The sequence below is a fragment of the Adonisia turfae CCMR0081 genome, from assembly GCF_011009555.1.
GTDB classification, from domain to species: Bacteria; Cyanobacteriota; Cyanobacteriia; order Phormidesmidales; family Phormidesmidaceae; genus Leptothoe; species Leptothoe turfae.
The window spans coordinates 3903859-3961529 of record NZ_QXHD01000004.1; the positions used below are offsets into that span (position 1 = coordinate 3903859).

Annotated in this window: 49 protein-coding genes and 2 pseudogenes; 32 read left to right on the plus strand and 19 right to left on the minus strand. The window is 47.3% G+C overall.

Annotated features, from left to right (window positions below):
• Positions 1–270 precede the first annotated feature (270 nt).
• Complete coding sequence (locus tag DXZ20_RS20895; protein ID WP_163670818.1) at positions 271–642, minus strand: recombinase family protein; 372 nt, start codon at positions 640–642, stop codon at positions 271–273.
• Between the two features lie 171 nt (positions 643–813).
• Between DXZ20_RS20895 and DXZ20_RS20900 the strand changes: the two genes are divergently transcribed.
• From DXZ20_RS20900 to DXZ20_RS20950, 11 genes are all read left to right on the plus strand, one after another.
• Positions 814–1110: a 2Fe-2S iron-sulfur cluster-binding protein gene (locus DXZ20_RS20900; RefSeq protein ID WP_006519722.1), complete on the plus strand. Its 297-nt coding sequence runs from the start codon at positions 814–816 to the stop codon at positions 1108–1110.
• 60 nt (positions 1111–1170) lie between these two features.
• Positions 1171–1395: a pyruvate formate lyase-activating protein gene (locus DXZ20_RS20905; protein ID WP_163700366.1), complete on the plus strand. Its 225-nt coding sequence runs from the start codon at positions 1171–1173 to the stop codon at positions 1393–1395.
• Between the two features lie 78 nt (positions 1396–1473).
• Positions 1474–1935 carry a CBS domain-containing protein gene (locus tag DXZ20_RS20910; RefSeq protein ID WP_163670822.1) on the plus strand — a complete coding sequence of 154 codons (462 nt, stop codon included), beginning with the start codon at positions 1474–1476 and terminating at the stop codon, positions 1933–1935.
• Positions 1936–2124: 189 nt separating this feature from the next.
• Positions 2125–2673 (plus strand): CBS domain-containing protein, encoded by a 549-nt coding sequence (locus DXZ20_RS20915; protein WP_163670824.1) that lies wholly within the window; start codon positions 2125–2127, stop codon positions 2671–2673.
• A 1575-nt stretch (positions 2674–4248) separates the two neighbouring features.
• Positions 4249–5532 (plus strand): response regulator, encoded by a 1284-nt coding sequence (locus DXZ20_RS20920; protein WP_163670827.1) that lies wholly within the window; start codon positions 4249–4251, stop codon positions 5530–5532.
• A gap of 116 nt (positions 5533–5648) precedes the next feature.
• Positions 5649–6014 carry a response regulator gene (locus DXZ20_RS20925; RefSeq protein WP_006519718.1) on the plus strand — a complete coding sequence of 122 codons (366 nt, stop codon included), beginning with the start codon at positions 5649–5651 and terminating at the stop codon, positions 6012–6014.
• Positions 6011–6559: a chemotaxis protein CheW gene (locus DXZ20_RS20930; RefSeq protein ID WP_163670829.1), complete on the plus strand. Its 549-nt coding sequence runs from the start codon at positions 6011–6013 to the stop codon at positions 6557–6559. Before DXZ20_RS20925 ends, DXZ20_RS20930 begins: the two co-directional genes overlap by 4 nt.
• A 61-nt stretch (positions 6560–6620) precedes the next feature.
• Positions 6621–8951 carry a methyl-accepting chemotaxis protein gene (locus tag DXZ20_RS20935; protein WP_163700369.1) on the plus strand — a complete coding sequence of 777 codons (2331 nt, stop codon included), beginning with the start codon at positions 6621–6623 and terminating at the stop codon, positions 8949–8951.
• Positions 8952–9071: 120 nt separating this feature from the next.
• Positions 9072–12578, plus strand: a complete 3507-nt coding sequence (locus DXZ20_RS20940; RefSeq protein ID WP_163700371.1) for a hybrid sensor histidine kinase/response regulator — start codon at positions 9072–9074, stop codon at positions 12576–12578.
• 8 nt (positions 12579–12586) lie between these two features.
• Positions 12587–13156 carry a chemotaxis protein CheW gene (locus DXZ20_RS20945; protein WP_163700374.1) on the plus strand — a complete coding sequence of 190 codons (570 nt, stop codon included), beginning with the start codon at positions 12587–12589 and terminating at the stop codon, positions 13154–13156.
• A 545-nt stretch (positions 13157–13701) separates the two neighbouring features.
• Complete coding sequence (locus tag DXZ20_RS20950) at positions 13702–14139, plus strand: peptidoglycan-binding domain-containing protein (RefSeq protein ID WP_163700377.1); 438 nt, start codon at positions 13702–13704, stop codon at positions 14137–14139.
• 19 nt (positions 14140–14158) lie between these two features.
• On the opposite strand, the gene chrA is transcribed toward DXZ20_RS20950, so the two are convergent.
• Both chrA and DXZ20_RS20960 read right to left on the minus strand, forming a co-directional pair.
• Positions 14159–15445: a chromate efflux transporter gene (chrA, locus tag DXZ20_RS20955; protein ID WP_163670839.1), complete on the minus strand. Its 1287-nt coding sequence runs from the start codon at positions 15443–15445 to the stop codon at positions 14159–14161.
• Between the two features lie 91 nt (positions 15446–15536).
• Positions 15537–16553 carry a sulfotransferase family protein gene (locus tag DXZ20_RS20960; protein WP_163700381.1) on the minus strand — a complete coding sequence of 339 codons (1017 nt, stop codon included), beginning with the start codon at positions 16551–16553 and terminating at the stop codon, positions 15537–15539.
• 2059 nt (positions 16554–18612) lie between these two features.
• Here DXZ20_RS20960 and sat point away from each other — a divergent pair.
• From sat to DXZ20_RS20980, 4 genes are all read left to right on the plus strand, one after another.
• Positions 18613–19791 (plus strand): sulfate adenylyltransferase, encoded by a 1179-nt coding sequence (sat, locus tag DXZ20_RS20965; protein WP_163670843.1) that lies wholly within the window; start codon positions 18613–18615, stop codon positions 19789–19791.
• 567 nt (positions 19792–20358) lie between these two features.
• Entirely contained in the window at positions 20359–21960 is a 1602-nt protein-coding gene (locus DXZ20_RS20970) for an LA_3751/LA_3752 family putative glycosyltransferase (protein ID WP_163700384.1), read from the plus strand.
• Between the two features lie 220 nt (positions 21961–22180).
• Complete coding sequence (locus DXZ20_RS20975; RefSeq protein WP_163700387.1) at positions 22181–23416, plus strand: glycosyltransferase; 1236 nt, start codon at positions 22181–22183, stop codon at positions 23414–23416.
• A 242-nt stretch (positions 23417–23658) separates the two neighbouring features.
• A complete protein-coding gene (locus DXZ20_RS20980) occupies positions 23659–24753 on the plus strand; it encodes a tetratricopeptide repeat protein (RefSeq protein WP_163700389.1) in 1095 nt (364 codons plus the stop codon).
• 11 nt (positions 24754–24764) lie between these two features.
• Here the strand turns inward: DXZ20_RS20980 and DXZ20_RS20985 are convergent, their stop codons facing one another.
• Together DXZ20_RS20985 and DXZ20_RS20990 are read right to left on the minus strand one after the other, a co-directional pair.
• Positions 24765–27878, minus strand: a complete 3114-nt coding sequence (locus DXZ20_RS20985; protein ID WP_163700392.1) for an efflux RND transporter permease subunit — start codon at positions 27876–27878, stop codon at positions 24765–24767.
• A gap of 24 nt (positions 27879–27902) precedes the next feature.
• Positions 27903–28523, minus strand: coding sequence for a permuted SH3 domain-containing protein (locus tag DXZ20_RS20990; protein WP_163670853.1), 621 nt, complete (start codon positions 28521–28523; stop codon positions 27903–27905).
• A 117-nt stretch (positions 28524–28640) separates the two neighbouring features.
• On the opposite strand from DXZ20_RS20990, the gene rppA reads away from it, so the two are divergent.
• The 3 genes from rppA (at position 28641) to DXZ20_RS21005 (ending at position 31442) form a co-directional block, all read left to right on the plus strand.
• Positions 28641–29330, plus strand: a complete 690-nt coding sequence (gene rppA, locus DXZ20_RS20995; RefSeq protein WP_163670855.1) for a two-component system response regulator RppA — start codon at positions 28641–28643, stop codon at positions 29328–29330.
• A 46-nt stretch (positions 29331–29376) separates the two neighbouring features.
• Positions 29377–30768 carry a two-component system sensor histidine kinase RppB gene (rppB, locus tag DXZ20_RS21000; RefSeq protein ID WP_163700395.1) on the plus strand — a complete coding sequence of 464 codons (1392 nt, stop codon included), beginning with the start codon at positions 29377–29379 and terminating at the stop codon, positions 30766–30768.
• 143 nt (positions 30769–30911) lie between these two features.
• Positions 30912–31442, plus strand: a complete 531-nt coding sequence (locus tag DXZ20_RS21005) for a hypothetical protein (RefSeq protein ID WP_163700398.1) — start codon at positions 30912–30914, stop codon at positions 31440–31442.
• A 140-nt stretch (positions 31443–31582) separates the two neighbouring features.
• Here the strand turns inward: DXZ20_RS21005 and DXZ20_RS21010 are convergent, their stop codons facing one another.
• The 3 genes from DXZ20_RS21010 to DXZ20_RS21020 form a co-directional block, all read right to left on the minus strand.
• The gene (locus DXZ20_RS21010; RefSeq protein ID WP_163700400.1) at positions 31583–32788 is read right to left on the minus strand and encodes a hypothetical protein; all 1206 of its coding nucleotides are present in this window, start codon (positions 32786–32788) and stop codon (positions 31583–31585) included.
• A 182-nt stretch (positions 32789–32970) separates the two neighbouring features.
• A complete protein-coding gene (locus DXZ20_RS21015) occupies positions 32971–33519 on the minus strand; it encodes a DUF4334 domain-containing protein (RefSeq protein WP_163700401.1) in 549 nt (182 codons plus the stop codon).
• 211 nt (positions 33520–33730) lie between these two features.
• Complete coding sequence (locus DXZ20_RS21020) at positions 33731–34912, minus strand: tetratricopeptide repeat protein (protein WP_163670864.1); 1182 nt, start codon at positions 34910–34912, stop codon at positions 33731–33733.
• 102 nt (positions 34913–35014) lie between these two features.
• Between DXZ20_RS21020 and DXZ20_RS21025 the strand changes: the two are divergent.
• Positions 35015–35110 (plus strand): annotated as a pseudogene (locus DXZ20_RS21025) (heavy metal-binding domain-containing protein); the annotation flags it as partial.
• Between the two features lie 111 nt (positions 35111–35221).
• On the opposite strand, the gene DXZ20_RS21030 reads toward DXZ20_RS21025, so the two are convergent.
• Positions 35222–35458 carry a hypothetical protein gene (locus DXZ20_RS21030; protein ID WP_006519698.1) on the minus strand — a complete coding sequence of 79 codons (237 nt, stop codon included), beginning with the start codon at positions 35456–35458 and terminating at the stop codon, positions 35222–35224.
• Between the two features lie 1585 nt (positions 35459–37043).
• Here DXZ20_RS21030 and DXZ20_RS37665 point away from each other — a divergent pair.
• Positions 37044–37184 (plus strand): annotated as a pseudogene (locus DXZ20_RS37665) (IS1595 family transposase); the annotation flags it as partial.
• A gap of 71 nt (positions 37185–37255) precedes the next feature.
• Here the strand turns inward: DXZ20_RS37665 and DXZ20_RS21040 are convergent.
• From DXZ20_RS21040 to DXZ20_RS21055, 4 genes are all read right to left on the minus strand, one after another.
• The gene (locus tag DXZ20_RS21040; RefSeq protein ID WP_163700403.1) at positions 37256–38140 is read right to left on the minus strand and encodes a mechanosensitive ion channel family protein; all 885 of its coding nucleotides are present in this window, start codon (positions 38138–38140) and stop codon (positions 37256–37258) included.
• Positions 38141–38148: 8 nt separating this feature from the next.
• The gene (locus DXZ20_RS21045) at positions 38149–39327 is read right to left on the minus strand and encodes a MarR family transcriptional regulator (protein ID WP_163700405.1); all 1179 of its coding nucleotides are present in this window, start codon (positions 39325–39327) and stop codon (positions 38149–38151) included.
• A 273-nt stretch (positions 39328–39600) separates the two neighbouring features.
• A complete protein-coding gene (locus DXZ20_RS21050) occupies positions 39601–39798 on the minus strand; it encodes a hypothetical protein (protein WP_163671498.1) in 198 nt (65 codons plus the stop codon).
• 28 nt (positions 39799–39826) lie between these two features.
• Positions 39827–40891: a class I SAM-dependent methyltransferase gene (locus tag DXZ20_RS21055; protein ID WP_163671497.1), complete on the minus strand. Its 1065-nt coding sequence runs from the start codon at positions 40889–40891 to the stop codon at positions 39827–39829.
• 181 nt (positions 40892–41072) lie between these two features.
• Between DXZ20_RS21055 and DXZ20_RS21060 the strand changes: the two genes are divergently transcribed.
• From DXZ20_RS21060 to DXZ20_RS21085, 6 genes are all read left to right on the plus strand, one after another.
• Positions 41073–44171 (plus strand): ATP-binding protein, encoded by a 3099-nt coding sequence (locus tag DXZ20_RS21060; protein WP_348918715.1) that lies wholly within the window; start codon positions 41073–41075, stop codon positions 44169–44171.
• A 47-nt stretch (positions 44172–44218) separates the two neighbouring features.
• Positions 44219–44494 carry a nickel-binding protein gene (locus DXZ20_RS21065; protein ID WP_163671495.1) on the plus strand — a complete coding sequence of 92 codons (276 nt, stop codon included), beginning with the start codon at positions 44219–44221 and terminating at the stop codon, positions 44492–44494.
• Between the two features lie 94 nt (positions 44495–44588).
• Positions 44589–45707: a class I SAM-dependent methyltransferase gene (locus DXZ20_RS21070; RefSeq protein WP_250566166.1), complete on the plus strand. Its 1119-nt coding sequence runs from the start codon at positions 44589–44591 to the stop codon at positions 45705–45707.
• A gap of 101 nt (positions 45708–45808) precedes the next feature.
• Complete coding sequence (locus DXZ20_RS21075; protein ID WP_163700408.1) at positions 45809–46018, plus strand: hypothetical protein; 210 nt, start codon at positions 45809–45811, stop codon at positions 46016–46018.
• Between the two features lie 59 nt (positions 46019–46077).
• Positions 46078–46764: a CpcT/CpeT family chromophore lyase gene (locus DXZ20_RS21080; RefSeq protein ID WP_163700410.1), complete on the plus strand. Its 687-nt coding sequence runs from the start codon at positions 46078–46080 to the stop codon at positions 46762–46764.
• Between the two features lie 134 nt (positions 46765–46898).
• On the plus strand, positions 46899–47816 hold the full coding sequence (locus DXZ20_RS21085; protein ID WP_163700413.1) for a bile acid:sodium symporter family protein: 918 nt from the start codon (positions 46899–46901) through the stop codon (positions 47814–47816).
• A gap of 131 nt (positions 47817–47947) precedes the next feature.
• Here the strand turns inward: DXZ20_RS21085 and DXZ20_RS21090 are convergent, their stop codons facing one another.
• Positions 47948–48538 (minus strand): hypothetical protein, encoded by a 591-nt coding sequence (locus tag DXZ20_RS21090; RefSeq protein WP_163671491.1) that lies wholly within the window; start codon positions 48536–48538, stop codon positions 47948–47950.
• Positions 48539–48869: 331 nt separating this feature from the next.
• On the opposite strand from DXZ20_RS21090, the gene DXZ20_RS21095 reads away from it, so the two are divergent.
• Positions 48870–49046, plus strand: coding sequence for a hypothetical protein (locus DXZ20_RS21095; RefSeq protein WP_163700415.1), 177 nt, complete (start codon positions 48870–48872; stop codon positions 49044–49046).
• A gap of 136 nt (positions 49047–49182) precedes the next feature.
• On the opposite strand, the gene msrA is transcribed toward DXZ20_RS21095, so the two are convergent.
• Positions 49183–49653 (minus strand): peptide-methionine (S)-S-oxide reductase MsrA, encoded by a 471-nt coding sequence (msrA, locus tag DXZ20_RS21100; RefSeq protein WP_163671904.1) that lies wholly within the window; start codon positions 49651–49653, stop codon positions 49183–49185.
• Positions 49654–49862: 209 nt separating this feature from the next.
• Between msrA and DXZ20_RS21105 the strand changes: the two genes are divergently transcribed.
• Complete coding sequence (locus tag DXZ20_RS21105; protein ID WP_163700420.1) at positions 49863–50633, plus strand: CAP domain-containing protein; 771 nt, start codon at positions 49863–49865, stop codon at positions 50631–50633.
• A gap of 79 nt (positions 50634–50712) precedes the next feature.
• Here DXZ20_RS21105 and DXZ20_RS38285 read toward each other — a convergent pair whose 3' ends face one another.
• Together DXZ20_RS38285 and DXZ20_RS21110 are read right to left on the minus strand one after the other, a co-directional pair.
• Positions 50713–50841 (minus strand): hypothetical protein, encoded by a 129-nt coding sequence (locus tag DXZ20_RS38285; RefSeq protein ID WP_284681687.1) that lies wholly within the window; start codon positions 50839–50841, stop codon positions 50713–50715.
• Positions 50842–51126: 285 nt separating this feature from the next.
• Positions 51127–51723, minus strand: coding sequence for a DUF6151 family protein (locus DXZ20_RS21110; protein WP_163700423.1), 597 nt, complete (start codon positions 51721–51723; stop codon positions 51127–51129).
• A gap of 347 nt (positions 51724–52070) precedes the next feature.
• Between DXZ20_RS21110 and DXZ20_RS21115 the strand changes: the two genes are divergently transcribed.
• Complete coding sequence (locus DXZ20_RS21115; RefSeq protein WP_163700426.1) at positions 52071–52967, plus strand: ABC transporter substrate-binding protein; 897 nt, start codon at positions 52071–52073, stop codon at positions 52965–52967.
• Positions 52968–53002: 35 nt separating this feature from the next.
• Entirely contained in the window at positions 53003–53350 is a 348-nt protein-coding gene (locus DXZ20_RS21120) for a DOPA 4,5-dioxygenase family protein (protein WP_163700428.1), read from the plus strand.
• An 89-nt stretch (positions 53351–53439) separates the two neighbouring features.
• Here DXZ20_RS21120 and DXZ20_RS21125 read toward each other — a convergent pair whose 3' ends face one another.
• The gene (locus DXZ20_RS21125) at positions 53440–54327 is read right to left on the minus strand and encodes an alpha/beta fold hydrolase (RefSeq protein WP_163700430.1); all 888 of its coding nucleotides are present in this window, start codon (positions 54325–54327) and stop codon (positions 53440–53442) included.
• A gap of 22 nt (positions 54328–54349) precedes the next feature.
• On the opposite strand from DXZ20_RS21125, the gene DXZ20_RS21130 reads away from it, so the two are divergent.
• Both DXZ20_RS21130 and DXZ20_RS21135 read left to right on the plus strand, forming a co-directional pair.
• Entirely contained in the window at positions 54350–54526 is a 177-nt protein-coding gene (locus DXZ20_RS21130) for a hypothetical protein (RefSeq protein ID WP_163700433.1), read from the plus strand.
• A gap of 422 nt (positions 54527–54948) precedes the next feature.
• Positions 54949–55932, plus strand: coding sequence for a hypothetical protein (locus tag DXZ20_RS21135; RefSeq protein WP_163700436.1), 984 nt, complete (start codon positions 54949–54951; stop codon positions 55930–55932).
• 306 nt (positions 55933–56238) lie between these two features.
• Here DXZ20_RS21135 and DXZ20_RS21140 read toward each other — a convergent pair whose 3' ends face one another.
• The gene (locus tag DXZ20_RS21140; protein ID WP_163700439.1) at positions 56239–57222 is read right to left on the minus strand and encodes a leucine-rich repeat domain-containing protein; all 984 of its coding nucleotides are present in this window, start codon (positions 57220–57222) and stop codon (positions 56239–56241) included.
• Between the last annotated feature and the right edge of the window lie 449 nt (positions 57223–57671).

A 57671-nucleotide genomic window follows, 5' to 3' on the forward strand; every position in this document is an offset into this window, starting at 1 on the left:
GGCGTCTGTCATCATCGGAGTGACCGTTTGCCATGGATCAGACGGCGTGGCGCTCCCATCAGGAATCTGATAGTCACCCAGCTCAGCACAATTGATGTCGGGCATAGGCATTGAATTCAAGGCCTTATCAAGGGTCATTAGGGATGTAACACATAAACAAGATTAAAACTTTACCAAGCATGGACTTTAGCTACCCTGAGGTATATAGTTAAGGATGTAACATTACATCAACCCAAAAGCCCATATGAATAGCATTTGGAGGGGTTTAGGTTATGCCTCAGCCTCATTATCAGATGCATTGGCAGGCTTGCCAGGCTCACCCGTTACTCTGGGCGTTTTTCCGTAGAGCCTGTCTAGGACACGCTTAACCGATATGCGCTGCCATTCTTTACCCCGCTTAGTCTTATAGCCCTGGGTATTCATCCAGTTAGCAATTTGCTGTAGCGATTTTCCAGACTTATGGTGACGACGTATCAGCTCAATGATTTGCTGTTCTTTTTCATCGGCCACTAAATTGCCATCGACCGTTTTTTCTCCAAATGGAGGCGAACCGTAGCCAGCATATCCTCCCTGGGCTGCTTTACTACGTCTTCCTAATTCTAGTCTTTCCCAAATGGGGTTCTTTTGAGCGTCGGTAGACATAGGAACTATGAACGGATGGTAATAAGTATGGAACCCAAATGGCACCCAGTACTCCTAGCATATCGGTGTTTGGGATGCGGTTCTGCTAGTAGCCTAACAAACTTAATCGTGGCTAGGCCTACTTCCGCAGGGGAAAAGCAGCTGTATTTTTTGTAGAGAGGAGAATAATTGATGGCGACGTATAAGGTGACACTAATTGGCGAAGATGGTGCACAGCAAGTTATTGACGTGCCTGACGATCAATACATTGTTGATGCAGCTGAAGAGCAAGGCATTGATTTACCGGTTTCTTGCCGTTCTGGTGCTTGTTCTACCTGCGCTGGCAAACTAGTTGCTGGCAGCATAGATCAATCAGATCAGTCATTTCTGGAAGATGAACAAATTGAAGCCGGATTTGTTCTAACTTGCGTAGCCTATCCCCAGTCTGATTGCACCATTCAAACCCACCAAGAAGACAACCTTGAATAAAACTGTTGATGATTCATATAAGAACTAGCAACGCCTAATTTATATGATGGGCCAATCGCCATGCCGGAATTTACACCCTTTTCCTCTCAACAAGTTCATTGTCCATATTGCGGAGCCATTGCTGATCGCTACTTTTTAGACCTTAGTCAGTTATCTGAACAGGTAGCACAGCGATGTGCAGCTGATGACTTTGTGACGCGAACTGTTTGTGACCATTGCGATTATTTAATGGTGCTCTGCACCAAGAGTGATGCAGTCCTCGAGGCCTACATAGCAGGCTTTTAAAACATCAGACGTTTTGCCCAACGCCTATCCATAGAAGCTTTTTAAGCTTTTTATTTGTAGATCAGGAGATTTGCGACAATGATGGCAGCAAGAGAAATCATGACCCAGGATGTGGTCTCCATTAGCGGCTCAGCGACAGTGGCTGAAGCTGTTGCCTTGATGAAAGAAAAGGGACTACGAGCACTGATTGTAGATCGTCGCAACGAAGACGATCCCTATGGCATGGTGACAGAAACTGACATCGTGTACAAAGTAGCCGCCCATGGCCATGACCCTAAAGAAATGCGGGTTTATCAGATTATGACCAAGCCCTGCATTGTAGTGACACCAGAGCTGGGGGTAGAATATGTAGCGCGTTTGTTTGCCAATACTAAAATTCGTCGTGCTCCCGTAGTTCAGGGCCGTCTACTCGGCGTCATTTCAATTTCAGACATTTTACGCAAGAGCGACTTTGTCGAAAAACCAAAGAAGGATTTCTATGGAAATGATGCCTACATGGATAATCCAGAAGTTCTGCAACAGCGGGAATATGATGTTTAGGCATCAGGCTAAAGATATCAGGTACGGAATAAACGTTAGGGCCTGCCCCTAAAATTCAGCCTATGCTTATAAACTTGAAGCTAGGGCCTAGGGCTTGAATTACCAATTAATTAAAGTCAGACGCAAGAGATTCTCCCAAACTGAGAATCTCTTTTACTTATCTTCTTTTTGACGAGGAACAGAGCAATCATGATGCAGGCAAAAGATATTATGACCGCTGATGTAATTACCATTAGTGGTTCGGCCACCGTTGCTGAAGCAGTTGAACTGATGAAAAACAAAGGATTGCGCGCATTGATCGTAGACCGGAGAAATGAAGACGATCCCTACGGCATGGTGACGGAAACCGATATCGTCTATAAGGTAGCGGCCTACGGTCACAATCCTAAAGAAATGAGGGTGTTTGAGATTATGACTAAGCCTTGCATTGTCGTACCACCAGATCTGGGTGTGGAGTACGTAGCCCGCTTGTTTACCAATACTAAGATCCGTCGGGCTCCAGTTGTTCAGGGACGTCTGATGGGCATTATCTCAGTGTCAGACATCCTCTGTAAAAGTGACTTTGTAGAGAAACCTAAGCGACTATTCATTGAAGATGAAATTGATGTCGCCCGTCAAGAAGCGCGCAAAGTGTGTGAGGACCAGGGTGCCACATCCCCTGCCTGTGCTGCTGCTTGGGATGTAGTCGAAGAACTACAGGCAACGGCAGCCCATCAAAGAGCGACTAAAAAAAGCTAACGTTCGTTCGGACTAATCGATAGCAACCGTAAAGATTAAAACCCTCTGTTCTGTCTTGGTCAAGACAGAACAGAGGGTAACTCCCTGCACTTTAAAGTTCAGGAACGTGTCAGCTAATAAAGTGACGGATTTGACCCAACTTAAAGCGAATCGTCCAAGGGTGATAGTTCTGGACTGAAGGAACCTCAGTTTTTAAATGGCTAAATGTAGGCTAATGGGACACTTTAGACGGACTCCAGACATAGGTGATTGGGATGCGATCGCGCATTACATCAATTCATTAAGCCACTCAGCTCCCTATCATACTTTAGTCTAGGGCTCTACACAGGTCACTAGCCACACCATGACCAAAGACTTCATTTATTAATTCATCACCCACACAATAGATACCCGATGGATAATGTCCACGTTTCCTAACTATATAAACTATATAATGTCTACGTTTCCTAACGATGTAGATATTCCAGATTAAGATATTGTCAGAGCTGTAGGGTCTCTCAAGCAGCTTAAACTCTTCAAATCCCAGAATTTAGATCAGGACATTTTTTTCATACCCAGACGACAATCTTGCAATACAAAAAGTATTGATAAATCTACTTTGGTCTACAGGCAAACGACTGGTCTGGTAGAATACTGTATTAAGAACGGAACATCTGCATCTATTTAGAACGGATCATCTACATCGTCTAGAAGTGCACATCGGCTAACCTGTTAGCATCTGTCAAGTAGCAAAGCAGGTTTATCTACCACATCAAACACTTCTAGAGAAAACTAGCTACAACATCAGACCATCTAGGCATGGAATAATAAAACCAGTGTCTTTTGATACCCAAACATACTCGGCATCTGAACAAGTAATGATACGTCTCGAGGCATGAAAGATCTCTTATATTTCTCATATAAAAATATAACCGAGATTTCCCTAAAACAACAACCTTTGAATAAGCTTTGGCTGAGACAGCCTAAATGCACAATGCATTGCTAGATTGTTATTGGTCAAATTTTAAGGTATGGGACCTTAGCAGGTACATGAATGGGACAGTTCTTGCCTGAAGTTCAATATATATGTTGTTCACGACAATACATTGCTATGGTTAATGCCTGATCTTGGCCATTAATACAAAGCAATCGCACTTTATAACATCACTAGAAGTCCATCCAAAACCAGTACTAAAGTTTCGACCTAGATTGCCGGAGAAACGACTTCAAACAGTGAATAATTCTTTGTATCGATTGTGTTTCCCTTTGCTTCAAGCCAAAAAATCACATAGGAGTAGATGTATAAAATCTATTTCTAGACTAAATATTAACCTCAAAAAGAATGGGTTTCAAGGTATGTCTTAAGATTTCAGCAAAATCAATGATTTTTGGGATTCTTAGGAACTTTTTAAACCTATTTTCAATCGATAATCGATTTACCAATAGATTCTTCGAACTTTATTCGAATGCTTAAAAATCCTCTGACGTTTGAGAGTTTTTAGCTTTAACGAATTCACATTGTCTCGATTTTTTGATTTGACATTAGGTAATAGCTAATGAATTGAGGCCTACGGGAATTGTAAGGACATGAACTTTATGAAAAGCTTGCAAAAGTCAAGACTCACAAATACCACCAAAACCATCCGTAGCTTTCAACCTCTGGTTTTGCTAGCAAGCTTCGTTCATACCTATGGAAGCGGATGCTTAGAAGTTGATGCAAAATCAATGTCGTGGTGGATTTATTTCAAAGACGGCAAACTTAACTATGCATCCTATGCATCAGATAAAAGCCTTGCATATACATTAAAGTGGCTCAAGCTTAAATTAGCTGCTATGAGTCAAAAAGCATTTGCCTGGCTTGAGGAAAATTCTGAAGAGTTACTAAATATAGAACCTGAGAATACTCAATCAATCCAATATTTTGACTACCAAATCATTTGCTATCTAATCGACCAAAAATATCTCGAATTATGGCAGGCCCAAGAACTGATAGAACAGCTGACAAGAGAAGCCATTGAGTCGTTCCTATCTCTGTCAGGGGGAGCCGTCAGAATTGAAAGAGAACTTTTTGAAATCCCAATATTTACCAGGCTTGATCCTAAGGCAACCATTGAAGATTGCCAGGCACGTATCAAAACTTGGAAACTACTACGTCCCTTAATTACATCTCCACATCAGAGACCTTATATTGTCAGTCAGGATACTTTCTTTAACACTAACAATTCAGATTCTATTTCCCCCAGATTAAAAAGTAAGTTAGGCAACATTTTACGGGGATATAGCATTCGTCATATCGCAGCTATCTTGCAGCAAGATGAACTGGATGTTGCTAAGTTTTTGCATCCCTACATTGAGAATCAATCAATCCTACTACGGGCACCGGAATCTCCATTTGATCGACTAACAGGGCTAGAAAAACCACTAGCAAAAAAGGCCCAAGGCATAGATCCAATCAAAGGGATAAATTCAAATAGAAGCCCTTATTTATCATCAAACTCCCATAAAAAACAAAAATCTCGCCCTGTAATTGCCTGTGTTGATGACAGCCCAAATACATTAGACCAGATCGAACGTTTTTTAGGTGAAGAAAACTTCTCTGTCTTTAAATTTATTGAGCCCATTAAAGCCACATTTCAACTAAAACGGCTGAAGCCAGATATTATTTTGTTAGACCTAACAATGCCAACAATTAGTGGATATGAATTATGTAGAATGCTGAGACGTCTTCCCGGATTTGAAGATATACCTGTTGTAATGGTAACAGGCAAGAAAGGGATTATCAATAAGACAAGAGCTAAATTAGTAGGTGCTACCGATTATTTGGAGAAACCTTTTAATAGAGCTAGTTTGCTAGATGTGATATCTAGAAACCTGTCTTAAAAGATATCTAAAATAGTCAGTTTTATTTACATATAATTTCTGACTATTTGAATATGTCTTTGATGGATTGATTTTCCCAAACAACATTCAAACAACAGCTTTTGAGGTGAACTAACGTGACTAAGATCTTAGTTGTCGATGACTCTATCAACGAATTGGAACTTATCAGCAATTATCTGAGGAAAGGTGGATACACAGTCATCGTAGCCACTGATGCAAAAGAAGCGTTGAGTAAGGCCATTGAGCATCAGCCAAATGTGATCGTGACTGACTTGGTGATGCCAGGTATGAACGGCCTAGAAATGTGTCGTAATCTCAAGAAAAATCCGGTAACTCAGAAGGTGCCAATCGTAGCGTGCACCTCAAAATCAGGTGAGATTGATCGTCTCTGGGCCATGAAACAGGGAGTCAATGTCTATGTGACAAAACCCTTTACTGAAGATCAGCTTGTTAACGCCGTTCGATACAGTCTAAGTCAATGAAGTCATCTGTTCTTGCCCATCGACAAATTCAATCTGAGGCAACGTCTGGTGCGGCCTGCTTGAGTTTTCAGCTGAATGAACAAACTCCTGCTCTGTTCTCAATGAAGCAGGTGCAGGAGGTGATTGTTCTTCCAGCAAAGCAGATTACGCCTATGCCAAATATGCCCCCCTGTGTGCTGGGGTTATCCACTAGGCGGAGTCGAGTGATGTGGCTAGTGGATTTGGCCCATATGCTGCTATCTACTCCATTACCGTCCAATACTCGTAGTTATAACGTTGTGATTATCCGGGTAGCTCAAAGAGCACAGCAACAAAATATGCTTGTCTCGACAGCTCATAACCAGGCGCTCTTGGGTTTGATTGTCCCTACTATGAAGGGAGTTATCCGCTTTTCACTAGATTTAATTCAAACACCCAAAGGGCATTTTGCGCCAAGCATCGCCCCTTGTCTGCGTGGTTGTTTATTACAGCAAGATGAGATGTTACTGGTTCTGGATGCTGAAGCCATTGCCCGTTCTCCCATCTTGCAAAGTGCTTGGGGTTAATTCTTTAGCGCTTAATTTTCACTGTACCTTCTATCCACTTTACATCTAAGCAATTACCACAATGGCCCCTAACACCGAATTTCCGTCCCAATTGGACAACCTCACCGCCGGCAACGGTACTCTGCCTGACAGCATGGACTCCACTGGCTATTCTCCCGCCGTGACCGCCAATCGTCAGAACGATGAACAGTCTAGGGCTCAGACATCCTCCGCAGGCTTTTGGCAAAAACTGACGCTTAAAACAAAGGTGCTGGGCTTGGCCCTCTCGCTGGGAGTGGCTCCGGTACTGGGGGTAGGTGGCCTGGGATATTTGCTAGTGGAGCAACGGGTAACAACCCAGGTAAATGATACTCGACAAGCAGCAACAGATGACATTGCTAAGTTTACGACAGAGTTTATGGATGGTCGTTTCCAGGACTTGAGAACGTTTTCACAGCTGAGCACATTTGCTGATCCTAAAGTGCGTGGGGCCATGACTACGGCTGAGAGAAATGCGTATCTCAGACGGATGGTTGAGTCGTCACCAATTTATGACGATATTGCTGTTGTGGACCTCAACGGCAGTCCGATTGCGGTCAGAGATCCCTCAGTAATTCAAGGCAATGTAAGTCAACTTGACTGGTTCCAGAATGTGATTAGTACCCAGGATATTACCTGGGTACAACCAAGAGCGCCTTTGGCGGGTGATCTGGCATTCGTGCTGGTGGGGGCTGCGCCAATTTTTGACACCCAAACAGGGGAAATGATCTCTATTGTTCGTGTGCGTCTTGACCTCGAGGAACTAAAGCAACGTATCAGTGATTTTACGGCTCAACAGTCTGAGGTGGGGCTAATCGACGCTAATGAAGAAATCTTTCTGACTAACACGGAAGGCACAGAACTCAACCCAATTCTGGCTAACCTCTCTGATCGGGTGTCCTGGTTGCAGGATAGAGAACCTCAGATTACGGTTCTAAACGCAGGGAATAATCCTCAGCTAACAGCCTACGCTCCTATTATTAACGGTGATGAAGATCCGCAGCTGAACTGGAGTGTCGTTAGTTTGGTGGACACGTCCACGGCCTATGTGGCATCACGGCAGCTGTTGAACACGGTGCTTGTGGGTACGGGGATTACGGTGTTGCTGGTGGCTGCGATCGCAACCCTGGTGGCCACCCGAGCTACCCTACCGATTTTGCAAATTACCGATTCGGTAAAACGCTTGGGTCAAGGTGACTTTGGCACCCGAATCAACACCCAGGGCGCAGACGAAATCGCCCAGTTGGGAAGCAATATCAACCTGATGGCATCACAAATTCAAACCCTGCTGGTGAAGCAAGAAGAATCGGTGCAGCAACAAATTTCTGCCCAAGCCCAGGTAGAACGCGCTGAAGAAGAACGTAAACGTAACGAGGTTCTACAGCGCGAACTGGTGCAGCTTTTGAACGAGATGGAAGAAGCATCTAACGGTAACCTCACGGTACGTACAGAGCTAACAGCGGGTGAAATTGGTATTATCGGTGACGTTTTCAACGCCATTATTGAGAACCTACGTTCAATCGTTGTCCAGGTGAAACAGGCAACTGGACAGGTAAATTCGTCTATTGATCAGAGTGAAGGTGCGATTCGCGAACTGGCCGATGAAGCCCTGGCTCAGATGGACGAAATTACCAACACTCTGAATTCAGTTGAGCAGATGTCTAACTCAATTCAAGAGGTGGCCGACAACGCCCGTCAGGCGGCACAGGTAGCACAGGTGGCATCCAACGCAGCCCAAGACAGTGGAACTGCCATGGACCGTACGGTAGAAAGTATTCTAGACCTGCGGTCTACGGTGGCAGAAACCGGTAAGAAGGTAAAACAGCTGGGTGAATCGTCGCAGCAGATTTCTCAGGTGGTTTCGCTGATTAACGAAATTGCCATGAAGACTAACCTGCTAGCCGTAAACGCCAGTATTGAGGCGGCCCACGCAGGGGAAGAAGGTCAAGGTTTCGCAGTGGTTGCAAGTGAGGTTGGCCAGCTGGCGGAACAGTCGGCAGCAGCCACCAAAGAGATTGAGCAGATTGTGAAAAACATTCAGATGGGTACCCGAGACGTGGTAGAAGCCATGGAACGGGGTACAACCCAGGTGGTAGAAGGTACTCAGCTAGTACAAGAAACTAAAGAAGGCCTGGGACAGATTGTGGAAGTATCACAGAAAATTGACGAGCTACTACAGTCTATTTCTAAAGCAACCGTTTCACAGGCTGAAACATCCCAGACGGTTACTCAGCTTATGCAACAGATTACGCAAGCTTCTAAACGCACATCAGATTCTTCCCGCGCCGTAGCCGGAAGACTACAAAATACGGTAGAAGTTGCCCGCGAACTGGAATCCGCTGTGGACCAGTTCAAAGTCAAGACAGATATGTAATCAACCGTCGCTGGTTTCAGAGTATGGCTTAGGCTGCTTTCCTTCCTCTCTGGGACCAGCAACACGACAGTAGACATCTCTTCTATATCAAAAATTATTCTGCTCTATTAAATTAAAGCCATGTCACATGAAGCAGATCGTGAGGTCTGGCTCAACTTCTTAGATGAAGTTGATGAATATCTCAACACCATTGAATCAGGATTAATCGGGCTTGCAGAAACCGGGGTGGATCCACAGCAAATGGACGCAGCGCTACGGGCAGCCCACACCATTAAAGGCATCGGCTCGATGATCGAATGCCCAGCAATGACCCATTTGGCCCATCGATTCGAAGATTCTTTGAAGATTATCAAAGTTCGTCGAAGCGCCATCCAAGTTGATGCTGCCTTGGAGATGCTGCTATTAAGGGGTCTGGACGGTATGCGCCAGATCAGTTCCCTGCATCGACAGGCCCTGCCCATTACCGATTCATGGCTCAAGGAGAATGTCTATCCCAGCTTTGAGAAGCTACACGATCGCTTAGGCGAAGTACAACCTAGTGATGAGCTGGCATTGCTCGCTGATGAGTCCGACGACAATACAGCCGTTGTCATGTTCGGAACTGAAGTAGAGGAGCTGTTGGAACGGCTAACATCGGTCTTGGACACACCAGGTTCTCCCTGTCTGCGGGAAGAACTAGAAATGATGGTGGAGGAATTGCACGACCTAGGAAAAATGCTAGAGCTAGATAGGTTTTGTCAGCTCTGTGAGTCGATCCATCAACACCTAGTGACGGCTGTTCCAGAACAAATAGAGCCCATTGCCCATAAATCTCTAGAACTTTGGCAGCGTTCTCAGGCACTGATCATGGTTGGCCAATTTGCGAAGCTACCCACTCAGTTAGAGATGCCTTCGGTCACCACAACTAATGAGTTTGACAACATTATCTTTGAGGCAGCTGATGCCATCCCAGATTGGGTAACAGACGTCCCTGAGATAGAAATTTCTGACCTTAAAACATTGGACACAAGCGCGGAAGCTGTTAGCTCTCCCGATATCGTGAGTGATGCTGAAGTCTTTGAGGAGAACCTCAATCAAATTGAGGTCACTATCCCAGAGGAGATCATCGTCGAGCCGGTATCGTCCGTAGACTACTCCATAACATCTTTAGAGAATGCAGAGTCTTTAGAGAATGCAACCCAGGTTTTTCCTGATAGTCCTAACCAGGACTTAGATGAGATTCAGGAAACGCAGCACGCAGCAGTAGAGGCCAATACGGACGTTTCCCCCAGCACCATTGATAGTGTCGATGGTACTCCCGATGACGCTGTAAATTCTGACAGTGCCATTGATTGGGCCAGCATTGAGGCAGCCATCGAGAATTTTGACCCAGCCGAGTTTCAATTTGATGATCCCTTAACTACCAACGAACCCACGGCAGCCCCTGAGAATCTAAAGACAGTTTTAGAACCCGAGGTTGAGTTTTCGTCCTTCTCTGCACCTGTTCAACCAGAGCCTGCTACTACCGCTGAAAAGGAAGTTTTTGAACCTCAAGTTGAGTTTTCGTCCTTCTTCCAACCTGCAGCACAAGCAGAGGAGCACGAAGAATTTGTAGAGATTTTTGTTGAGCCAGTAGAGTCTCCTGCTAAAAACACGCCAGAGGTTCAAGAAAATACCGTTCGAGTCCCGATTAAGCTGCTCACACAGCTAAACGACTTGTTTGGAGAATTGATCATCCAGCGTAACACCATGAACTCGCGCCTGGATCAAATGGAAGACTTAATGAATTTGTTCTCCCAACGAATGGTCAATTTAGAGGGAACAAATACAGAACTGCAGATGTTTTGTAATCAGCTCTCAGTGGATACATCTGTACCCCATATGAAGGCTAACAAGAATGAGGGTAAAGCTCAAGGGACAAAGCAGGGTAAACCCCAAATAGAAATTACAGGTGCGATCGCAACCACTGAACAAGCCTTTGACAGTCTAGAGCTTGATCGATACAGCGATCTACACCTTTTATCTCAGGATCAGCGCGAGACCCTGGTCCAATTACGGGAGGTGACCAGCGATGTCAAGCTTAACATGCGGGAAATCAAGCAGGCATCCAGCAACTTGAACCGCACCGCTAAATCATTACAAATCAACGTTACACGGGCCAGGATGCGCCCTCTCTCCGACATCGTTGAGCGCTTCCCCAGAACTGTACGAGAGCTATCTCTACAGTACGGAAAAGCAGTCGAGCTGAAGATCACCGGCGGAGCCACCCTGATTGATCGCTTTGTCGCAGTACACCTGCGCGATCCCCTCATGCACTTGCTACGCAATGCATTTGACCATGGCATCGAAGACGCCGAGACCCGGCAAATGCAAGGAAAACCACCCCAAGGAACCATTGAAATTCGAGCCGCTCACCGAGGTAACCAAACACTGATCTCCATCAGTGATGATGGTGCAGGCATTAACCTCACTAAAATTCGCAGTCGTGCCTATCAAATGGGCCTCACGGATGAAATACTTGATAGCATGAGCCAAGGCGACCTGCTGGGTATGATTTTTGAGCCTGGATTTAGTACAGCGGCCCAGGTCACCAACCTCTCAGGCCGAGGCATTGGCATGGATGTGGTACGCACTAACCTCGAAGAGATTCGAAGTGAGGTCAAAGTTGATACTCAACCTGGTCTTGGCACCACATTTACCATTAGCGTCCCCTTCACCCTATCAATCCTAAGGGTTCTACTGGTGGAAAGTGGCGGCATGCGACTGGCATTTCCCACCGACGGTATTGAGGAAATGATTCGCCTCAATACCGTGCAGGTCTTCGATTCTCCAGAGCAAAAGGTGATTAACTGGGAAGGGTTGACTGTGCCTCTAATTCAGCTAGACCAATGGTTAGATTTTCGCTGCCCATTACGGCCCACAACAACTGAAAGCACACCCATTATTAATGAGCCATCCATCCTAATCATTAATCGAGGAGAACGCCTCAGCGGTATTTATATTGACCGTTTCTGGGGAGAGCGAGAAGTCGTTATTCGCCAGGTTGAAAACGTTATTAGCTTGCCACCAGGCTTTAATGGTTGCACCATTTTGGAAGACGGTAATGTGGTGCCCTTGGCGGATGCAGCCAAGCTGCTGGAATGGATTGATAATGATAATGATGATACCATCTCCCCAAGAGGCTCCCAACCCTGGCAACAACTTTTACAATCCAGCGAAGAACCTGAGCCACCACGTCCCTTGGCCTTGCCCCAAGCGCAACAAACCAGCGTTCTGGTTGTTGATGACTCCATCAATATGCGTCAACTATTGAGAACAACTTTAGAGCAAGCGGGCTATAGCGTAGAGCAAGGCAAAGATGGTCAAGATGCCGTAGACCAATTGCTTGGCGGACTTGCTGTGGATGCCATTGTCTGTGACATTGAAATGCCACGACTAGATGGATATGGTGTATTGGCAGAGATTAAATCCGATTCTAAGCTGAAGGACCTACCCATCATCATGCTCACTTCGCGTGGCAGTGAAAAACACCGTCAACTAGCCATGCGTCTGGGCGCAACCGCCTATATCACCAAGCCCTATCAGGATCATGAGCTTCTGCAAATGATTGAGCAGGTACTTGAACAACAACCCCTTAGCGCAGTGTAATCAATCCCATGCCTATTCCCTCTCCCCTCAAATCTCGACGTCTGAGATCCCATAAAGGCGAAACAACTCAACAGGTTATTGTTTTCCAAATTCAATGCGAATGGTTTGCCCTACCCATTTTCACCGTCAAGAAAGTTATACCTAAAAGCGATACCCAAGGGAATTACCCTAATTCAGGCGCAGGGTTAACTGTCTACGAAGGCAAAGAACTACTCATTCTAGACATTGCTCAGCAGATTTTTGGCCATCGACCAAACTCAACCAGTTTTCCAGCAGCAGATTCAACCACAGAACCACCAGAAGCCACAGAACCATCACAACAAAAACCTGAAGAGGGTTATCTGCTGATTATCCGTAACCGCCATGGAGACATTATCGGATTACCCGTCACATCTTCTCCGACCGTACGTCGGTTTGCTGAGTCAGAAATTGTCCCCCTACCTGCCAACTACGCAGTTAAAGTCAATATGCAGTGCATTAGTGGGCTGATTATCCAAGCCGACAACCAGCCAATTCTGTTTCTTTTAAATCCAGATCAGCTGCTACATACTCAACCTTTGCTGCCACCAACCACTTAAATGGTGACCCCAAACGTCTGTACATCCAATAGTGGAACCTAATTAATTTTGGTTCTTAAGTAGCGCGGGAAATTTCGGTGACAAAAAAAGCCAGCATCCAGGAGGCAGGAAAGCGCTGGATGCTGGCTCCTAACTCCCTACCTATCCAGGGTGTCCCAGATTAAACGGATACCCCTAGAAAGTTCCAATTATAGTCAAAATCCATAGCTCTCAATCAGCAGAGCCCAAATTCTTGAGTTTTTAATTAAATCAAGTGCTTTAATGGGCCTGTGTGACCCATAGCACGAGATACTTAAGAAGTCAGATACTGATGAAAATATGTATCATAGACTAAAAGTAATACTCTGGCCTGGAAAACTCTTAATCAATCATTACAATACGAGCTTTTTAACATGCAAATTGAGGCTGACTAAGTCATAAAGATGCAAATATTTTTGTGTCTTTATATCTCAAATTTCCGAATACAAGTTAAGTCTAGATGTTTTTACTGTTTCAGAAGACATCTACTTCAATCTACTCTAATTATCCTACTATCAAGGTGATTTATGATTTCCTCAACACCAAAAGCATTATTAAAGCTTGGTTCTAGTCACCAAAAAGTAATCAAATTACAACAGCTTCTCAGTCAAAAAGTAGGACCAATTTCTATCACAGGCATTTTTGACTATGAAACCGAGATTGCTGTCAAAACCTTTCAATCTCGCATGTTTCTAAAACCGGATGGAATTGTTGGATTTCTCACCTGGCAAGCTCTCTACACAAATGCCCCAGTCAATATGCCAACGTTGCGACAGGGGTGCCATGGCAGTGCAGTTGAATCGGTGCAAGAATTGCTCTCAATTGATTTATACTACACTGGCGTTATTCATGGTCAATTTGACCATGAAATGTATCAAGCGGTCAAGCGCTTTCAAGCGGATCAAGGTTTACCCACCACTGGAGTTGTTGATGCCCTAACCTGGCGGTTGCTCAGCGAGATTTAGACTCTCGCTGAGCAACAAACTACGGATAAAGCAGTATGCCGATGGCACCTGCAATGGGAATGATCAGGGCTACCTCAATTTTCCACTTGAGTAGCGCAGCCATGGATCCCCCAAAGATAACGGCTGTAACCAAGTAAGCGACCATGGGTTGACCAAGCTCTAACATAGGCTGGGCAAATGATATACCAGCTACAAAAATCAGTCCAACTACCGCAGGGCGAATTCCTTTGAGGGCTGCCTGGATAGCCAATGACTGTTTAATACGCTGAAGTAAGTGCGAGCAGGTTAACATCAACATCGCTGGTGGGAAAAAGATACCAACTGTTGCCACCAGGGAGCCCAAAATACCTTTGACTGAATAGCCAATGGCAGCGGCACTAATCAAAATTGGTCCCGGTGTCAGCTGCCCCAGTGCGATCGCATTTGTAAATTCTGGTTGAGTAATCCAGCCATAGGTGTTGACCACCAACTCCTGGATCATAGGAATAAACACATAGCCACTGCCAAACAACAGCAGACTCATGCCAGAAAAGGTGATAAATAAGCGAGCCAGACTATCATCACTGATAAATGGCAACGGCACGATATATAGCACCAAAAAGAAGCTCAGAAATACAAATGAGGCAATAATATCGCCTTTAGAAACCTTGGACTCAGCCACTGGTGCTGGGTTTTCATCCAGGGCTGCCTGTCGCTTCACCTCATTGAAATACCAGAAGTAACCGACAATACCAGAGATGGCCACAATCAATAATGTTGTATAGAAGCCACCCACAAACTTCAAAAACAGGGCAGATATAACCGCAATTAAAATCGCTCGCCAGTTGCGAATCGACTTTATTGTTTTCTTACCCATACGCCAGGCCGCAGCCAAGATAATGGCCACCATAGCTGGGATAAAAGCCATAAAAGCCTTCTCTACCGCTGGGATAGACTCGAATCGCTTAGCGTAGATAGAAAAGATAACCAGTATCAGGTAGGAGGGCAACAGCGAACTAACGCTGGTAACCAGGGCACCTAAATTCCCACGAATTCGATAGCCCACATAGGCAATCACATTGGCGGCCATTGGCCCAGGTAAAACGGCTGCAAGGGAAATACCATCCAGCATATCTTCATGGGTCATCAGCTTACGTCGCTGTACCACAAAGCTTTCTACCACAGAGATCAAAGACATAAATCCGCCAAAGGCGGTGCTGCCGATCTTGAGAAATGTCCAAAACAGGTAGCTAAAGCTAACAGCTTCCCGTTCATTTGCAGATGCACTCGGCCCCTCGGGCTGAGTGGCCATAGTGTTCTTAGTCATGGGTAGTGCAGATAAGATGTGCTATTTACTAACTCAACATGATGGATCGGGATGATCCCAACCCACCATTGTTGTTACACTCGGAAAATCATTACGAGACAGTGGTCAGCGGACGACGATCCTTAATTGCTTGAAGCAATGCCGCCTGACGCTCACGGCGACCCAGATCTTCTGCATCCATAGTCTCTTTTCTCTCAGCCTTCAGACGCTGATTCTCAGCATCAAACTGAGCAATCTCCTCAGCACTGAAGGTAGCCACATCGTTTGGGGATGTTTGAGTACGCTCATAGCCCAGGGCATCTAGAACATCACCAGCCACCAATTCAAAGATTTTCACATCCTCTTCAGATGCCTGCGTTAAGAACTTTTTGGTATTCTGATTCATGATGGGCTTGGTCACATTGTTCCAGAGAGAGCTGGATGAAGCCGTATTTTTAGCTTCACTGGACTCATGAAAACTCATCATTGAAGGGCTATATTCCACCTCTAGAAACTTACACAGGGCCTTGAGACTTTCCTCAGGAGACCCGGTTAGAGACTCATAGCTGATGCTAAAGAACTGATTTTCATCAAACTTCTCACGCATCTTTAGGGCTGCACGCTGAGCTTTTGCCCAATCCTGTGCAATATGATAGAAGTGCTTTTGCCCAATAACAGCCTTCTTAAAGGAGACCGCTACATCTCTACCATCCCTATATAGGTAAAGATACTTTGCCTTAGGAAGATACTCATTAATCTCGGGCACATAGTGAACATTAGCCAAACTCTTGCAACACCAGGTTTCTGCCCCCCGGGTTTCTGCTAGAACATCGTAAACAGCAGAAAATACAGCAACTAGAGAATTTTGAGTGCAACGGTTGGTGATGTCTTGCCGATCTAAAACAACACCTTCCCACGGGACCGGATTAAGTTCAATCAGCCGACAAACATCATCAACTAGCTGAGCAAATGTAGATGCATCCGAGAGATCCTCATAAGCAGACATTAGAGGCATTAATCTCTGCAAAATATGTGGTGGATGAGGTGCCTCAATCATAGGTATCTGGTTCAACATTAATCGCATTAAGTTTGAACCAGAACGCTGAGTACCAATCATTAATATAGACATAGCCCTGTTTTACTCCGCAAAAAACTGACTTAAAAAACTGACTTAAGAGAATATAGATCTTTGCAACAATCCAGCAGCTTAGCAGGCTGTACGCCATAGCGTACTACAGCTGAAGCCGGTTAGCAACCCATCAATGCGCTCATTGAGTGTCAACAACTGTTCGTTGTTAAAATAGCGTATGCACAACAACTTAATCGGCATGCAGAGACTCACTCTGCATGCAAAAACCATCTTGAAGAGCAGTCGATCAAAACACCAAGACACCCTTGAGAGCCTTACTTATAGCAAGGTGACGCATTTATAAATGCAGCAAAATTGACAAAAACAACCTGCCATCCCAGAAAAACCGTGATAACCGTGGGAGTATTGCCAGCACAGACAACAACTACTTAAGAAACTTGCTAAAAACAACTAGTCAACAGCAAAAGCAGCTTGTTCATACTCGAAACAGAACACCAGCCGCCTTTGCAACACAAACGCTAACAAATCGAAATAGCCTACAAGCATAGGCTAATTGTCAAAATTAAAACCACTTTCTAGACGGCTATCAGATAGTATAGAAACCCTTAGCCAAGCACTAGAAAAAGGTGTGAAAAGGTCAACAATCTCTCAAAAACACCTAAGTAAGATTTCAATGAGAAAGATTAACAACCATATGGTTTTTCAATATGCTCAACACATTTTTGTATATTTACACTCCCAACGTTTCACACCACAAAAAGCAGCATACTCCTCCAGAAGGAAGAACCTGTACTTAAGCCCATAATAGTCTCAAAACTTATTCCATCAGCCATTTGGCCTAAAGAACATGAAGCTTTTATAGGACTTTAGACTATCTTAAAAATAAACGTTGTCAGTAATAATACCAGCTTTATTTGATTTTTGTTAACTTTGATTTTTTTTCGAAGTTGGTTGCCCTATTCATCTGGGTAGAAAGAACATAGTCCAGGAATACCAAGGATTTCTCCCTGCTGACAATCTGCTCTTATCAGAGTTGCCCCATGACTCGACATTTCTAGAAAACATTGTTTGTTTATCAAGCTCCTGTAGCATCAATACGTTCAGGATTCATGTTGTATTCGATACAAACTATCAAAGCATTTTTACTGATGAGTCAACGCTACTTTTTATACTCTGGAAGAAATACAGAAAACGACATCAACAATTAATTCTGATCGAATAAAAACATTCATTCCATGGAACTGTTGGCAGTTTTTTAATGATTGAGTTAAACAAGTATTATTGTTTAGGCTACGTTAGAGTTTGTGCAGGGACCATAGTTAGAAAATATGGAAAGGGCTTTGACAGCCATGATGCTTGGCAACGATAGCACCCACATAGGAGTGAAGTGGTCACTAAATGCCGCATAGAGCTATTAAAAATTGCGCTGTATAGACTGTAGTGAATGATGTTCTAGTTGCGATCGCTTACCCAAAAAGTAAGTAGCTGCCAGGCATCTACTGTTTGATAAAAGGGCATCTCACTTGAGCTTTTTTTAAGCTCTAAAGGCCGATACTGGCTTCAAGCGAGTAAAGGTCAATGACATCTATGATTAAACGATGTGTATAACTAAAGACAGCAATTTATATGGCTAGAAGATAATCTACAGCCAGAAGGAAATAATTATGTTGAATATATAGATCTAGACAAAAGGAAGTATGAAAAGGCATAGACAAAGGCATAAAGTATTTGTAAATGTAGGCTTGTTTACTATCATTTCATGACGTTTAAAGCTAACCATTCTCAGGGGTTGGTGTCGTAGGGGTGTGCTTCTATTCAGATAATTTTGGCTAACTGATGTGAGGGTTGTCTCTTGCACATGTAGTTTGCTGAGAATGTTTTTAGCTAGTTGTTTTGTTTTGCTCAAACAAAGACTAGCCAATGTTCACAGTATGCTTTGTGGCCATCCCCCATCGATTTCTCACTGGAATAAACTGCAAAAAACTGCTTAATTGGAGAAGAGAAGAACAATCACAGGCGTATGTCCGAGGCTTGTTTTTTCGATTTTTATTGTTGAATGTATTCTGGGTTAAGAATAAAGACGCAAAGGAGATGAACTATGTCTGCAGGTTTAATTGAGCCCCATGGTAAACAGCTAATCAATCGCTCTTTGGAAGGCCATGAGCGTCAGGATACTTTTGAACAGGCGCATGCGCTACCACGTATTACGCTTTCTAAGCGCAACATTGCTGATTTGCAGTGTATTGCAACCGGTATCTACAGTCCCCTAGAAGGATTTGTAAATGAAGCTGACTATAATTCAATTGTTAAAGATATGCGTCTCAGCAATGGACTAGCATGGTCCATTCCTGTAACGCTACAAATTCCTGAATCAGACGCTGAAAAGTGCCGCCTAGATAGCCAGATAGCCCTAGCTCATCCCAATGGCGAGATTCTGGCAGTCATGACAGTTAAGAGTAAGTTCACCCCTGACCAAGACCACGAAGCCCAGAATGTTTATCTTACCACTGAGGATGCTCACCCCGGTGTGAAGGCCATGAAGGCTGAGGGGCCTGTGTATTTAGGGGGTCCCATCTCACTGGTTAATGATATTCCTTACGACAACTTCTTGGAGTATCGTCTTAGCCCTGTGCAGACTCGCCTGGAATTTGCTAACCGCGAGTGGAATACTGTTGTGGCCTTCCAAACCCGTAATCCTATCCACCGGGCCCATGAGTACATCACTAAAACAGCCCTTGAGACTGTTGATGGCCTCTTTATTAACCCACTGGTGGGTATGACTAAGTCTGACGATATCCCAGCAGATGTTCGAGTGAAGTGCTATGAGACTATCATGAGCCTTTACTATCCTAAGGATCGCACCTTGTTGGGTGTTTTCCCCGCAGCCATGCGCTATGCCGGTCCTCGTGAGGCAATTATGCATGCGATCGCACGTCAGAACTATGGTTGCACTCACTTCATTGTTGGTCGTGATCACGCTGGTGTCGGTGACTATTATGGGACCTACGACGCGCAGACGTTGTTCCGCGAGTTCAATGCAGATGAATTGAAAATTCAGCCCGTTAAGTTTGAGCATGCCTTCTACTGCAAACTGACTGGCGGTATGGCGACGGCTAAGACCAGCCCCAGCGCTAAGGAAGATCGCATTCACCTATCTGGCACCAAGGTTCGCGCCATGCTAAGAGACGGAAAGAAGCCACCTGCTGAGTTCACTCGTCCTGAGATTGCGCAGATTTTGATCGATTCTATGCAAGCTCCCGCGTTGAGTGCCGTTTAGATGCGATTTAGAAAATACGCGATCTAACCAAGATCATGATTCAAACAAGTTTGCCTGATATGGGTAAGCTTTAATCTGAGGCAGCCCCCCGTCCATGCGCAAGCTGACGGGGGGCTGCTAATAGTATGTCTGCCCATCACTCCTACGACTGCAAGCGCTTGTGCTCTTAATTGTACTCCTACTTGTTCTATCTAGATTTTCTGCGCCAATGCTGGTCGTGGTTAGACTCTTGTTGGCAACGATGTCAGCCTAGATGTCAGCCTATTTCTGGCAAGCACAACAACTTTTAGCTGAGACTTCGGTAACAAGTTAGTTGGCAGCCAAGAGCAACCCATTAGATCGATCGTTTAGGAAAGCTTTGCAAAAACCATGGCCATTTTAAAGCTTGTTGCAAGTATTAGACCGTCTGTACTGAGCAAAGCATAAAGTTCTGTGGAAGTTAGCAAGCTTATGGACCAATTGTTCTGGCAAGTCCGTAAGAATACAGATAAATACTAAGCTTAAAAATCTAACTATGTAATGCTCAAATCAAGGAAGTGGTTGTCCTGGATTTTACCTGGACTCATATTGATATTAGGAATAGGGTTAAGTCTAGGCCTGCAGGTACACAACCGCGATGGAGTATTTTTCAGCAGCGATGCGGGTTTAAAAGCCCTCCTGGCCCAACAGTTTAGCACTGGCACATGGCAGGCCTCCTTAGAGATTCCCCAACCAACCTGGGTGTTAACCCTCTGGCGACAGGGATTGTATCCCTTTGCACCGCCCTATGCCTATGAACAACAGGGCAATTACTTTATTACCTTTCCGTTTGCCTTTCCAGCGATTACCGCTCCGTTTTATGCGCTGATGGGCTACTACGGTTTTTATGTGGTGCCACTGGTTTCCCTGTGGATCATTTGGCTCCGGTTCTGGCAGCTGTGTCGGGTATGGCAAATCCGCTCACGATTCATCGCCCTCAGCTTGGGGCTAATGATTTTGGCATCGCCTCTGACCCTGTATGGAGCCATGTACTGGGAGCATACCCTGGCAGTAGCACTGGCCTTTTGGGGGCTGTCCGGGCTGTTGTTGCATGCTTTACCCCAGGGGGCAAACGATCGCATCAGCATCAATGAGGCCCTAGTGAATGGTGCCTGTATCGGACTGTCGGTATGGTTACGACCAGAGTTTTTGTGTATGGTCATCATCTTGGCAGCCATGACAGTGGCCAGCCATACATCTCGACTACCCAAACGATTATGGGTGATTGTGCCCCAGGGATTAACCCTGGGCTTAGTGATTGCCTTTACCGGGGCGATGGCGCTAACAGTATTGGGCCTACTTGGCGTTAACAGCGTTATTTATGGCCATCCCTTGGGCATCTATGTTTGGCACGCCCCCTTATCCCTTGGGCAAAGGTTCGCTCAGATTGGGCGTAATTATGGGTTCATGGTAGTTTCCCTGGTGCGTTATTTCCCGGCGGTGCTCCTGGCGTTGGGACTGCCCTGGATCATGCAGGGACGAACACGTGCTGCCAGCATGGTGCTGCTAGTGATAGGGGTGACGTTTGCGATCGCAGTTCCCCTGATTGCCCCATCTGGAGTCGACGATCCACAGTGGGGGCCTAGACTGTATCTAATCTTGGTACCGCTCACCGGTTTGATAGTGGCCGCTGGGCTCGATCAACTGTGGCCAGATAGCCCGAAACGCTGGGGTGCTATGGCCGCTGTAGCATTGATGCTAACGGTGGGAACCCATGCCAATCTGGTGAATGGCGGTCTGAATACCTACGTCGATCCTCAAACAAACTCTATTTCTCTGCCCAGTAACCATGGGCCTGTGGCCCCTGCCATTGCCGCCTTAGCCACCTATAACGAACCCTGGGTTGCCATGGCACAGCAGCAGATTGCCCAACAACTCTGGCCCAGTGCGCGATTGAAGACTTTTTTTCGCACCGAAACCGATGAGGCCATTGAGCAGTTAGCGTCAGAACTCGTCAACCAGGGCGAGTCGTCATTTCTATATATTTGCTATGCTGACGTCCCCTGTGCTGCCACTGGCAAAGGGACCCTAACCTCCGTATTATTCAGAGGGGATAATGATCATGACACCGCAATGAGTATATCCTTTAAGTCATTGGGTACCTTTGGTAAATATCCGTTCTATCGCGGACTTATACAGACTAAGCAGTAACCTAAATATTAACGAAACCGTAGTCTAAAACAATAGTTAAAGTACTATCAACTAACCCATACAGGTGAGTTGCATGCAATGGACCTGAACGGTAATTTATATCCCGGTGCTGCTGATCCGAACGATGATTCCATCTGTCAAATTTAGGCTTTTAGCAAGTTTTACGGAGCAATTCATCCTCTAAATCAGCAACAGCTATATCTCCTGTAGATATTTATCGATGACTTATATCTCTGAGCTGGTTAAGCCTCCCCAAGGGCCGCTAAGGATCGCATCTACCCCTGCGAATCTACCCTTTTCTCTGGTTATTCCCACCTATAACGAAAGCAAGAATGTCGGCAAGCTGGTGGCGCACCTGGTGGCGCTACTGGACAATCTGTTGCCAGACCAGTACGAGCTGATTGTAGTGGACGATGACAGCCCCGATAAAACTTGGGAAGTGGCCCAAAAGCTCACATCTCACTATCCCCAGCTACGGGTGATGCGGCGGCAGGAAGAACGAGGGTTATCGTCAGCGGTAATCCGAGGCTGGCAGGTGGCGCAGGGAGAAATTTTAGGCGTCATCGATGCGGATCTACAGCACCCACCTGAGACCCTGAAGCAAATGGTGAACCATGTGCAAGATGGGGCTGATCTATCCGTGGCCAGCCGTCATATTGAAGGGGGTGGCGTCAGTGACTGGAGCCCGTTGCGGCGTTTTTTGTCGCGCGGGGCGCAGATGTTGGGGCTGTTGATTTTACCCAGGGTTGTCGGTCGGGTGAGCGACCCCATGAGCGGTTATTTTATGGTGCGTCGCAGCGCCATTGCTGGCCATACCCTCAACCCCCTGGGCTACAAAATCCTGCTGGAGGTGATTGGTCGCGGCCATGTGGGCGACATTGCCGAGGTGGGCTATGTTTTCCAAGAGCGTAAGGCAGGAGAAAGCAAAGTCACCTGGAAACAGTATGTGGAGTATTTGGGCCATTTGGTACGGTTGCGATCTCAGGGTCGCATTGCCCGCATCCGTCAGAAATTTCCCATCGGTCGATTTTTGCGGTTTGGCCTGGTGGGGCTGAGCGGCGTGTTTGTGGATATGGCGGTGCTCTATTTGCTGAGTGACCCAAGCACCCTGGCCTGGGGGTTAACCCGCAGCAAAATTGTGGCGGGAGAAGTGGCGATTTTAAATAACTTTTTGTGGAATGATGCCTGGACCTTTGCAGACATTTCGCGATCGCAACAGGGTTGGGGAGCCCGGCTCAAACGATTCCTTAAATTTAATGTGGTCTGCCTGTCGGGGTTGGTGCTAAACGTGCTGCTGCTGAACCTGATCTTTAACGTCATCTTTGGGCAGCAATATCGATATTTAGCAAACTTGATTGCGATCGCAGTCGTTACCGCCTGGAATTTCTGGATGAACCTAAAGCTGAGCTGGCGTGTGACCCAAGTGAAGAAAACAAATTCTCAAGAGAAAAGTTAACCACTGCTGGCTTAGTAGAACTACCCTAGCCAGTAATTTTTAGCTTAAATTCTCTCAAGGCTTGATAATGAGCAAATGTCTTGCCACATCACCCCTGAAATTTTCAAGCACCTTTACAAGAAAAACAACAAGGGCTCTTATTAGTCATAGTTTTGTTTTGATTAGTAACAGCTACGGCCATGGGTTCGGAATATTAAACCAGTCTCATGTAATTACTGGGCAGTCCTTTTTGAGACTTACCCATGGGTTTACCTATCCTCAAAACTATCTCCGCAACGGTACTGCCAGCCATTGCATTTGATACCTTAGCCCAGGCAACCCAGGATGGGAAGGCAAAGAAAACAGTCAACTACCGTGCTGCTGTTCGGCTAAAAGTAGACGAGCTAATGCAGCAAGGCATTGAACAGTATCAGGCAAGTCTATTGGGGACGGCCCTTAAAACCTGGCAGTTGGCACTCAATATTTCCAGCGAACTTGGAGATCGACCCGGTGAAGGTAGAGTGCTGGGAAATCTGGGTCTGGTGTATAACAGTTTGGGGCAGTATGAGCGGGCGATTGATTGCTACGAAAAGAGTTTAGCCATTGTGCGTGACATTGGCGATCAAAAGCGAGAAGGAAGAGTCCTCGGCAATTTGGGCAGTGTTTACTTTAGCTTGGGGCAGCAGCAGCGGGCGATTCAACTGTATAGGCAGCGGCTGGTGATTGTTTGTGGACTCGGGGACCAGGTGGAGCATGGTAAAGCACTGGGAAATTTGGGCAATGCTTATTTTGCCCTGGGGCACTATGAACAGGCGATTGAAGTTTATTATAAACGACTTGCGATCGCCCGTGAAATTACCGATCGCCCTGGAGAAAGCGATACCCTCGGAAATCTGGGCAATGCCTATCTAAAACTGGGGGATTATGGGCGGGCCATCGACCTCTATGGACAACAGCTGGTAATTACGGTTGAGCTGGGTGACCAACAGGGGGAAGGCAATGCTCTGGGAAACTTAGGCGTAGGGTATCGCAACCTGGGACACTATGAAGAAGCCGTAGAATGTTATCAGCAACGGCTTGCGATCGCTCGCGAGATTGGCGACCGGCGAGGGGAAGAAAACACATTGAGAAATTTAGGATTCTTGTTTAAGTCTCAAGAACAACCGGAACTGACCATTCTCTTCTATGGGCAAGCAGTGAAGGTACAAGAAGAGATCCGTCAAGATTTCACGGACAGAACCTTGCTCCGGGCCTATACAGAGAAGGTTGCCGATACATACCATGCCCTGGCTGACGCCCTGTTTGAGCAGGGACATATTTGCAAAGCACAACAGATTCTCAACCTTCTCGCAGTTTAAGTCTCCTCAACTTAAGTCTCTTTAATCTGTTTAAGACCAGGGACTAACCATCGACCAAACTGGGCATAGAGGGCGGGAAGCACCAGTAGTGTGAGGGCCGTAGATGTAAACAAACCACCCAACACAACAATGGCTAGCGGCTGTAGAATTTCGTTCCCGGCTCCGCTTGCCAGGGCCAGGGGCAGCATTCCCAGGGCAGAGGTGAGGGCCGTCATCAAAATGGCATTGACTCGCTCTAAAGCCCCCTGGGCAATCACATCTTTGGAATGCATTCCCTGGGCAAATTTTCTGTTGTAGTTATCCACCAGCAACAATCCGTTGCGTACGGCCACACCAAACAGGGTAATAAAACCGATCAGTGAGGCAACGGACATAACCCCCCCCGTCAACAGCATGGAAACAATCCCACCCACCAGCGCTAAGGGCAGATTGACCATAATAGCCACAGTGGCCGGTAGAGATTTGACTGAGAAAAACATCAGTACGGCAATGGCGATGGCCGCCAGGAGGCTATACACCAGCAAACTGTTGGTAGCCCGCTGCTCAGATTCAAACTGACCGCCATACTGGATAAAGTAGCCATTGGGCAGAGTCACATTTTGGCGAATCTGGGTCTGAATATCGCCGACAACGCTACCTAAATCTCGCTCGGCTACATTGGCTGATACCACAATCAGTCGAGATACATCTTCTCGATTCACCACATTCGCCCCCATACCGTAGTCTACGGTGGCTACGGTCTCCAGCGGAATGCTCTCTCCAGTGGGTGTGGAGAGGGGGATTGCTCGAATCGCGTCCAGGCTATTGCGAGCAGAGTCTTGAAGACCGACGATAATGTCAATCAGTTGTTGGTTTTCAGGTATTTGGGAGACTATACGCCCGTTTAGGGCTGTTTCCACCAGCTCTGAGATGGCGGCCATATTGAGGCCGTAGGTGGCGGCGGCTTCGCGGTTGTACTGAATGTGTACCTGGCGAATGGGGAGCTGAGGTTCTAGCTGCAAGTCGACTACACCTGCAATAGGTTCGATTACATCGCGCACCTGTTCACCGATACTGCGTAATTCTGCCAGGTCAGAGCCAAAGATTTTGATTGCGATCGCACTCCTCACCCCAGACAGCACCTCATCCATCCGGTGGGAGATAAACCCGCCAATATTCGGTGCCACACCAGGCAGCTTAAGAAACGTCTCCCGTAGTTCTTGCACGCTGGCGTCTCGATCGCTCAGGGCCAGATCACTCAGTTCAATATCCACATGGGCCATGTTCACCCCGGCACCATCTGCATCCCCCGGTGCCCGTCCCGCCCGTACCTGCACCCATTCATATAAAGGGTTGTCCTGGAGAGACGTCGCTAAGGCATTGCCTGCACCATGGGTAATATCCAGTGAGATACCGGGAAACAACACCATGGAGTTCACAAGAGATTTCTCTTGAAACTCGGGTAAGAACACTCTCCCCAGGGAGGGCACCACAGTCACCGTTGCCACCAGTGCCGCCAATGCCCCTGCCAAAATCAGCTGGGGTGCTCTGATGGAGAGATTTAACAACGGGCGGTACAGCCGCTCCACCCAGCGCGATACCCAAGTCCCCTCCTGGGGCAGGGGCTGATTTGCCAGGAGAATCGCACAGAGTGCTGGAGAAAGGGTCATGGCCACCAGTGTGGAGGCCGCAATGGAGAACAGATAGGCCAAGCCCATGGGAGCAAAGATACGCCCTTCCACACCCGTCAGGCTAAAAATGGGAGCAAACACCACCACAATGATCACCGTGGAGAAAATCACCGCCAGCCGCACCTGTACCGAGGTTTCGTAAACCACCTGAAAAGGAGATTTAGGACCGCCCTCGGCCTGGTTGCGCCGTAGACCGCGATAGCAGTTCTCCATATCCACAATGGCGTCATCCACCACGGAACCAATGGCTACCACCAGTCCCCCCAGGGTCATGGTGTTGATGCCCAGGCCAAAGGTCTTCATAAACAACAAACCAATGAGCAAGGATAGGGGAATAGCACTCAGGGTGATAATCGCCGTACGCCAGTTCATTAAAAACAGCAGCATAATCACCGAGACAATGATGATGCCCTGCACCAGGGAGCCGCTGACATTGCGAATGGCAGAGTCAATAAAGTTGGACTGACGGAAGGTACGCACCACCTGCACATCCGTGGGAAAAGTGGGCTGCAAAGACGCCATGACAGCTTCCACAGCCTTAGTGACTGTGGGTGTGTCCACATCCGGCTGTTTGTTGATCATCAACACCACTGCGGGCTGGCCGTTAAAGCTAGCATCGCCGCGCTTGAGGGCTGCCCCGGTTTGCACCTGGGCCACATCCCGCAACAGAATTGGTTCACCGTCCTGAACCTTCACCACAGACTGTTGCAAATCGGCAATGGACTGCACCTGACCGATACCGCGCACCAGCAGTTCCTGGCCACCGCCAATTAGAAAACCGCCCGGCGCATTGGCATTGGCAGCCTGGGCCGCCTTGGTCACATCGTTGAGGGAGAGATTGAGCGCCCGCAGCTGTTCTGGGTCAACTAAGACCTGCTGCTGACGCTCTTCACCGCCGTAAACGGTTACCTGAGAAACACCGGGTACTGAGAGAATCTGGTTGCTGAGGGTGACCTCTACCAAACGGCGTAGCTCCATCAGTGAGGTTTGCCCGGTGTCTTCTACGGTAAAGGCATACTGCAGAATAGTGCCCAAGGGAGAAACGAGGGGAGAAATCTCAGGGGGATGGGTTCCCTCGGGGAGCTGGTTGGCCACCTGTTGCAGGCGTTCTGTAACGGCCTGACGGGCTCTGTAGATGTCAGCGTTTTGCTCAAATATCACCTGCACCATAGACAGACCTACCTTGGAAGACGATCTCACGGTGGTCACCCCTGGCAGACCATTTACGGCACTTTCCATAGGCACCGTAATCTGGGTTTCTACTTCCTCGGGGGCTAACCCAATGGCTTCCGTTTGAATATCCACCTGCGGTGGGGCAAAGGGGGGAAAGACATCCAGCGGCATCTGGGTGATGCTAAACGCTCCCCAAAGGGTGACGATAATGGCCAACATTACGATGAGCCATCGTTGGGCAATGGAGTTTTTTAGGATTCGATCCAGAATCGAGTTCAACATAGTGATCTGAGGGCGTCTGCCTGATTAGAGGAGTTCTTTTTTCTTGTTGCGACTGCTGACTAGCAGTGCGATCGCACTTCCCACAAAAATGACTCCGCCTGTGGCCAACGCTTTTAGCGGCAGACCACCGGACTGGTCGGCACTAACCTGAGCAACAGGTTGCTCTGAAGTTTCAAGAGTTTCAATGGTTTGGGCGACGGCGGTTGGAGAAGCCCCATCGGTTTCTAAGCCAGTGGCGGCCTGGGTTTTGCGTGATTCGGCATAGAGCGACAGACTGCCCTGGATGACCAGTTGCTCACCCACTGATAGACCTGCGGTGATTTCAATCAGTTCGCCCTGGGTAGGGCCAGTGACCACATCCACCGGTTCGTAGAAACTTTCATACTGCACAAACACCAATTGCCGACCGTTATCGTCCACAAGGGCCGTCACCGGAATTAGGACAGCGGCGCTGCCATCGGTGGCAGGTTCAATTGGGGCTACCTGAATCCCGAGCAGCGGGTCGGTTTCAGCATTGATTTCCACACGGTTCACGCCGCCCGTTGCCTGGAATTCATCCCCATGACCCACATGGGCAAGTGCCCCAGGAGGAGCGATAGAGAAGCTCAAGGCCAGTAGTGAACTAAACAACAAAACGAATTTCATATAACCTCCCAACGGTATCTGATAAAAGCTTCCACAGAGTGCCATAGGGCAGATGAAATCGAGGTGAAATGGACACAACTTCGGTAGTATTGGCTCGTAGTTGATTGCCGTCGTGTTATGCGGGTGCTGCTGGTAGAAGACGAAGAAGATCTGGGTCAGGCGATTAAGCAAGTGCTGATGGACGAAAAGTACGTCGTGGATTGGGTCACGGACGGTGGGCAGGCCTGGAACTTTCTAGAAAGCCAGTGGACCGATTACACGGTGGCAATTTTCGATTGGCTACTGCCGAAACTCTCAGGCTTAGAGCTATGCCAACGTGTCAGAGCACAGCAAAATCCGTTGCCCATCCTGATGTTGACAGCCCTGGGACAAGCAGAAAATCGGATTGCTGGCTTGGACGCTGGAGCCGATGATTATTTAGTGAAACCCTTTGTCATGGCGGAGTTGCTGGCAAGGTTGCGGGCGTTGCAACGACGTTCACCCCAGTGGCGACCCCAACAGCTGACGGTAGGGCCATTTACCCTGAATGATGCCAATACCACCCTGCAAGTTGACCTGGAGGATCAGCCCCAACAGGCAATTCCGTTAACGACAAAAGAATTCCAGGTGCTGGCCTATCTGATGCAAAACCCAAATCGCATTCTCTCCGGCAGTAAGATTCGCCAACAGCTGTGGGATTTGGACGAGGAACCCGTGAGCAATGTTGTTGCCGCCCAAATGCGCTTGCTGCGCCGCAAGTTAGCCCGCCACCATTGTGACTGTCCCATTGAAACAGTGCCAGGCCAGGGTTATCGGTTCGTTCCATGAAGACTAGCCAACAGTTATTTCGCCGCAGTCGTCTGCGGTTAGCTTTATGAAAACCAGCATAAGTCAACAGTTATTTCGCCGCAGTCGTCTGCGGTTAGCCCTGTGGTATGCCCTGGTGATGGGTGGCATTTTAAGTCTGTCGGGGTTGGTGATGTATCGTGCCCTCTTTCAAGCGCGCTGGGGAGCACTGGAGCGAGAAATTGAATCCATCGCGGGGACATTACACGACAGTTTGGAACCCATGCTGCCTGCATCGGCAACACCGGCCACCGTGCTACAACAGATTTTTCCAGATCTGTGCCTGGCCAATCAACCTTGCGATGATAGTCCCACTCTGATCGAGCGCCATACGATGGGGGTGAGCGATCGCACCACATATTACGTACGCCTGTTCGACCGCCGGGGCCAGCTGTTGGCCTTTTCCCCCAACCAACCCCAGCAACCTCAGGATCTGAATCCTGCCCCATGGCAAACGCTCCAGGTAGAGAATGGACCTCGCTACCATCAGTTCACGACGGTTTTGCATGGCGCTGCCCATGGCCATTCCGGTTCAAATGAGGTTCATACCCATGCCTCCTGGGGCTATTTGCAAATTGGCCGCACCCTGGCGGATTTTGATGCAGAAACTCAACGGATTCGCTGGACCCTAGCGTTAGGGTTACCCCTCACCCTGGGGCTGGTGGTGGTCTCTAGTTGGGGACTGTCAGGGGTAGCTATGCAGCCCATTTATCGGTCTTACCAGCAGCAGCAACAGTTCACGGCCAATGCAGCCCACGAACTGAGATCGCCCCTAGCTAGCCTATTAGCCACAGTGGAGGCCACCCTACGCCTATCCCCAGCTCAGCTTCAGGAGATTCCCCCCAGATTACAAACCATCGAACGGCAGGGACGGCGTCTGAGTCAGCTGATTGCAGATCTACTGCTGCTGACTAGCCTGGAACAAGCGGCTTCGGCCTCCTCCTTTAAACCTTGTTGTCTCAATGATCTGATCACCGATCTGACGGAGGAATACCAGGAACTGGCAATGACTGCCAATGTGGATCTAACTTGTCAGCTGCCCAGTGATGAGCTGTATGTATCGGGTCAGGAATCTCAACTTTACCGATTGGTGGCGAATTTAATTGACAATGCGATTCGCCACACACCTGCCTATGGGGTTGTTGCTGTTGATTTAACAGCTAGCGATCGCACCGCTATGATCACAGTTAAAGATACGGGTACGGGCATTCCAAAAACGGAACAGCCCCGAATTTTTGAGCGTTTTTATCGAGTGGATGGGGGACGCGATCGCAAAACAGGAGGAACCGGCTTAGGGTTAGCCATCGCCCAGGCCATTGTCTCGCGCCACCGAGGAACCCTCACCGTTGAAAGTGTTATGGGCCAGGGTAGCCTGTTCACCATCCATTTTTCTTGCCTTGCTGCCCATGGGGCGCACTAGAAAATTGTTGCCTGATGAGTTGAGGCCGCCCATAAGGTGCACCGTTAGAAAGTCAGTTAAAAAATCGCCACAAGTTGGGATTGACAAGATTTCGATACACTCACAATGAAGTAACCGATATCATTGTCAATTTGAATCGCATCATGAAACGCTTTTTAGTCTGGAGTATGGTAGCACTGCCACCAACCCTTCTTATTCTCCTATCCCTAAAACCGCTAGAAATTCATTCGATCCGTTTTCTTGGCTTTTTTGCTGCTGCGTTCGTAGCAATCCTGATCATGGCACTGAGGATAATTCCTGATCTTCAGTCTCAAAAGCGCTTTCGACAACAGGCGGCGGTATCACTCATCATGGTGGTTTCTATCATTGTATTTAACTGGCCGCTGAGGATAGCTTACGGGTTTTCCCGTCCTGCCTTTGACCAAGTGGCAGCACAGGTGATGACAGGAGAAACGTTAGAAACTCCCCGACGCATTGGCTGGTTTCGCATTGAACGCATTGAGGCTCCTGGCCCTGCCGCCAATGGCATTGATGACCAGGGTCTGCGTCTGTGGACTGGCGTTCACCCCCATGGAAATACTGGCTTTGTACAAGCGAGTCCCGATAATCTGCGGTTTAATTTGTGGAGCCATTTCAGATTAGATGAGACCTGGCAGTTTATTTCTGAGGACTAATTAAATGATAGGGAGACCGAATTACGGCGTTTCCCTAGAACGAATGGTTTGGGCAACTAGGCTTGCAAGCCGGTGGATATGATTACAAAGAGCCCAGTCTGTAGGGGACAATCCCTCGTTGTCATTGCTACGATGCGTCGCTAAGACAGCAGATTAACCATAAAATATTGGGGATATATATCCAATACCTTCATCAGGCCAAAGCCCAGGAGCCCAGTACCCAGGAGGGCTGCGCCGAAGCCGATGGTGTTCTTCACCCACAGGGTGCAAAATTCCACGTATTTATCCATAAGGAAAATGACGAAAAAGGTGCCTGCGATCGCATTGACTACACCTAAGTCCAGAGATGTGGCCACTGCGATCAATAGGGGACCACTGAGACAGGTAACAACGTTTCGTAGCCAATACTTTTCCTTCGCCACCCACTTAGACGACAGAATTAGCATCCCCACAAAATAGACAAATGTGCCAGTGAATAAAGCACCGGTTTGAAACACATCCAGCGATCTGGGTAAATAGTGCTGGGTGAGACCCAGGCCAAACAGGATTAAACAGGCAGCGGCAAAGGTGCCCTGACCAGCTTTATCAGTGCTGTCAAACCCGATGATGATGGTCAATGGCCCCGCTAACAAAATAAACCCAAAGTAGGCCACAAATGCTAGGGATGCCAGCACCCCCAGGGTAATACTCTGGTTCCACCAGGCTGCCCCGGCATAGACCGCGCAGCAGGTACCGGACACAAATTTGATATCTTTTCCAACCCCTTGAAAGAACGTTTTCCAGTTCTCCTGGCTATGGAGTAAGAGCAGGCTTAAAAAGAAGATGACCGCGCCGAAAAAATTTAGGGTGAGTCCCTTTTGCAAAAACATTAAACCGGCCCCCACTCCACAGAAGAGAACTTTATATGCGGTAATGGGTATCTTTTTCAGGAATTCTATAATTGACACGGCAACGGTCAAGACAAGGCCCGACAGAATTTGGAAAAGCTCTTTAATCACCCCAAAGCAGAGTAACCCCGTGCCTAATACGCTCACCATAACGGCCAGCACCCTGACGATTACTTGAATACGGAAAATTGCTTTAAACTGATTCCAGTGGCGTAGATCATTGACGGCAATGGTTTCACCCCGAATGTTTGATGCCTGGTCTGCATAGAACTGTCGCTGCGCGTTGCCCACCTCAGGAGATAACACATCCCTTGATTCCAGGTCATCTATCGTAAGAACATGGGTTCTTAATAGGGAGATGTCGTTATAGTCAGGGGCTGTATTTGCTGCGGATGCTGGTTGTACAAAACCAGTCAACAGAATGAACAGCAACAGCAGCGCACAGAAAATTCTTTTCATACCAAATCCAATTCGGTAAACCCGATTAACAATGGATAATTCTGTAGGGGCAATCTCTTGTAGTTCCCCTCTATCCACCCATTGATAATTATGATATGCAGGCTAACAGAGTAATGAGTTAACGGACATGCGCCTATCTAATTGGCACACTCGAATAAGGAGGAAAGCTCTGAGTTTATCGCTTACTCTCCAGAGTCTCTTCTAAGCATAAAAAAGAACGGCTGAGGCGACTCTTTAAAGTCCATCAGCCCCAACACAGTACTATCATTTAACTTCCTAAAGGTGTCATTAATAGGCAGATAGTCATAAATCATCGTGGCGCTGACTTTGCCACGGTATTCCATCATGCGCAGTCTAGCCTGACTTTGTTCTGTTTTCAGCAACGAGGTGGATAGACCCAGCAGTGGTTTCATAAAATCACTCTTGATGCCTGGCATGTTCAAAGCCCATTTCATCGCCATGGGCTGGGGGGCAACTTTAATAATCTCTCCCTGGCCATCTAAAAACAACAAGGGATGTACGGTCTCAGGGTCGATAAATTCTTTTCCGTACCAGTTGGATGCTTCTAGCATGCCATCCATAGGGTGGGAGGTGTGCAGTCCAGAGCCTTGCCAGCGACCAATCATAAACTCCAGATTGATGGGGTCTAGAGAATCGAATAGCTGCAAGGCTTTTTCGGTGGTGGTTTTGCCCGTTTGAAGAATTGCCTGACGGTTTTCTGGGGTTTCCATTATTTTTGTTGGGTCGGGTTAACCGAGATAGCCAACAGGATTGGTTTAGGATATCCCATGCTAAATTCAAATTCAGTAGCCCTGATCGAAAATAGCCAATTCTGTAGGGGCAATCCTTTGTGGTTGCCCTGCGACATTTACAGGCACCTGTCCAGAATCCTATTACCCATATTTCATCTTGGAAGATTTTGGCTAATGGCAATGATTACGTCTACTCAACGCCCCAGGCATTTAGCAAAGATGTTGCGCGCTCAACTTCAGCTTCATTCTCCTGTTGCTCATACAGTCGGCGAGCTTTTTGCAAAGAATCAACAGCGGCTTCTCGTCGGCCCTGTCCCCATAATGCCAAACCTAGGTTATACCGAGCACCCGCATCCTCAGGAAACTGACGAACAATTTGTCGATATGAAATGACTGCTCGAATATACTGCTCTCGCTCTAGCAGCATCGACCCAAACTCTGCCTGAGCTGGCACAAAACTAGGGTTCGCCTCAATCGTTTCCTCAAAATGAATAAATGCTGCAGCATTATCACCTCGCTCCTGCATGATCAGCGCTAGCTGATAATGACTTTCCCAATCCCGAGGGTTCGCTGAAATCGCACGTCGCAAAGATTCCTCCGCTTGACGTTCCCGACCCTGGTAAATCCAAATTTTAGCCAGGTTGCCATGGATACTACCCCGGTTACTATCAATCCGTAACGCCCGTTGCAACGGCTCTAATGCATCCTCAAAACGTTCTTGCTGCAAGTAAAGGAGACCAATTGCCTCATACACCTGGGCATTATTAGGTGCCAGGCGAGCAGCTTCTTCCAATGCATTGAGTGCCAGATCATACTCATTCTGCCTCAGCAACATATTGCCCAGCCCCAAATAAGCATTGGCCTCACTGGGAGCCATGCGCGTAATCGTACGGTAGGCATCTGCTGCCTCGGCATAGCGCTCTGCCTGATAAAGACCGTGGGCCAACCCATACCGGAATGACACATTGCGACTATCGCGATCAATGGCCTGGCGATAGCTCTCTACCGCTAGCTGATAGTCCCCCTTCAGAATCTGGAGATAGCCAATACCTGAATAAAGCCGCGCATTATTACGATCAATGGCCAGGGCCTCTTGGTAGGCTGCGATCGCAGCTGAATAGTTTTCGTTATCCACATTTTGCTGGGCCACCCGCAGCAGTTCCCCCAGCCGTTCCTCGTCCGCATCCGACAGCTCCGTCAGCTGAGTTTCCTGCTGAATTTCCTCAAGCGCTTCACTTTGAGCCAGCAAAACATCAGGGGGCTCAACCGCATTCGCCGCCACCGGCAAAAGCCAAAGCATCCCAGCAAGGGTGGCCACTAGCCTTAATTTTGGTGCGGGCGATAGTCCCATGGGTGTAGTAACCATTGACATTGATGTAGACTCCTCACTGACTCAAATAATTCTGCATTCAGCTGGCAGAACGCTACCCAGAGTTTGTGTCTTAATATGACGGTGCTGCTAATGGGATAGTCAATGATTTTAGCAACTACCGATACACTTCAAGGGAAAAATATTAAACAGTATTTGGGAATCGTCACCGCTGAGGTGATTTATGGTAGTAATATGCTCTGTGTCTAAGAAGCCTGATTTGCATAACTTTCAGGGCTTGGGGTCCAGGATTGAACTAAATTTGACTTAATTGTCACAGCCCCACAAGCGCTAAAACTAAAAACTGTCACTTCAGTCGCTATCCGCAGGGGTTTCATTGGCCTCGCTATCAAGCCAGCCTAAGTCCTCAGCAATTGCTTGCCTTGCTATTTCTTGCCAGTTCTTTATTCTACCGTCTTTGATTGCCTGTTTCATGCTGGGCGGCATTCGAATCGTCATCTTTTCTGTGCATGGCTCTGACCACTCATATTTTTGCTTAAACCCATATTCTGTAATGTTGGGGTTGCCTCCGGGTCTGCCTTTTGCCATTGGTCCTTATGAATGAACAACGCCCAGATCTACGCCACCCCCAACGCATTATCCGGGGCGAGGGTTAGGGCAGATCTGCAACGCTCGGCATGGGTGGCATCGGAAATAGTCCCGCCAATCTTATTTAAAGATTGAAGGTTCTCAGCTTTCCTTATAAAGAGTCGAATGTTTTGTTCTGAAACACGGGCATAGTACAAGCACAGTAATGCAGACTGTTATAGGGATGCAGATGGGATCATTCAGAATTTAGAATTTGGTGAGCACCCTTTCAACTTGACTGCTGAATGTCTTCGAAAGTTGCGGCTGGTTCTGCGCGATCTTACCCCCGAAAGCCACTGCGAGGCGATGAGTTTCATGGAGGACGTCTGTCCCTGTGACTGCATCGTTACGGGTGCATGACAATGCCGATATTACACTGATGTCACACGCAACCGTAACATTACTGATGCGTTACCATGGCTATGCACCAGGGGTTACCTCTACAATGGGTTCGCTTCCCTAACTGTCAAGGGCGTCTTGAGTGTAGTTTTCTCTAGGCAATCCTTTTGTACGTGAAGGATTGCCTAGAGAGTCAGGACAGGGGCAACTGTCCTGCTCTCATCTTCATTTCCTACATCTTTCAACTTTCTCCGCACTCTAGTCCCTCGTCAACTCATTAGCTCGTAGCCCTGGGCATAGATATTGCAGCCAAGCACAACCACCTTAGAGTGGCCTGAATCGTTCAACACTTTGAGCGCACGAGCATGACCTAAGGTATTCTCCTGAACCAAGAAGCTAGTGATCGGGCAGTTAATGCTGCTCTGATCAGGCTGGGTTTACAAGTTCAGGCAAGACCGTAAAAAGCCAAGCAACTATTAGAACGCACCAAGACACAATAAAAATAAGGCTCAATATGGAATTCAGGGAGGTCTGTGGCCTGAAGGGATAGACTAAACGGAAGTTGCGCAAGCAAAAATGGCATTAAACCTTTGCCCCATATGGAATAGAGGTCGTTTTTTTATGAGCACTTACTGGGTACACTACACCAATAGAAAAAATGACTCAAATGCTTGATGTTGGCCGGCTGTAGGCAACGTAATCTTGGCAGCAGTTAGGACGTACGCAGCGTACACTTTTCTTCTGAATTGCGATTGAGCACACCTTCAACAGACATGGCTACAATCATAGCCTGTACAACCCAGTAGTCAATACTTCTATGTCAATTTACATGGGTACAATGTGCCTTAACAAACCACCCTCTAGACCTTATTGTACAATGCTTAGAACCTGATTTCACTTGCGCAACTTCTGACTAAATGGCGAAATAGCTCTGTACCTGGGTTAAGAAATATCCTGAGCGTCATCGTTATCATTGTCATGACTGTGAGAGAGATTTTGATGACCTGACGAAAAGCATCTTTTCAGGGCGTCATCAGCCGCTTCGAGTCTGGGTTGTCTGCTTATATCTAATGGGGCTTAACCTCTCCAATCAACAGATTGCTAAAGAGCTAAATTTGAACAAAATGATGTGCAAAAAATGACGCATAAACTCCGTCAAGCGGTTGTTGATAAGGCCCCTGTAGTCACTCTTTCGGGAGACATCGAGTTTGATGAGGTCCATGTCAATACCATTGAGGGCGTTTGGTCACTGCTACGCTCCTGGTTACGGCCTCACCGAGGGATTTCACAAGGACATCTTCCCGTGTATCTGGGTTTCTTTGAGTTTATGCATAATGCCCGACGATGAGGAAAAGCATTATTAGCCAGTCTATTATGTAGCTACCGTACTCAGCTCACTCCTTAAAACGCATATTGAGCCTACATTTCTTCTTCACCTAGCGTCCTCGGATAGGGCAACTGATGCCGGGCGCAGGCTTTTTTGATGCGCAAAATCAGATCGGTCTTATAGACATATTCATCCCGTGCATCCATGGGATAGGATCTCAGCTTGAGGTGGGTTGCCCAGGTTTCTTCTGACACCACCACCATGACCGGCAGCTTAAGCTGGGTATAGCGACTGCTATAGGCGGCCTGGTACAAAATTTCGACGGCCAGTTCCGTATTGGCTTCGTGGGCAAAGTAAAACTCAGTCATCACCTGGGCTTCGAGTTGACCGCTGTTGGCATTGGAAATGGGATTGGTCCAGGTAACGTTGTGGGGAATGGTAACGGCGTTGTCGTCAGGGGTTTGTAGCCGCACACCCCGCAGGCCATAGTCAATCACTTCGCCATAATGGTCGCCAATTTGGATGCGATCGCCCATACGAAAGGGGCCTTCAAACAGGTTGACTACACCAGCAATGATGGAACTGGCATAGTCTTTAAAGGCAAAGCCTAGGGCAACGGCAATGGTACCTGTCAAGGCAAGCAGATTCGAGCCGGTTAGATTTAGGAATAGGGGCAACAAATAGGCAATGGTAACAATCAAGACGATACCCTTCAGAAAAGGGACTGACTGCTTGATAATTAGCCTGAAGCGACGCGGTACTTGCTCTGAAAGGATGTCAGTGCCAACCCGAATCAGGAATAGCAAACCATAGGCCGCTAACACGGCAAAACTGCCCTGCAGAATCTCTGATGTGTTGGGTCGCTTAAAGATATCGAGGACATCTGCCGATGTAGTGAGGTCCTGAGCTGTGGCAAGACTTGTCAGAGCCAGCAACGCTATGGTGGTCGCGATCGCAATCTTCACTCCCTTAACCATGGCTCCCCCTAAGCTTTTCCAATTAAAAAGTTGTTATTGCCAAGTTCTTTGTAGAGCTTGGGATAATGGGCCGGATGGACAATCAACCGACGACCGCGCTGACGGATAATGCCTTCGCGCCGTAGCACCTGCAATCGGGAGCGGATATTGCGTTCGGCTTCGCCCAGGCTAATGGCTAGGTGCGATCGCGTCATTTCTCGATGAATCAATAATGAATGCAGCAAATAGCGATCCATTGCTTCCAGGGTCATCAGCCCCGGTAACGTTGGTTTAGTGGGCAACAGTTCAATTAAGGCGGTTTCATTTGCGATCGCGCCTTCATCTGTTAACACATCAGCCTTAATTTGCAACGACTTGAGCCACAGCTGAGCCGCTGTACTAGCGATACCGTCTGCCGTGCTGGCCAGGCTATCCCAATAGCTATCATTTGCTTCCGAAAACTGCACCATGGGACCCGTTGCTTGGGTCTCTAAGTTGGTTTCAAGTAACGGAGCCAGCCAGGTTTTTAGCTCTGCCCCAGACAGTTTTGGCAATGAAATCGTCTGTTCAAAATAGGCACTGATCTGACAAACCCGTTCTAAAAAACTCCAAGACCAGTGATTACAGCCAAATACCCAAAAGCGAGAAGTGTCCTGGGCACTCAGGGTTTGCAAATATTCAATGCCCTCCCACCCTTCAATGCAGCGCAGAAAACAGGGCTCTAAACTAGACACCACCATGATGTTGGGCACATGGCGATCGAGATCTGTCTGGGTAACCGGCGTGGCAATTTCACTGGGCACCTCATCATCAGGCTCTAACTCCCGCTTAAGGTGTTGAGGCACCGTCAGCGGATCGGGTGGCCGATGATATCCCCCTAAGAAAAAACGCACTTCACAGTCAGGTAAATCCTGATGGACACTGGCTTTAAGGATCGGTCCAATCTCTTCCACCGGACGACCTAGCACCACCAGCGTATTATTCTCAACCTCAGGATTTGCCTGCCAGTCCTGCAATGCTTTAGTTAAGGATGCCTGAATAGCGGCTTGGTAGGGTTGAGGTGTCAGTAGCTGAGCCACCTGTTCGTTCACACTGTTGAGCACCCCCGGCGGCGCATTCACCAGTTCTTCGGTCGGCTCAGAGCTAGCAGAATGAGAAAACCGAGCTGGAATCGTTTTTAGTAAAGAGGAAAATTGTTTCCTCACCACGGTTACCTTATAAATAAGAACTGGTACCAATAGTACCGTTCTTTGATCCCTCTCGAATACTGGTTCTTCGTTTTTCGTTCTCCGTTTTTCGTTTTGGAAGCCTGTTGTGGCAAAACCACTTTAATTTGAGAGATATATTGAAGTTTCAAAAGAGGGCTAATTGGCTCAAAATTGCTAAAGGGGTTAAGAGATTGGTGAAAGCCCTATTTCTAGAGCTTCACAACCAAGTTTTCGCTACGCTTTGAGAAGTCTTACACCTATAGCAAACGGCCCTCAATTAGCGGTGGGTGCGGTGGGTTTTGCACCCACTGTGGGCTTCAGCTGAGAGTCATCGATCGCCAGCCTGGGCTGAATCATATCTGACAAAGACGGATTTAACAAAACAGTTCGAGGCAGCTCTTGTGTTGTGGACAGAATATTTACAACACGTCGCTTTTGATAGTGTTGAACAATATTACAGATAGTGCACATCTCCAGTTCACTCCTTAATTACAACTGCTTAATCTTTCTGAACGATGTAATAGTTATTTTGAAAATCATGGTCTAGCTGCTTAATCGTGACTTGGGTAAAGCCAGCATCTTTTAGCATAGACAGCGCTTTTTCTTCTCCCCACATCGCACCTAAGCCCATGCCTCCCTGGGCCAGAGATACCGTCATACAGTGCATACAAGAAACGGTATAAAGAAAGGGCGCTGCTGGGTGATCCATATTGCCTGCTACGTTGGTGGTAGCTCGAATATCTTGCATCAGATAAATACCGTCGGGTCGCAATGCACGATAAATATTCTTGAGAACAATATCGGGATGGGCCTGATCGTGAATCGCATCAAACGTAGTAATCAAGTCATACTGCTCAGGTGCATCAAAGAACGTGGCATCTTGTACTTCAAACTGAATATTAGATAGAGGGCGATACTGGCTCTCTTCACGGGCTGTGGTGATGGCCGATTCAGATAAATCAATGCCCCGAAATCGGCTATTCGGAAATAGTTTTGCCATTGTGTTGAGGGCACGACCGCTACCACAGCCCAAATCCAATACTTGTATGCCTTGTTTTAGGTCATCCATCAGCCCTGGTACTAAAGGCAACACATATTCTGTTAAAGCTGACACCGTTGTTTGACCACTATCTTCCGCCATCACCGGATGGAATCGCTTAAATTGAGCGTAGGGCACACCCCCCCCGTCATAAAAACAGTCAATAATCGGATCCTCCACAGTCCCTAACAGAGGGATATATTGAGCAAAGGCGGCAATGTTGTCAGGGCTAGCCGCACGGGTGAGCACAGCCGCATACTCACGGGGTAGGAAATAGGTATCCTCTTCCGTGTCATAGGTGATAAATCGGCCCGTCACCATTGCCCCCAGCCATTCACGCACATAGCGCTCATTAAGTCCGGCAGCATCAGCAATCTGCTGGCTGGTGGCAGGCGGCAGTTCAGCTAGCGTGTCAAATAGCTCAGTACGGTGGCCAATGGAGGTCATCAGTGCCAACGCGCCATTGTTTAGGATATCTAGCAAGCGCTCAGCAAACGCTTCAGTTAAGTCAGCGGATGTCGTCATGGTCAGTTCTCCACATTGCAGGTGATGGTCTAACCCTAATCAACCCAACGTTCTACCTCCGTTCCCACACCGTTCCCACCCAAATGTAGAATCCTCAACTGAGGTTATATGAGGTTCACTCAAACAAATTACAATGGACTGCAAGGACGATTGCAGCTGTTATAAGGTGCGGGTGTTGACTGTGGGCAAGCAGTTCCTAAAGGTGTCTTTGCTGGGCAGCTTTCACATTGTCCAAGCAGGAGCAGGCAGTGTAGAGTTGCGATCGCGATCGCAACACCTGCTCGCCTATCTAATTTTGCATCGCCATGCCCCCCAGTCTCGTCAACGTATTGCTGGACAGTTATGGCCAGATTCCGCCGACACTCAAGACCGCACGAATCTAAGAAAAGAACTGCACTATCTGCGGCACACCTGTCCTGCCATCGAGCAGCTAATCACTATCACCAAATCCACACTACACTGGCAGCCACAGATTCCCTGTGAAGTGGATCTTGATATTTTTGAAACTGCCCTAGCCTCAGCAGCGGAGGCAGACGGAGCTGCCGCTGTTGGTTTTCTTGAAACTGCCATCAAAGTCTATCAAGGGGATCTGTGGCCAGACTGTGATGCTGACTGGATTTATAGCGAGCAAGAACATCTCAGAAAAAGCTATGGCCAGGCCTTGGCTCAGCTGACTCGACAGCTGCAGGCCCTGGGTGAAATAACCAAAGCGATCGCAACGGGACAGCAGTGGTTACAGGCTGAACCTCTCGAAGAAAGTGCTTATCAGACGTTGATGGCCCTTTACGGGAAAATAGGAGACCGCTCCACCGCCTTGCAGTTGTACCACCAGTGCATGACTACCCTGCAAACGGAATTAGGGGTACCTCCCAGCCCTACAACAGCGAACATTTATCAGCAGCTATTGTTAGCAGAGGAAAGTGCTGTTAGGACAACAACAGAAGCTCTTCAATCTGCACAGTCTGCTTCAGCTATACCATTGTCTCTGGCTGCCCCCAATGCTACGAGCACCTTAGTTGGACGGGAGCAGTTGTTTGGCAGCTTAGAGCAATGGCTGTTATCGACCTTGGACAAGCCTGAACCTTTATTATTACTAACCGGAGAGCCTGGCATTGGCAAAACTCGACTGCTGGAAGCCTTAGCGAAGAGTGCGGCTCGAGACAGCTGGCATACTTGCTGGGGAAGTGCCTTTGCAGCAGAGCAGCTGCGTTCCTACGGCGTGTGGATAGATTTACTGCGTACCGCCCATCTCTCTGAGTCCTTTCCCCAGCTAGGGGATACCTCAAACAATTTACAAAATCGGGGACAGCTGTTGGACGCTATGGTGCAGAGCTTGAGGGCTATAGCCAGTCCTGAACAGCCTCTATTGCTTTTATTTGATGATATTCACTGGTTAGATGACGCGTCAACGGCACTGCTACACTATGTCTTTCGTCTAATGGGGCAAGGGCCATTGCGCATTGCCTGTGCCGCTCGACAACAAGAACTGCAAGAAAATTCAGCCGTTCTTACCTTAATCAAGTCCCTACGGCGGGCTAAACGACTACAGGAGATAGCCGTTCCTCCCCTGTCGGCTAAGGCGATAGGGGCACTCGTCACACCGCTGCTCAACTCCGAAGATGGAGCCAAACCACTAGATACTCAAAAAATCTCTCAACAAATCTACAGCGACAGCGGTGGTAATCCGTTATTTTCCTTAGAAGTCGCACGGGCCAATACTGGAGAGACCAGTGATCTACAGGGATTAATTGACGATCGTTTGCAGCGACTGGATGGAGCCGCAAGAGACTTGATTCCTTGGGCCGCAGCGCTAGGACGACGCTTTAATCCAGAGATTTTGGCCCTGGCGGCCAGCTACCCACCCATGCAGTTTCTGTTGGCCATGGAACAATTGGAACACCAACAGATTGTGCAGCCCGTTAACCCAGGGGCCTCAGCCAGCTTTGATGAACAGGGTAACTATGATTTTGTTCATGATTTGGTGCGCCAGGCAGCCTACAATCAGCTGTCGTTGCCCCGCCGTCGCATTATCCATGGTCAACTGGCTAAAATCCTGGAATCCCAAATGGTGGAGGATGATTTAGCCAGCCAGGTGGCCTACCATGCGGGTCTGGCGGGTAACCATGCCTTGGCGGCTAAGTCCTGTGTCACTGCTGCCAGCCGCAGTTTACGGCTGTTTGCCTATACAGATGTGATGCAGCTGGTAAATCGGGGGTTAGAACATAGCCATTACTTGCCCAGTTGCGATCGCATCCTCTACTCCACCCAACTCCTGCGCACAAGAGTTTTAGCCGGTGTATCCACATCAGACGCCACCACTGTAGAAGCTCAAATCCAGCAACAGTTAGCGGATTTGGTGGGTCTAAATCTGCCAGAAGCAGAAGCCGCTGCGCGACAGGCCCTTGCTTTCTTAAAGTACACCCAAGAGAACTTGACCGATGTGCATCAACAATGTTTAGAAGCCATAGAGGTTATGCCTCCAATTCCCCGGCTACAGGCAGAAAATCTAGCCGCGAATGGCTGCTGTTTAGCTGAAATTGAACGGGATATGGATCGGGCTGAAGCCATTTTATTGGAAGCCCAATCTCTGGCCAACCCGCTGGGTGCATCCATCAGCGACATTCATTTAGGACTAGGCTGCATTTATCGTTACCGTGGCGACTATGACCTAGCTCAGCAGCAGCTAACAACCGCCCTGCAAGTAGCTCAAAGTCACACACCCAATCAGCGCGATCAGCTAAATGAGAGCCATAGTCTCGCCAATCTGGCCATGAACAGTTGGGACCGCCAACAGCCTGACCCTGGCTATGCCAACGCCCTACTGGAGTTAGCGCCTAACCTACCCCAGGGGAGTAATGCCACCTTTGCAGACGCCTTAATTGCCCTATACGCCTATGGCAACAACCCAGACCAGACAGGTCAAACAGCTCTGACGGAGACATTGAGCCAACTTGATCAGCTGGATGCTCAACGGAAACGAGTTTTTATCGCCAGCCATGCTGCTGAGATTGCCCTCCGGCAAGAGGACGGGGTCATCGCTCTCACCTATGCAAGCATAGCTAGCCAAGCGGCTAACATTGTTGAGCATCCCAACGATATGGCTGTGGCAAATGCCCTGTGTGTTCTCAGTGCTAGTCTGCTAGACGATCACACAACGCGGCATCACCATTGGCAATTGTTACAGGCATTGCCTGCTACTAACTTAAGTAGTCGGGCTCAGCTGTTAATCGCCGAAGCTAAACAGACTGTGAAGCAAGGGGAAAAACGAATCGAAGACTGAGATAGTATCCCCATAACGCAATTTCTTTGTTTACGGATGACATCACCATGGCCCTTATTGTTGTCGAAACTACGTACGATCCCCCCATTGACCAGGCACTGTGGGATGAGCTAGTGGAGCGGTCAGCCCCCTGCATGACAGAGCGTAATGTCATCTGGAAACGCACCTATTTATCGCGCGATCGCAAACGCAGTATCTGTGAGCTTGACGCGGCTGATGCTGACACAGTCCGGGCTGCTTATCAACGAGGCAATGTCCCCTATGACACCATTTGGTCAGCCGATTTAGTGGATGAGCTACCGGCAAGTATCGAGAAATCATAGGGCCTACACCCAGGGAACGCCCAAAAGACGGTTAGGGAACGCAGCAGTTTCTATTCTTGAATCATGAAAATTCCAACTCTTTTTGGAGCCCATGATGACAACGATAGACTCCCTAACCTCACTGACCATTGAAGGTAATACTCCACCGTTTGACACCGACAAGTCTGCAGACTTTGCCGAAAACTTGCTCAACATCCTCAACAGTGGTGCCCTGGCCCATATGCTATCCATTGGCCATCGCACCGGGCTATTGGACACGCTAGCTGAACTGCCGCCTGCCACCAGTCAACAAATTGCCGATGCGGCCAAACTGAATGAACGCTATGTTCGCGAGTGGTTAGGGGCCATGGTCACTGGCCACATTGTCATTTACTACAGTGGCAACAAAACCTACCGGCTACCGGCTGAACATGCCGCCTGGCTCACCCGCAGCGCCAGCCCTAACAACATGGCCACCACCATGCAGTTTATTCCCCTCATTGGGGGTGTCGAAGATGCCATTGTCGATTGTTTCCACCAGGGTGGCGGCGTTCCCTATGCGGCCTATCAGCGTTTCCATACGGTGATGGCAGAAGAAAGTGCGCAAACTGTCATCACCGCCCTTGAAACCCAGATTTTACCCCTGGTCCTTGGCTTAAAGGAACAACTGGCTGAAGGCATCTCTGTCGTTGATATCGGCTGTGGACAGGGACGTATATTACACACCCTGGCCAGCTGGTTCCCCAACAGTCGCTTTGTCGGCTATGACCTATCTAGCGACGTCATTACCTGGGCCAAGGCCGAATCACAACGGCTGGGGCTACAAAATGTGACATTTCAGGTACAAGATGCAGCCTTGATTGTGGAAGAAAATCAGTATGACCTGGCACTCTCATTTGATGCCATTCACGACCAGGCACAGCCAGGTATCGTCTTACAAAATATCTACCGAGCCCTGCGACCAGAAGGGCTCTATCTCATGCAGGAGATTCAAGCATCTAGCAACCTAGAGGATAATCTAAATCATCCTGTAGGACCATTGTTGTATAGCATTTCCTGTAATCATTGCACTGCCGTTTCCCTAGCAGCAGGCGGTCCGGGGCTGGGAGCCATGTGGGGTCAAGAACTGGCCCTGGAAATGCTACAGACTGCGGGCTTTAGCAACATCGAAGTACAACAGCTGGAAAACGACTTCCAGAACACCTATTATCTCGCCCGCAGGCTCTCTCAATAGCGCCAGGTGCATGGGCGCTAAAGCACTCACCACAGCAATGATGATCACCTAAAAACCAGCGAAATTGATTGATTAGCCCCTGTTTCTTTAAGTCTGGCCACATGAAAAATTTTCTCTCTTCCATTATGATTTCCCACCGTAAACAGCTGCTGATTGTAGGCCTTGGTCTGGGCCTAATGGTGATAGCGGCTAAGTTAACCCAGTCAAACGTGTATGCATCAGACCCTGTTATTCAGAACGAACAACAGTTAAACACACCACAATCGGATACGGATGATTTCTCAGAAATTATTCATCAGATTTTTCCCTAAAAGCCTTGCAATTAGATTAGTTCAGCAGCGTAACACCTGCAGTCATCCCTATCAAACCTATGATGCGACTTTTGAAAACAGGGGTTAGTGCAGCCCTAATTTCCACCATAATCAGTGCTCCAACACTGGCTGCCACCCTGACACCAACCGAACAGGTGCAGCAGGCAGTGAACTGGTTCACGGGCTTCTTTACCAACCAGGCACAGGTTAACAGTGACCCTGCCGTGCCGCTGCTGACCATGGAAAACTGTGCCGTACCGACCAGCAGCACAACGACCTCGCAATATGTCCATTTAGAACAATTTTTGGGTGACACAGGTGGGTTACTCCGCACCCGAGCCTATGGATTTAGCCCTGGAACCACAGGTGTTGACCTGAGCATATTTAGCTATCGCAATCTCGGCACTGCCCTAGGCACCTGTGACCAAGCAACGGCCATTTCAGACCTGAGCGATCTCCTCACACCCAGCTGTGACCTGACATTAACCTACAGAGAAGACGAGTTTTTTGGCACCAATGTCCCAACGGGCTGTCCCACCAGCTTCCCAGTGCCCGGCAGCACCGTAGTTTCAATAGTGACCATCGCCGCCAATACCGTTGACTCCACCGATACATTTCTCTTACCCAACGGCGGAGCCATTGGCACTCCTATCACCTTGAATCGTGTGAGCACACCTGAACCGACATTGATCGTTGGCGTTATCGCGGTAGGATTACTAGCAACCGCTGGTTACAAACGACCATAGGACTAAGCGTCAGCAAATTCTCCGTTTCTGCAATTTCAAGTTGCGAGCTCAACTTAAAATTCAAAATTCAAAACTCGCCTTAGTCTCCAAACACCTGCCCCGTACCAGCCTGCTACAGCTTTAGAGAAGACATCATGGAATCAAGTTTTTTAACCGCAGTTTTTCTACCGCTAGCCCTGTTTATCATCATGTTAGGCATGGGGCTGAGCCTGACAACTCGCGATTTCCAAAGGATTCTGACCGAACCTAAAGCTGTCATTCTTGGACTGGTTGCTCAGCTAATTATGCTGCCAGTGGTTGGCTTTTTGTTAGCTAGCCTTTTCCCACTCTCACCGGAGTTGGCCGTTGGTGTGATGATTTTAGCCGCATGCCCAGGCGGTCCCACATCCAACATGGTGACCTACCTGGTGCAGGGAAATGTTGCACTTTCTATAACCCTGACAGCTATTAGCAGCCTGATTACAATCGTTACTATCCCCCTCGTGGTTAACTTTGCCATGCAACAGTTTATGGGGGAGGCAGCAGCTATACAACTTTCTTTTTTAACAACGGTTATTCAAATTGCCGTCATTACCCTCATTCCTGTTTCCATCGGCATGGCGCTTCATCACTACGTCCCCAGGTTTGCCGCCAAGGTGGAAAAGTGGGTTAAGTGGCTGTCGTTGTTTTTCTTGGCGCTAATTATTGTTGGTCTGCTGGCCAAAGAACGGGCCAATGTCGCCAGCTTTTTTGTCCAGGTGGGTGGAGTCACGCTGGCTTTAAATGTGCTGACCATGGGATTGGGATTTGCGATCGCAACCCTCGCCAAGCTCGACGCCCGCAGTACAAAAGCCATCACCGTTGAAGTGGGTATTCAGAATGGCACCCTAGCCATCGCCATTGCCAGTGCACCCACCTTTTTAAATACCCCCAGCATGGCAATTCCCGCCGCCATCTATGCCCTAATCATGTTTGCCACCAGTGCAGGTTTTGCCTGGCTAATCCGCTACAAGAAAGCGGTGTCTGCCAGTTCACAACAACAGACGCCAGAGAGTAGCGAAAGTCGTTTATGAAGCTATCCATCTACGGCCACCGGATATACATAGAGCATTGGCAGCACGAAAGCTGGTTTTGCTGACTTTGCCCCTCAGCTGAACGTGTTCAGGGATCAGAATCTAGCCCATCACTAAGGGGACTGTTACTCCTACGACTGATGTAAAAAAGGCAATACAAACCAGAGGGGGGCCTTCTGATCGAGAGTTACCCTGGCCGTTGCATGCATACCGGCCAAAGGAATCATATTGAGACTGCTCGCCGACCACTTATAACCACTACTCGTATCAGGATCAGGTGTCAGTTCTATCAACACCTCAATCGTTGCAGGAGCCGTTGGATCTTCTAATTCACGTACCCCATCCAGGGTCATTACCATCGGTAGTGATACTTCACTGACTTTACCCTCAATGCCACCAGCCGCTTGCTTATTACCTTCCACATCCGGGATCAGCAGTACGTCCATACCGCGCTCAATCTGAGCCAGCTCCCCACTGGGAAAATGAGCCACACCCACCAGCTCACCAGACTCCCCCTCAGCATAGGCCAAAATGGCATGGCTGCTTGTAGTTACTGGGATCCGACCCTCACAGGCCCAAACAATAGTAGCCCCCAGCAGCCCACCAATCGTCGCTAGAGGCAGCCAACTGCGCGGAGAAACGATTTGCATAAGCTGATCAAGCTGCTCTGGCGACGATAAACGCTCCAAAGCTTCTTGACGAAAAATACTACTGTCGCCCATCCGAAATCTGGCCTCTAATAACGAAGGTTGATAATCCAGTAAAATTCACCTATTATCTATGCCCTTATAGCAAAAAGTTTAGCTTTTTTGGAGATACTCAGGAGATTTTAAGTATTCGAGATGCATTTACGTAGAATCTCTGACAATTGGCTTTTTATCTCTTAATAAATCCTCAGAAAACTCGTTGAAAGCCAACGGATCATTAAAAGTTCATGAGAAGTCACCCAAACCTCTTCCATTTTTTGACATGCTCGATATTATTGGAAAGTCCTGCATTGTGCATTTGACGATTGAACAGGACTTCCGTTGTTTCTACATTGAGGTAACTTCCATGGAAGAGCAGAACAAGAACGTTACTGACGAGCAATTGTCTGATGATCAACTAAAGGATGTTGCAGGCGGTAACAAGCTTCATGAGCAGCGTCTTGAGCACTTGGACAACCAGTCCAAGAGCGTTAAAGATATTCAAGCAGAGCGCCTTGATCAGCTTGATGAGCGTACAAAGTAAGTCCAGTAACATCTAGATACAGTGACTCAGACCATGGGTTATCTGTATTAATGCTCAAAAAGTAATAGCCCTGCTAGCTCAAAAACTAGCAGGGCTATTTTTATGCCTAATACGTCTGCAACTCCTAACACTTCTATCACTTCTGCCACTGTTGTTTGTTGCTTTTTTTATCAAAATATTGTTGATGTTCTTCAGTGGCTAACCAATAGGCAGTCGCCGCAACAATTTCAGTCACTATTGGTTTACTATATTGACTCGCAACAGTTCGCTTAGATTGGTGGGCTAGCTGTTGTTGTTCTTCGGTGTGATAAAAAATTACTGAACGATATTGTTCTCCACGATCAGCACCTTGACGATTAAGACTCGTCGGATCGTGGATTTTCCAAAAAGTTACTAATAGTGCTTCATAGCTAATTATGGCCGAATCGTATTCTATTTGAGCCACTTCAGCATGGCCAGTAATGCGAGAGAGTACGTCCAAATAACATGGGTTTTCAAAATGTCCCCCCATGTAGCCCACGGACGTTTTGGTTACCCCTGACAGTGAGCGAAATGCCCGTTCTACTCCCCAAAAACAACCGGCTCCAAATGTTGCCACTGCAACCATTTCAGTAATCTCCGACACATTATTTTCACTGAGATAAGTCGAGTAAAGCTGACTCACCTATCTAGTAGTGTAACGGTCGATGAAACCAAGGTAATTGTTCAAACTGTGTTCACAGGATTGTCTTGGCATCTGTTCAACTTCGAGATGCTACTGTCCGTGGGGCTCTATCTCAAAAGCAAGTTAATTCAAATCGTTCTTACAGAGCACCCATGGGGCTTAATTCACAGGCCAGCACACTAGTTTTAGCAATCGGCATCATACTCACAAGCTGTGGCGGTGGCGGCGGCAACGAAGACAAGGCTAGCAGCGGCACAACAGAACCACCCTCTGCCATCGAAAATAGTTGTACAACTATTTTGGCAGAACTGTTTGCCGACCTGCTGACCGAAACCAATACTATTCGTCAACAAAATGGAGCAAGGCCACTGAGTTTTTCTTATCGGCTAGGCAGAGCGGCGCAAGCCCATGCCCAAAATATGGCGACTGAAAATTATTTTAGCCATAGAAGTTCCAATGGTTCAACCCTTGCGGATCGGATTACGAGAGTCAACTATGATTACAGTACCGCTGGTGAAAATATTGCAGCTGGCTACGATTCAGCTGCCTCGGTGGTAACAGCCTGGTTCAATAGCCCTGGCCATAAAGAGAATTTGCTCAATACAACCTATACCGACATTGGTTTTGGTTTGCATTTTGACAGTCGTTCTACCTATGGCAATTATTGGGTACAAAACTTTGGTCACGCTGATAGCCTTGCCAGTCATGATGAGCGTGCCTACATTCCTGATGAGGGTGACTGCAGCATTGGTGACAATATCGCTAGCAACTATACAGCTGTTCTAAACAATGTAATTGTGGCTGATGTTGCTCCATTATCGAGTAGCCATCACCATCAGCCCGTGAGTACTATGGAGCCTACCCTGGGTTTAGGAGTTCTATTTGCGGCCTTAGGGTTCAGCTGTTCTAGAAAGAAAGTTTAAAGGACTTCCATCATTTAAACTTTAAAGAAGGGTATCCACAAGGGAGTGCCCCTACAGGATTGTTCATTTTTAATTATGTTTACTCTTCAACCTTGGGATCAAAGAGTTCTTGCCCTGATTGATAAAACGTCAGACCGCTAACAGTTTCTGCTATAGCACCCTGAGATACATCACCCCAAAAATGGCGGTAAGATGCCTGCTTAACCAAGTGCCGCTCCCCCGAGTCCGTACCTTAGTGCAAGAGGAGTGTAGCGGATGATAATGCTTTAAAGTAGCCCCATCTGGAGTTTTTTGATACTTCCCAGGAATAAGTCTGATGATGAATGGTTCGATTTAGGTAGCTGGCAAAATCCAAGGCTACTGCACGCCGATCCGTTCGACCGTATCTTGCTCGGTCCGATCACATCAGGTGAGGGTGACCATCAGAATAGCTTTGTCAGGTATTTGCGTCTGTTCTTTGGACTATCATCCTTGTTCCGGCGCAGCGCGGTTGCTAAACAGCACTCATAATGTCCTCGTATTCTTGGCAGCTCAGTATTTTGGGGCTAACGATAGGAATTCCAGAGTCTACCAAGAAGAAGGGCGTCTGTTTATAACTTCCATCAATACGTGCCCTGAAAATTCTAGTTACATTACGGATGATTGTAACGATGAGGTCTACTGGGTTCGATTTTATTTCTCCTTTTGAATATGTTGTATTAACAGGTATGCATGTAGCCCCAAAGGCATTATCCAGTGTGATCTCGGACGACTCTAAACAGTTATGGACAAGGCCAATGAAAGACATTTTATAGATTGGTAAAGTATTTCCGATCGGTGTATTACAGCAAGTCGTATACCAGCGCAGTAAACCAGTTTCAGTAAGTCGCACACATGCTAATACTTCAGTTCCTTGAGTAAAGGAAATATTTTTTGGCAGCGTCTGAACAATGTCTGTCCCACCATGACGATCAAGGATTTCACTCCCTTTGCCTAGAAAGTGAGCAAATGCCTGACAATCCTGGCAATAGCAGATGACCCGATTCGCATGGGTGACATCATCAACAGTACCTTTAAGGCAACCACATTGACACTGTATTGGATGGCTCATGTCTCATTTCCCCAATAAACAGAACTTAATTGCTTTTGCTGTCTAACTGCTGTTTATCTATTATTAGATCCACGATCTACCTTTTCCATCTATCTCCCTACAAAGAGTTGCTATATTGCAAACGTTCAGTCTATCCAGCCCAATCAGGAAGATAGGCTACAAACTATCCCTAGGGAGACACGGAGACGGGGAGAGCTTGAGCAATAACCGATCTCTGCGTCTCACCCTGCCCGTGTCAGTCCTACTCACAATTTAGACCTTGATAGACTACTCGGCTTTTTTTAGCAATGTTTTGCTGTAAGCAAATTTTAGATGAATAATGATCTGAAGTTGATTGGTGGTGGCTGATGTCTAAATTACGTTTGGGCTTAGAGTGGTTTTTAAATCCAGATCATGTGCCTCTATTAGTAGGTCTTGAGCAAGGATGGTTTGCGGACGTTGGTTTGGACTTAGAACTGGTTGAACCCTCAGAGCATGTGGATGCGATCGCAGAACTGCAAGCTGGCACCCTCGATATCGCGGTTACAGAGCCGGTTCATCTGGTAGAAGATCGAGGTAAGGGCCATGCCGTGGTGGGTTGGGCTCGCTTTTTGCATACCAATGGTGGCGTCATGTACTTTACAGGACGCGGTATCGAGCGACCGAAAGATATGGTGGGCAAGCGCATACAGTACCCCGGTGCACCGTCTGCGTTAGGGCGGGCCATCGCTAAAACCATGATTGAGGCCGATGGCGGTGACTTTACTGAAGATGCCATCACCTCTGTCGATAATGGCTTTTTGCATACCGATGCACTGATTGAGGACAAGGCCGATCTGGCAACGCTGGTGTTCTACAACTTTGAAGTGATCGAAGCTCGACAGAGCGGTTATGATGCTCAGTTTTTTGCGCTTAAAGATTGGGGCGTTCCTGATTTTTGCCAGCTTATTCTGATTGCAACGCCCGAATTGTTGCAACAGCGGCGACAAGACTTGCAGGTATTTTTGAAGGTATTACGACGGGGGATTGACTTTATTCACCAGCATCCTCAAGCGGCCCAAGCCATTTACGACCAGCGTACCGGAGCCTATGCAGGCGATCAGACCGGGCAAGCCATCTACGATGCAACAATCTCTTGTTTTACCCACGACTTTTCCATGAGTGCGGATTACTACGATCGTCTACAAGCCTGGATGCACAACACCGGACAGATTCCCCAATGCTTGTCAGCTAACGACTATTGGACTAACGCACTGGCACTTTAGATGTTTTTATTTTTTATTCAGAAACCGGCTCACTGATGATAAAACGACCCACCAACATTTACGACCAATACCACGCCCACGTTTATTTCGATGGCAGTTCTGTGGCAGCAGCCTCCTCACTATGTCAGAAGGCTGGAGAACTGTTTGGAGTGAAAATAGGCCGATTCCATCAGAAACCCATTGGACCGCACCCTTGCCGGAGCTGTCAACTGGCATTTGATAAAACCCAGTTTGATCAGCTGATCCCATGGCTGGAAAATAACCGAGGAGATTTCACGGTGCTTGTCCATGGGCTGACAGGAAACGATCTGCAAGATCATACTGAACATGCTTCCTGGCTCGGAAAGCCTATGCCACTAAATCTATTGATCTTCGGGGATTAGCATGGGTCTAAACAAAGCTCTTTAAGCGATGGAAACTCACTCTGGCCATTGTGCCTTAGGGAGGAAAAACTGACCCCTAACGTAACTAATCAAAGCCCATTCAGCCAGTTCAAAATTGATTCATTGACCACCTCTGGGCGTTCATCATGGGGACAATGGCCAGTCTGAGGGATGGCCTGAAAGGTCGTTGGTGGCTGGGCACTGGGGGACTCACTGAGAGTCTTATATACGGCTGCTCCTTGAATCGGAGTCCAGGGGTCATTTTCCCCCCAGAGCACCAAGAGGGGCTGCTGAATTTTAGGTAACAGATCTTCGGGCTTTGGGCCAGCAGGTGCGGTCACAACAGAGGCAAACACTTTTTGGGCCCCTGGATCACAGGCAGGGCGATGTAGCATATCGACCAGTTCGTCTGTAATGGCGTCTCGATTGCGATAAACCTGCTTTAAGGAACCCCGAATTCGAAACTTACGCCGCACTTCATTAAAAATAAAGGGACCAAATAGGTCAGAACTAACGAGCTGTGTAAATGTTCCCATAACAACTCGTAGGGGAAAATTCAGTTCATCCGGGCGATGGTTAAGGCCCCCGGCGCAGTTGAGGATTACTCCCCCTTGGGTCATGTCTGGCGCATTAGCCAGCATCATCAGGGTAATGAGTCCACCAATGGAATTGCCAATAAAGACAGCCGGTCGCCCAATGTGCTCTTGCCAATAGTCCTGCAGCAATGATTCCCAAATTTCGAGAGAGTAGTCGAGGGCCGGTTTATCCGATGCACCAAAGCCTAAGAGATCCAGAGCATGCACCTGATAGCCAGCTTCAGCCAGGACAGGGATATTTTTGCGCCAATGCCCGACCGATGCGCCAAAGCCATGGACTAGCACAATTGGTAATCCAGCCCCCTGAACGGTATGACAAATGCGGTGCCCTCGCCAGGTCCAATATTGCTTTTCAAGAGCGGTGGTTAATTGAGCGGTCATAGATGCTTTGTTAGGAGAAGAAATGAAAACGAGCTGCGTTGACGGCAGAGAGTCCTTCTTCATCATAAAGCGGTTCTTGTTAGAGGGGGGGCCCAGTATTGGGGTGGTCTGGGTGATTTTGGGCAAGACCTGGTTGCTTGAGCGCAGGCTGTGGCTGTGTGGTGAAATGTGCGATCGCGATCCCTATGATCAAGATTGACTGTGCAAAAGGTATTAATTCTTATTTAGCTAACGCACATGTATCGCAATCTGGCAAGAGCCCTATACTGAAAACTTGATGAAGCTGTCTGGATAACTCCGGCATTAGATTTTTATCCAGACAGTTTCGGGATAACTCCGACTGGGAGGTATTTATCTAGACAAAGTCTGGATAACGCATAGGTAGGTCCTAGTGGGATAGGCTGCAGATATAATTACGACCTTGTGAAAAGGTAGAGCACTGTTGGGATAGTCATCGGGAGATAGATTATCACAGCAATTGTTCGTAAAAATGGACATCTGAGCACAACTTTAAGCAGATTTGGTCTCGTACTGCCCTAGTTGCTTTCTGGGAAAAATTCTCATTTTTTGATACCTCCTGATCTTTGCTCAGGCATGGCGAGAATTACTATAGTTGATAGTATGGATCTATTTAACTCAATAGAATTGACTTCTAATCTCTATATGGCGTACCAGGAAGAAAATACAAGTCAAAAGCAGAAGGATTCCAAAATTCAAGGCTTTCTTGCTACTCTTAATACTTTCAAAGTCGGATTTATCAGTGGTTTACTGATAACGTTCTTGGCATCAATTGGCGTAGGACATTTGTTCCTTAACATCTTTAAACTAGGTTCTGTATCTATTGGTGACAAGAGCTTCGGTCAAGTAGCATCTCCCGTAAGCAGTACAGATGACTCAAACGTACAAGACGTTGAATCTAGTCAAATTGAACAAAATGATGGTGAGGTTCAAAACTCAGAAGGTATAAATCAGGCTATTGATGGGACAATCAACCAGGAAAGCTCAAATAACCGAACTTCTAATGAATTAGGGAGTAATCTCGAAAACAGTGAAATCAGTGGAGAAACTGTATCAGTAACAATTAACTATAACAGTAACGCAGACCTTCCAGGTTTTGACCCTAATAAAGGATATGTAGAGACACCACCGGACATTGGTCAATTCAACGATGCCATATTAATTACGAATGTTGGCCTAGGATCACAATATGCTACGTTCTCGACTAGAGAAGTGTTTATTAATAAAAAAAAGTATGATTCTACCTTTTCTCTAATTACTGATGGAAATTTGCCAACTAGAGTAAGCTTTAACCTAGAGCTCCCAGGCGTCAAGGCAGACGGTGTTTTCTTGCAGTTTGGATTAGCAGATCTTTCTTCAGGAACAACAACACTCACCTATTTAGTAAATGTTTTTGGTGATGGAGAAATTCTATGGTCAAACCAGATCAAGTATGAAGAGTCACAAATTTCTTCTGTAGTTCTTAATACTACAGGCATACAAGACATCTATATTGAATATCAAGTTGTTGAGAGTGCTGGCATTAGTAACTCCAGACTTAGAAATTACCCTCTTTATTTTACGGAAGCTAAAGTTCTAGAAAATTAATGACTCTAGTGTTGCACTCTCCTCACTATTTATCCAGAAAACCATGAGGAATGACTGGACTCTCTTCCTCGCACTAATCAGACGGGTAAATGCCCTCTGCAATAAACTGATGCACACTGGAATATTTCCACTCTTGTGGCCTCTTACACAATCCATGATGGGATAGATCGCTTACACAAGCTTCTGTACAATCTCTATAGTTCCGAATTCTTTAGCTAAATTCTCAAGCGAAGCTGTTCCCCCTGCTAACTCTGGTTAGACATAGACAGAATAATCAAACCGCTAAATTTACCAAGTTTAGCAAAATCAAAAATCATCGTATGACCCTAAAAGAACTACACCTTCAGGAAAGGTATAGTCAGCAGAGTTATAATCATCTAAAGGGTTATCTCTAAGATCAAGCTCTTCCAAACTTGTAAGTTGATTAATACTCTGAGGAATATTTCTTAATTGGTTCCAACCCAATATCAGGCCAGTTAAGTTGCTAAGCTGAGCAATCTCACTAGGTATTGATTGAAGATTATTACCCAACAGATCAAGATGAACCAATTTGTTAAGTTGGCAAATTGATAATGGCAATGATTTGATCTTATTAATTCCTATGTACAGAGCCTCTAGAGCTCTCATATCCGATATCTCTGCAGGTACGGCGTCTAATTGATTATCCTCAAGCCTTAAGTACTTCAAAGATTGCAGTTTCGTAACGCTAATGGGAAACTTAACAAAAAAGTTCTTGCTAAGGTTTAAGTCCTCAAGGGCATCATTCTCATCTATTTCAATAGGCAGTTTTTTGAGACGATTATCATCCAGTAGAAGAATTTTGAGGGATTTCAATTGAAGAGCTTCTGAAGATACTACGCAAATTCGATTAAAAGAAAGATTAAGCCATTCCAACCCCTCTAAACTAGACTTGTCTAGATCGATTACAGTGAGCCTATTTCTAGAAACATCTAATTCCTTTAATCTAATTAAACTTGAAATCTCTTTTGGAAACAGTTTGAAATCATTATTGGTCAAAAAAGCTCTTTCAAGCTGCTTTAATTGAGAAAAGGAATGTGGTAGATGTGCTATTCTGTTGGAACTTAAATTGATTTCCTCTAAGCTACTTAAATTACCTATCTCTAATGGCAGTTCTACTAAATGATTAGACGAGAGATTGAGTTTTATGAGCTGATTAAGCTCACCTATGTTAGAGGGCAACTCGTCTATCCGTTTGCCTGATAGGTCGAGACTCTTTGTGCCATTACGGGCAGCTTGTTCTAGAACTTCAATTAACTCTGACTTCTCCAAAGCTCCTTTTTCACCATTAATAAACTACATACTGTTAGAGAAATCTGGGTCAAATAAAGAAGTAGGACATGAACCGTTCTCAATGCAGAATCGCTCTAACTCGCGAGCATACTCTTCTTCAGTATTACAGTCATCGAAGTCGCATGGGAAAATTGGCGTCATCATCTGGCAACGTTAAGAGGCGATGAAAATGTTCCGGCAATAATACAATAGCCTCGATTGAAAATGGATGGTGTTTTTTAACGGTAATGAAGGCGTCTCGAAGTGCTCGACGTACCATATTACGACATAATCAAGGAACCCGTTGATAGGTGACTTGGGTGATAAAGTAGGTACCTCCAGCCATGTAGGGACGACGGTAATTTAGCATCTTGAGAGCGGCAGTGATTATGTTCACTAGGGTGCCCAAGATGGAGTGGTGTTCCCGAAGGCGGTGCGTTCCAATTCTG

Excerpts from the sequence above, each read along its gene's own strand:
- DXZ20_RS20895 (WP_163670818.1), bottom strand. The coding sequence starts at position 642 with ATGTCTACCGACGCTCAAAAGAACCCCATTTGGGAAAGACTAGAATTA.
- DXZ20_RS20900 (WP_006519722.1), top strand. The coding sequence starts at position 814 with ATGGCGACGTATAAGGTGACACTAATTGGCGAAGATGGTGCACAGCAA.
- DXZ20_RS20905 (WP_163700366.1), top strand. The coding sequence starts at position 1,171 with ATGCCGGAATTTACACCCTTTTCCTCTCAACAAGTTCATTGTCCATAT.
- DXZ20_RS20910 (WP_163670822.1), top strand. The coding sequence starts at position 1,474 with ATGATGGCAGCAAGAGAAATCATGACCCAGGATGTGGTCTCCATTAGC.
- DXZ20_RS20915 (WP_163670824.1), top strand. The coding sequence starts at position 2,125 with ATGATGCAGGCAAAAGATATTATGACCGCTGATGTAATTACCATTAGT.
- DXZ20_RS20920 (WP_163670827.1), top strand. The coding sequence starts at position 4,249 with ATGAAAAGCTTGCAAAAGTCAAGACTCACAAATACCACCAAAACCATC.
- DXZ20_RS20930 (WP_163670829.1), top strand. The coding sequence starts at position 6,011 with ATGAAGTCATCTGTTCTTGCCCATCGACAAATTCAATCTGAGGCAACG.
- DXZ20_RS20935 (WP_163700369.1), top strand. The coding sequence starts at position 6,621 with ATGGCCCCTAACACCGAATTTCCGTCCCAATTGGACAACCTCACCGCC.
- DXZ20_RS20940 (WP_163700371.1), top strand. The coding sequence starts at position 9,072 with ATGTCACATGAAGCAGATCGTGAGGTCTGGCTCAACTTCTTAGATGAA.
- DXZ20_RS20945 (WP_163700374.1), top strand. The coding sequence starts at position 12,587 with ATGCCTATTCCCTCTCCCCTCAAATCTCGACGTCTGAGATCCCATAAA.
- DXZ20_RS20950 (WP_163700377.1), top strand. The coding sequence starts at position 13,702 with ATGATTTCCTCAACACCAAAAGCATTATTAAAGCTTGGTTCTAGTCAC.
- chrA (WP_163670839.1), bottom strand. The coding sequence starts at position 15,445 with ATGACTAAGAACACTATGGCCACTCAGCCCGAGGGGCCGAGTGCATCT.
- DXZ20_RS20960 (WP_163700381.1), bottom strand. The coding sequence starts at position 16,553 with ATGTCTATATTAATGATTGGTACTCAGCGTTCTGGTTCAAACTTAATG.
- sat (WP_163670843.1), top strand. The coding sequence starts at position 18,613 with ATGTCTGCAGGTTTAATTGAGCCCCATGGTAAACAGCTAATCAATCGC.
- DXZ20_RS20975 (WP_163700387.1), top strand. The coding sequence starts at position 22,181 with ATGACTTATATCTCTGAGCTGGTTAAGCCTCCCCAAGGGCCGCTAAGG.
- DXZ20_RS20980 (WP_163700389.1), top strand. The coding sequence starts at position 23,659 with ATGGGTTTACCTATCCTCAAAACTATCTCCGCAACGGTACTGCCAGCC.
- DXZ20_RS20985 (WP_163700392.1), bottom strand. The coding sequence starts at position 27,878 with ATGTTGAACTCGATTCTGGATCGAATCCTAAAAAACTCCATTGCCCAA.
- DXZ20_RS20990 (WP_163670853.1), bottom strand. The coding sequence starts at position 28,523 with ATGAAATTCGTTTTGTTGTTTAGTTCACTACTGGCCTTGAGCTTCTCT.
- rppA (WP_163670855.1), top strand. The coding sequence starts at position 28,641 with ATGCGGGTGCTGCTGGTAGAAGACGAAGAAGATCTGGGTCAGGCGATT.
- rppB (WP_163700395.1), top strand. The coding sequence starts at position 29,377 with ATGAAAACCAGCATAAGTCAACAGTTATTTCGCCGCAGTCGTCTGCGG.
- DXZ20_RS21005 (WP_163700398.1), top strand. The coding sequence starts at position 30,912 with ATGAAACGCTTTTTAGTCTGGAGTATGGTAGCACTGCCACCAACCCTT.
- DXZ20_RS21010 (WP_163700400.1), bottom strand. The coding sequence starts at position 32,788 with ATGAAAAGAATTTTCTGTGCGCTGCTGTTGCTGTTCATTCTGTTGACT.
- DXZ20_RS21015 (WP_163700401.1), bottom strand. The coding sequence starts at position 33,519 with ATGGAAACCCCAGAAAACCGTCAGGCAATTCTTCAAACGGGCAAAACC.
- DXZ20_RS21020 (WP_163670864.1), bottom strand. The coding sequence starts at position 34,912 with ATGTCAATGGTTACTACACCCATGGGACTATCGCCCGCACCAAAATTA.
- DXZ20_RS21030 (WP_006519698.1), bottom strand. The coding sequence starts at position 35,458 with ATGGCAAAAGGCAGACCCGGAGGCAACCCCAACATTACAGAATATGGG.
- DXZ20_RS21040 (WP_163700403.1), bottom strand. The coding sequence starts at position 38,140 with ATGGTTAAGGGAGTGAAGATTGCGATCGCGACCACCATAGCGTTGCTG.
- DXZ20_RS21050 (WP_163671498.1), bottom strand. The coding sequence starts at position 39,798 with ATGTGCACTATCTGTAATATTGTTCAACACTATCAAAAGCGACGTGTT.
- DXZ20_RS21055 (WP_163671497.1), bottom strand. The coding sequence starts at position 40,891 with ATGACGACATCCGCTGACTTAACTGAAGCGTTTGCTGAGCGCTTGCTA.
- DXZ20_RS21065 (WP_163671495.1), top strand. The coding sequence starts at position 44,219 with ATGGCCCTTATTGTTGTCGAAACTACGTACGATCCCCCCATTGACCAG.
- DXZ20_RS21070 (WP_250566166.1), top strand. The coding sequence starts at position 44,589 with ATGACAACGATAGACTCCCTAACCTCACTGACCATTGAAGGTAATACT.
- DXZ20_RS21075 (WP_163700408.1), top strand. The coding sequence starts at position 45,809 with ATGAAAAATTTTCTCTCTTCCATTATGATTTCCCACCGTAAACAGCTG.
- DXZ20_RS21080 (WP_163700410.1), top strand. The coding sequence starts at position 46,078 with ATGATGCGACTTTTGAAAACAGGGGTTAGTGCAGCCCTAATTTCCACC.
- DXZ20_RS21085 (WP_163700413.1), top strand. The coding sequence starts at position 46,899 with ATGGAATCAAGTTTTTTAACCGCAGTTTTTCTACCGCTAGCCCTGTTT.
- DXZ20_RS21090 (WP_163671491.1), bottom strand. The coding sequence starts at position 48,538 with ATGGGCGACAGTAGTATTTTTCGTCAAGAAGCTTTGGAGCGTTTATCG.
- DXZ20_RS21095 (WP_163700415.1), top strand. The coding sequence starts at position 48,870 with ATGGAAGAGCAGAACAAGAACGTTACTGACGAGCAATTGTCTGATGAT.
- msrA (WP_163671904.1), bottom strand. The coding sequence starts at position 49,653 with ATGGTTGCAGTGGCAACATTTGGAGCCGGTTGTTTTTGGGGAGTAGAA.
- DXZ20_RS21105 (WP_163700420.1), top strand. The coding sequence starts at position 49,863 with ATGGGGCTTAATTCACAGGCCAGCACACTAGTTTTAGCAATCGGCATC.
- DXZ20_RS21110 (WP_163700423.1), bottom strand. The coding sequence starts at position 51,723 with ATGAGCCATCCAATACAGTGTCAATGTGGTTGCCTTAAAGGTACTGTT.
- DXZ20_RS21115 (WP_163700426.1), top strand. The coding sequence starts at position 52,071 with ATGTCTAAATTACGTTTGGGCTTAGAGTGGTTTTTAAATCCAGATCAT.
- DXZ20_RS21120 (WP_163700428.1), top strand. The coding sequence starts at position 53,003 with ATGATAAAACGACCCACCAACATTTACGACCAATACCACGCCCACGTT.
- DXZ20_RS21125 (WP_163700430.1), bottom strand. The coding sequence starts at position 54,327 with ATGACCGCTCAATTAACCACCGCTCTTGAAAAGCAATATTGGACCTGG.
- DXZ20_RS21130 (WP_163700433.1), top strand. The coding sequence starts at position 54,350 with ATGAAAACGAGCTGCGTTGACGGCAGAGAGTCCTTCTTCATCATAAAG.
- DXZ20_RS21135 (WP_163700436.1), top strand. The coding sequence starts at position 54,949 with ATGGATCTATTTAACTCAATAGAATTGACTTCTAATCTCTATATGGCG.